Annotated in this window: 45 protein-coding genes and 1 tRNA gene (1 of these 46 running past the window's edge); 33 read left to right on the top strand and 13 right to left on the bottom strand. The window is 70.4% G+C overall.

Annotated elements, in window-relative coordinates; genetic code table 11:
* Positions 1-473, bottom strand: the beginning of a protein-coding gene (locus tag M8316_RS21350; protein ID WP_504928279.1) for a LysE family transporter. It extends 1,063 nt beyond the left edge of the window; the window shows 473 of its 1,536 coding nt (coding positions 1-473); its start codon is at positions 471-473; the stop codon falls past the left edge of the window.
* 210 nt (positions 474-683) lie between these two features.
* Here M8316_RS21350 and M8316_RS00230 point away from each other — a divergent pair, with 210 nt between their 5' ends.
* From M8316_RS00230 to M8316_RS00220, 3 genes are all read left to right on the top strand, one after another.
* Complete coding sequence (locus M8316_RS00230; protein WP_250050892.1) at positions 684-1,355, top strand: MBL fold metallo-hydrolase; 672 nt, start codon at positions 684-686, stop codon at positions 1,353-1,355.
* A 161-nt stretch (positions 1,356-1,516) separates the two neighbouring features.
* Positions 1,517-3,262 carry a methyl-accepting chemotaxis protein gene (locus tag M8316_RS00225; protein WP_250050891.1) on the top strand — a complete coding sequence of 582 codons (1,746 nt, stop codon included), beginning with the start codon at positions 1,517-1,519 and terminating at the stop codon, positions 3,260-3,262.
* Positions 3,263-3,266: 4 nt separating this feature from the next.
* Positions 3,267-5,054, top strand: coding sequence for a chemotaxis protein CheW (locus M8316_RS00220; protein ID WP_250050890.1), 1,788 nt, complete (start codon positions 3,267-3,269; stop codon positions 5,052-5,054).
* 292 nt (positions 5,055-5,346) lie between these two features.
* Here the strand turns inward: M8316_RS00220 and M8316_RS00215 are convergent, their stop codons facing one another.
* The gene (locus tag M8316_RS00215) at positions 5,347-6,648 is read right to left on the bottom strand and encodes an isochorismate synthase (protein ID WP_250050889.1); all 1,302 of its coding nucleotides are present in this window, start codon (positions 6,646-6,648) and stop codon (positions 5,347-5,349) included.
* Positions 6,649-6,698: 50 nt separating this feature from the next.
* Here M8316_RS00215 and M8316_RS00210 point away from each other — a divergent pair, with 50 nt between their 5' ends.
* The 16 genes from M8316_RS00210 (at position 6,699) to M8316_RS00135 (ending at position 24,738) form a co-directional block, all read left to right on the top strand.
* A complete protein-coding gene (locus M8316_RS00210; protein WP_372490535.1) occupies positions 6,699-7,427 on the top strand; it encodes a demethylmenaquinone methyltransferase in 729 nt (242 codons plus the stop codon).
* A gap of 424 nt (positions 7,428-7,851) precedes the next feature.
* Complete coding sequence (locus M8316_RS00205; protein ID WP_250050888.1) at positions 7,852-8,211, top strand: NADH-quinone oxidoreductase subunit A; 360 nt, start codon at positions 7,852-7,854, stop codon at positions 8,209-8,211.
* An 82-nt stretch (positions 8,212-8,293) separates the two neighbouring features.
* A complete protein-coding gene (locus M8316_RS00200) occupies positions 8,294-8,848 on the top strand; it encodes a NuoB/complex I 20 kDa subunit family protein (protein WP_250050887.1) in 555 nt (184 codons plus the stop codon).
* The gene (locus M8316_RS00195; RefSeq protein ID WP_308195929.1) at positions 8,845-9,579 is read left to right on the top strand and encodes an NADH-quinone oxidoreductase subunit C; all 735 of its coding nucleotides are present in this window, start codon (positions 8,845-8,847) and stop codon (positions 9,577-9,579) included. Before M8316_RS00200 ends, M8316_RS00195 begins: the two co-directional genes overlap by 4 nt.
* The gene (locus tag M8316_RS00190; protein ID WP_250050886.1) at positions 9,579-10,949 is read left to right on the top strand and encodes an NADH-quinone oxidoreductase subunit D; all 1,371 of its coding nucleotides are present in this window, start codon (positions 9,579-9,581) and stop codon (positions 10,947-10,949) included. Before M8316_RS00195 ends, M8316_RS00190 begins: the two co-directional genes overlap by 1 nt.
* Entirely contained in the window at positions 10,946-11,746 is an 801-nt protein-coding gene (gene nuoE, locus M8316_RS00185; protein WP_250050884.1) for an NADH-quinone oxidoreductase subunit NuoE, read from the top strand. Before M8316_RS00190 ends, nuoE begins: the two co-directional genes overlap by 4 nt.
* Complete coding sequence (gene nuoF, locus M8316_RS00180; RefSeq protein ID WP_250050882.1) at positions 11,739-13,070, top strand: NADH-quinone oxidoreductase subunit NuoF; 1,332 nt, start codon at positions 11,739-11,741, stop codon at positions 13,068-13,070. The genes nuoE and nuoF overlap by 8 nt, the downstream gene beginning before the upstream one ends.
* Positions 13,067-15,523 (top strand): NADH-quinone oxidoreductase subunit G, encoded by a 2,457-nt coding sequence (locus M8316_RS00175; RefSeq protein WP_250050880.1) that lies wholly within the window; start codon positions 13,067-13,069, stop codon positions 15,521-15,523. The genes nuoF and M8316_RS00175 overlap by 4 nt, the downstream gene beginning before the upstream one ends.
* A gap of 53 nt (positions 15,524-15,576) precedes the next feature.
* A complete protein-coding gene (gene nuoH / locus M8316_RS00170; protein WP_250051560.1) occupies positions 15,577-16,869 on the top strand; it encodes an NADH-quinone oxidoreductase subunit NuoH in 1,293 nt (430 codons plus the stop codon).
* A 1-nt stretch (position 16,870) separates the two neighbouring features.
* Positions 16,871-17,458, top strand: a complete 588-nt coding sequence (nuoI, locus tag M8316_RS00165) for an NADH-quinone oxidoreductase subunit NuoI (protein WP_250050878.1) — start codon at positions 16,871-16,873, stop codon at positions 17,456-17,458.
* A complete protein-coding gene (locus M8316_RS00160; RefSeq protein ID WP_250050876.1) occupies positions 17,455-18,321 on the top strand; it encodes an NADH-quinone oxidoreductase subunit J in 867 nt (288 codons plus the stop codon). The genes nuoI and M8316_RS00160 overlap by 4 nt, the downstream gene beginning before the upstream one ends.
* Entirely contained in the window at positions 18,318-18,620 is a 303-nt protein-coding gene (nuoK, locus tag M8316_RS00155) for an NADH-quinone oxidoreductase subunit NuoK (protein ID WP_250050875.1), read from the top strand. Before M8316_RS00160 ends, nuoK begins: the two co-directional genes overlap by 4 nt.
* Before the next feature lie 13 nt (positions 18,621-18,633).
* Positions 18,634-20,568 carry an NADH-quinone oxidoreductase subunit L gene (nuoL, locus tag M8316_RS00150; protein WP_250050871.1) on the top strand — a complete coding sequence of 645 codons (1,935 nt, stop codon included), beginning with the start codon at positions 18,634-18,636 and terminating at the stop codon, positions 20,566-20,568.
* Entirely contained in the window at positions 20,568-22,133 is a 1,566-nt protein-coding gene (locus M8316_RS00145; protein WP_250050869.1) for an NADH-quinone oxidoreductase subunit M, read from the top strand. Before nuoL ends, M8316_RS00145 begins: the two co-directional genes overlap by 1 nt.
* Complete coding sequence (gene nuoN / locus M8316_RS00140; RefSeq protein WP_250050867.1) at positions 22,133-23,719, top strand: NADH-quinone oxidoreductase subunit NuoN; 1,587 nt, start codon at positions 22,133-22,135, stop codon at positions 23,717-23,719. The genes M8316_RS00145 and nuoN overlap by 1 nt, the downstream gene beginning before the upstream one ends.
* Entirely contained in the window at positions 23,716-24,738 is a 1,023-nt protein-coding gene (locus M8316_RS00135) for a polyprenyl synthetase family protein (RefSeq protein WP_250050865.1), read from the top strand. Before nuoN ends, M8316_RS00135 begins: the two co-directional genes overlap by 4 nt.
* Positions 24,739-24,761: 23 nt before the next feature.
* Here M8316_RS00135 and rarD read toward each other — a convergent pair whose 3' ends face one another.
* Positions 24,762-25,658 (bottom strand): EamA family transporter RarD, encoded by an 897-nt coding sequence (rarD, locus tag M8316_RS00130; protein WP_250050862.1) that lies wholly within the window; start codon positions 25,656-25,658, stop codon positions 24,762-24,764.
* Positions 25,659-25,808: 150 nt separating this feature from the next.
* Here rarD and M8316_RS00125 point away from each other — a divergent pair, with 150 nt between their 5' ends.
* Positions 25,809-26,237, top strand: a complete 429-nt coding sequence (locus M8316_RS00125; RefSeq protein ID WP_250050860.1) for a hypothetical protein — start codon at positions 25,809-25,811, stop codon at positions 26,235-26,237.
* 82 nt (positions 26,238-26,319) lie between these two features.
* Here the strand turns inward: M8316_RS00125 and M8316_RS00120 are convergent, their stop codons facing one another.
* On the bottom strand, positions 26,320-27,414 hold the full coding sequence (locus tag M8316_RS00120; protein WP_250050858.1) for a 2-oxoacid:ferredoxin oxidoreductase subunit beta: 1,095 nt from the start codon (positions 27,412-27,414) through the stop codon (positions 26,320-26,322).
* Entirely contained in the window at positions 27,411-29,429 is a 2,019-nt protein-coding gene (locus M8316_RS00115; RefSeq protein WP_372490533.1) for a 2-oxoacid:acceptor oxidoreductase subunit alpha, read from the bottom strand. Before M8316_RS00115 ends, M8316_RS00120 begins: the two co-directional genes overlap by 4 nt.
* A 142-nt stretch (positions 29,430-29,571) precedes the next feature.
* Here M8316_RS00115 and M8316_RS00110 point away from each other — a divergent pair, with 142 nt between their 5' ends.
* Positions 29,572-30,792 carry a geranylgeranyl reductase family protein gene (locus M8316_RS00110; RefSeq protein ID WP_250050853.1) on the top strand — a complete coding sequence of 407 codons (1,221 nt, stop codon included), beginning with the start codon at positions 29,572-29,574 and terminating at the stop codon, positions 30,790-30,792.
* A gap of 152 nt (positions 30,793-30,944) precedes the next feature.
* On the opposite strand, the gene M8316_RS00105 is transcribed toward M8316_RS00110, so the two are convergent.
* Complete coding sequence (locus tag M8316_RS00105) at positions 30,945-31,436, bottom strand: YajQ family cyclic di-GMP-binding protein (RefSeq protein ID WP_250050851.1); 492 nt, start codon at positions 31,434-31,436, stop codon at positions 30,945-30,947.
* Positions 31,437-31,562: 126 nt separating this feature from the next.
* Here M8316_RS00105 and M8316_RS00100 point away from each other — a divergent pair.
* Positions 31,563-31,646 (top strand) — tRNA-Tyr (locus M8316_RS00100).
* Positions 31,647-31,938: 292 nt separating this feature from the next.
* Positions 31,939-33,615 (top strand): FAD-dependent monooxygenase, encoded by a 1,677-nt coding sequence (locus tag M8316_RS00095; protein WP_250050849.1) that lies wholly within the window; start codon positions 31,939-31,941, stop codon positions 33,613-33,615.
* Between the two features lie 210 nt (positions 33,616-33,825).
* On the opposite strand, the gene M8316_RS00090 is transcribed toward M8316_RS00095, so the two are convergent.
* Together M8316_RS00090 and M8316_RS00085 are read right to left on the bottom strand one after the other, a co-directional pair.
* The gene (locus tag M8316_RS00090; RefSeq protein WP_250050847.1) at positions 33,826-34,995 is read right to left on the bottom strand and encodes a Fic family protein; all 1,170 of its coding nucleotides are present in this window, start codon (positions 34,993-34,995) and stop codon (positions 33,826-33,828) included.
* Positions 34,996-35,207: 212 nt separating this feature from the next.
* A complete protein-coding gene (locus M8316_RS00085; protein ID WP_250050845.1) occupies positions 35,208-36,632 on the bottom strand; it encodes a tyrosine-type recombinase/integrase in 1,425 nt (474 codons plus the stop codon).
* A gap of 657 nt (positions 36,633-37,289) precedes the next feature.
* Between M8316_RS00085 and M8316_RS00080 the strand changes: the two genes are divergently transcribed.
* The 6 genes from M8316_RS00080 (at position 37,290) to M8316_RS00055 (ending at position 46,459) form a co-directional block, all read left to right on the top strand.
* Entirely contained in the window at positions 37,290-38,147 is an 858-nt protein-coding gene (locus M8316_RS00080; protein WP_250050843.1) for a phosphotransferase, read from the top strand.
* Between the two features lie 1,966 nt (positions 38,148-40,113).
* On the top strand, positions 40,114-40,896 hold the full coding sequence (locus tag M8316_RS00075) for a radical SAM protein (protein ID WP_250050841.1): 783 nt from the start codon (positions 40,114-40,116) through the stop codon (positions 40,894-40,896).
* Entirely contained in the window at positions 40,893-41,306 is a 414-nt protein-coding gene (locus tag M8316_RS00070; protein ID WP_250050839.1) for a DUF6375 family protein, read from the top strand. Before M8316_RS00075 ends, M8316_RS00070 begins: the two co-directional genes overlap by 4 nt.
* A 70-nt stretch (positions 41,307-41,376) precedes the next feature.
* Positions 41,377-45,615 carry an NACHT domain-containing protein gene (locus M8316_RS00065; protein ID WP_250050837.1) on the top strand — a complete coding sequence of 1,413 codons (4,239 nt, stop codon included), beginning with the start codon at positions 41,377-41,379 and terminating at the stop codon, positions 45,613-45,615.
* 137 nt (positions 45,616-45,752) lie between these two features.
* Positions 45,753-46,019, top strand: coding sequence for a hypothetical protein (locus tag M8316_RS00060; protein WP_250050836.1), 267 nt, complete (start codon positions 45,753-45,755; stop codon positions 46,017-46,019).
* A 47-nt stretch (positions 46,020-46,066) separates the two neighbouring features.
* On the top strand, positions 46,067-46,459 hold the full coding sequence (locus tag M8316_RS00055; protein ID WP_250050834.1) for a hypothetical protein: 393 nt from the start codon (positions 46,067-46,069) through the stop codon (positions 46,457-46,459).
* 462 nt (positions 46,460-46,921) lie between these two features.
* Here the strand turns inward: M8316_RS00055 and M8316_RS00050 are convergent, their stop codons facing one another.
* Together M8316_RS00050 and M8316_RS00040 are read right to left on the bottom strand one after the other, a co-directional pair.
* Positions 46,922-47,353 carry a hypothetical protein gene (locus tag M8316_RS00050; RefSeq protein ID WP_250050832.1) on the bottom strand — a complete coding sequence of 144 codons (432 nt, stop codon included), beginning with the start codon at positions 47,351-47,353 and terminating at the stop codon, positions 46,922-46,924.
* A 948-nt stretch (positions 47,354-48,301) separates the two neighbouring features.
* A complete protein-coding gene (locus tag M8316_RS00040) occupies positions 48,302-49,084 on the bottom strand; it encodes an alpha/beta fold hydrolase (RefSeq protein ID WP_250050830.1) in 783 nt (260 codons plus the stop codon).
* Positions 49,085-49,620: 536 nt separating this feature from the next.
* Here M8316_RS00040 and M8316_RS00035 point away from each other — a divergent pair.
* Together M8316_RS00035 and M8316_RS00030 are read left to right on the top strand one after the other, a co-directional pair.
* The gene (locus tag M8316_RS00035) at positions 49,621-53,091 is read left to right on the top strand and encodes a family 78 glycoside hydrolase catalytic domain (RefSeq protein ID WP_250050828.1); all 3,471 of its coding nucleotides are present in this window, start codon (positions 49,621-49,623) and stop codon (positions 53,089-53,091) included.
* A gap of 168 nt (positions 53,092-53,259) precedes the next feature.
* Positions 53,260-53,679: a cupin domain-containing protein gene (locus M8316_RS00030; protein ID WP_250050826.1), complete on the top strand. Its 420-nt coding sequence runs from the start codon at positions 53,260-53,262 to the stop codon at positions 53,677-53,679.
* Positions 53,680-53,798: 119 nt separating this feature from the next.
* On the opposite strand, the gene M8316_RS00025 is transcribed toward M8316_RS00030, so the two are convergent.
* The 3 genes from M8316_RS00025 to M8316_RS00015 form a co-directional block, all read right to left on the bottom strand.
* Entirely contained in the window at positions 53,799-54,728 is a 930-nt protein-coding gene (locus tag M8316_RS00025; RefSeq protein ID WP_250050824.1) for an SRPBCC family protein, read from the bottom strand.
* Complete coding sequence (locus M8316_RS00020) at positions 54,725-55,045, bottom strand: ArsR/SmtB family transcription factor (RefSeq protein WP_250050822.1); 321 nt, start codon at positions 55,043-55,045, stop codon at positions 54,725-54,727. Before M8316_RS00020 ends, M8316_RS00025 begins: the two co-directional genes overlap by 4 nt.
* A 125-nt stretch (positions 55,046-55,170) precedes the next feature.
* The gene (locus M8316_RS00015; protein ID WP_308195927.1) at positions 55,171-55,938 is read right to left on the bottom strand and encodes a GntR family transcriptional regulator; all 768 of its coding nucleotides are present in this window, start codon (positions 55,936-55,938) and stop codon (positions 55,171-55,173) included.
* 404 nt (positions 55,939-56,342) lie between these two features.
* Between M8316_RS00015 and M8316_RS00010 the strand changes: the two genes are divergently transcribed.
* Together M8316_RS00010 and M8316_RS00005 are read left to right on the top strand one after the other, a co-directional pair.
* The gene (locus M8316_RS00010; RefSeq protein WP_250050819.1) at positions 56,343-56,486 is read left to right on the top strand and encodes a hypothetical protein; all 144 of its coding nucleotides are present in this window, start codon (positions 56,343-56,345) and stop codon (positions 56,484-56,486) included.
* A gap of 123 nt (positions 56,487-56,609) precedes the next feature.
* Positions 56,610-57,650 carry a substrate-binding domain-containing protein gene (locus tag M8316_RS00005; protein WP_250050817.1) on the top strand — a complete coding sequence of 347 codons (1,041 nt, stop codon included), beginning with the start codon at positions 56,610-56,612 and terminating at the stop codon, positions 57,648-57,650.
* Positions 57,651-57,671: the final 21 nt, after the last annotated feature.

Below are 57,671 nucleotides of genomic sequence, written 5' to 3'. Positions count from 1 at the left end.
AGGAAGGTCGGCTCGAAGTCAGGCGCGGGTCCGGCCAGCAGCTCGAACGCTCGCCGCCACGACCTCGGGTGCCGGGTCCAGGTGGGGACGACCCACTTCGCCTCCCAAGCCCAGGACTGGAAGGGCCGGAACGGTTGCGCGGGCCGGACGGCATGGACACCTGTCACGAGGCGAGCCAGTGCGCCGACGTGGCCGGGGCCGAGGTCGTCGCGCCGACTCCCCGGGAGCCGCGTCATCAGATGGGCGGCGACGCCGCAGTGCTCCCCGTCCGGGTCCACGGCCAGGCTGACGGGGGCGGGCACGCCGGTCCCGGTCAGCTCCCGCTGGGCCTCGCGCTCACGGGCCACCAGATCGGGCCCGTGGGTGCGCCACGGCTCCTGCGTCATCAGCCTGAGGACCGCGGAACGACTGGCAGTGGTGAGGGCGAGCATCGTGGAGGTGCGCCCTCCGACCAGCGGCTCGACGTCCAGCACCTGCTCGCCGAGCCGGCCCTCGGCCCAGGTCGTGGCGGCTTCGTGCACGGAGGAAGTCTAGGCAAGCCTGTCGCGCAGGGCTTGGCGGCAGTGGCCGCGGGCCGCGGGGTTGTGTCACCGCAGGCACCGTCGGGGCGGGCGAGGAGGTGCGTGCGGTGACAGAATCCCGGCCGCGGGCCGGCCGCAGGAGACGGGGCTAGCGTGGCCGGCATGCGGATCACCAAGTTCGGCCACGCCTGCGTCCGGATTGAGCACGAGGGCGCCACGATCGTGCTGGACCCGGGCGGGTTCACCTCGCCCGAGGCGGTGGACGGGGCGGACGCGGTGCTCATCACCCACCAGCACCCCGACCACCTGGACGCCGCGAACCTGCGACGCACGGACGCACCGGTGCTCACGATCGGCGCGGTGGCGGCCGCGATCGCCGCGGACGCGCCCGACCTCTCCGAGCGGGTGAGCGTGGTGGCGCCGGGGGAGCGGTTCACGGCCGCCGGGGTGCAGGTCGAGGCCGTGAACGAGAAGCACGCGGTGATCCACCCCGAGTACGACCGCTTTGACAACTCCGGCTACCTGCTCACGCTGCCCGGCGCGGGGCAGAACACGGGGCAGGACGGGGCGGCGACCACGGTCTTCCACCCCGGCGACAGCCTGGACGGCCCGGGCCGCCCCGTCGACGTCCTGCTGCTGCCGGTCTCCGCGCCCTGGCTGCGGATCCGCGACGCCATCGACTTCGCCCGCGGCACCGCGGCGCCGCGCAACCTGGCGATCCACGACCAGGTGTACAGCGACGCGGGCCTGGCGATGGCCGACGCTCACCTGCGCACCTTTCTCGAGCCGGCCGGCCTGGAGTACGCGCGTCTCGCGGAGGGTCAGGACCTCTGAGCACGCGCACGTGCTAGTGGTCTGGACCCCACATGTCTTTTACCTTCACGCAAACGGTTCCCCCGTTTGCGTGAAGGTGTTGTGAGGACGAATGCCTCAGGGCCCCCGGGGCCGGGACGAAAGACCCGGTGCCCCCCCCAGCCCGACGAGAGGAACCGGCCGTGACCGCGCGAACCTCCCCCTCCAGCGACACCACCGCCGCCAAGACCGCCCGCAGCACCGCGGCCCCCCACCGCCAGGCCCTCGCGGACGCCGGCGTGCGCACCGCGCTCGAGCAGAGCTGCCTCGTGCTGGAGTGCCAGCCCGACGGGGTCATCACCCACGTCAACGCGGCGCTCGCCGAGACGCTCGGCTACACGGTCGAGGAGCTGGTCGGCCAGCCGCACGAGGTGCTGCTGCGCGACAACGCGATCCGCGAGGAGCAGCTCCTGTGGCAGCTGCTGCGCGGCGGCGGCCACCGCACCGACGTCTTCGGCCGCGTCGCCCGCGACGGCCGGGTCCGCTGGCTCCAGGGCAGCTACCTGGCGCTGGGCGACGGCCACGAGGCCGAGACCGTGCTCGCGCTGCTCACCGACGTCAGCCACGAGCGCGACACCGCCGCCGAGCACGCGGCCAACGTCTCCGCGATGCACCGCTCGCAGGCCGTCATCGAGTTCGACCTCGACGGCACCATCCGCTTCGTCAACGACAACTTCCTGCGCGCCACCGGCTACCAGCGCGGCGAGGTCGTGGGCCAGCACCACCGGATCTTCTGCGACCCGGCCTTCGCCTCGTCCTCGGACTACGTGGACTTCTGGAACACCCTCGGCCGCGGCGAGTTCGTCTCCGGGGAGTTCCAGCGCCGGCACAAGTCCGGGCGCGAGCTGTGGCTCCAGGCGACCTACAACCCGATCCTGGACGCCGAGGGCAAGGCGACCGGCGTGGTGAAGTTCGCGACCGACATCACCGACCAGAAGACCCGCAACGCCGAGTTCGTCGGCAAGGTGACCGCCATCGACGCAGCCCAGGCCGTCATCGAGTTCGACCTCGAGGGCCATGCGCTCAGCGCCAACGACAACTTCCTGCGCGCCATGGGCTACTCGCTGCGCGAGATCACCGGCCAGCACCACTCGATGTTCTGCACCGAGGAGTACGTGCGCACCGAGGAGTACCGCGACTTCTGGCTGCGGCTGAGCAAGGGCGAGTTCATCGCCGGCCGCTTCGAGCGCGTCGGCAAGTTCGGCCGCTCGGTGCACCTCCAGGCGACGTACTCGCCGATCCTGGACGGCCACGGCCGGCCCTTCAAGGTCGTCAAGTACGCCCACGACATCACCGCCCAGGTCGAGCGGGAGCGCTCGATCGCCGAGCGCACCGCCCGGATGGCCGAGGCCATGGCGTTGATGGAGAGCGGCCTGCTCGAGGTCAACCGGCACACCGAGGAGGCGGGCCGCTCGGCGGCGCAGTCCTCCGACGACGCCGCCCAGGGCGCCGAGGCGCTGGCCACCTCGCTCGAGGCGATCGTCGCCCTCCAGCGCTCGAGCCACTCGATCAGCGAGATCGTGCGGGTCATCGCCGAGATCGCCGCGCAGACCAACCTGCTGGCCTTCAACGCCTCCATCGAGGCCGCCCGGGCCGGCGAGCACGGCATCGGGTTCTCGGTGGTGGCGGGCGAGGTCCGCAAGCTGGCCGAGCGCTCCTCGGAGGCCGCGCACCAGATCGGCGGGCTCATCCTGCAGTCCACGGAGCGGATCGACACCGGCCACGACGTCGCCAAGCGCGCCGAGGCCTCGTTCGAGCGGATCGCCGGCAGCGTCACCTCCACCTCCGAGGCGATCGCCCAGATCCTCGGCTCCACCGTGACGCAGCGCGAGGCCGCGTCCGAGGTGCGGGTGCTGCTCGACGAGCTGGCCGCCGGCCGCACCGACTGACGCCATGACGCTCCACGCCCTGCCCACCCACCAGTCCACCCACCAGTCCACCGACCAGCGCCCCGTCGCGCTCGTCGGTCACCTCGACCCCGCCCACCCGGCGGCCGTGCCCACCGCCACCGGGCACGCCGCACCGGGCGGGGTGATGGGGGCCGCCCCGGTCGCAGCAGCCCAGGGAACTGCTGCGGCCGGGGGAACGGTCCCCGGTGACGACGTGGTGCTCGGCGGCCTGGTTGTCGGGGGCGTCGAGCTGGCGCTGCCCATCGACGCGCTGCGCGAGGTCGTGCCGGTGCCGTCGTCCTTCGTCCCGCTGCCCACCCGGGCCGCGGGCCTGCGCGGCGCGATGCGCCTGCGCGAGCACATCCTCCCCGTCGTCGACGCCCGGGCCTGGTTGGGTCTGCCCGGGCAGGACGAGCCCGAGATCGTCGTCGTCGTCTCCGACGGCGACCGGATGATCGGCGTGCTCGCCGAGCGCGTCCGCTCGGTGCTCACCGTGCCGGCGGGGGAGATGGTCCACTTCGGTGCCGCGGAGGCGGTCGGGACGGGCCAGGAGGCCGCCCCAACCGGCCCGAGGGCCGCGGCGCCGTCGGGGGCCGACCACGGTGACGGGCCGGGCGCTGGGAACCTCGGCCCGTCACCGCTGGTGCTGTCGTCGGACGCGGCCGAGGAGCCGGCCGCCTGCACCGCCGCCTTCGTGCACGACGCGCTGCCCGGCGGCATCGTCTCGGTGCTCGACGTGCGCGCCCTGCTGGGTCACCGCGGGTGGCCGAGCGTGCCGGTGCCCGTCGACGCGGTCGCGCCGGTGCGCAGCGGGGACGTCGCCAGCTGCACCCTGCTGCGCTGCGGCGAGGTGCTGATGGCCGTCGACATCGCGACGGGCCGCACCACGCTGCCGTCCTTCCACGCCACGCCCTCCGTGCTCGACGGCGAGCTGTGCCGCGGCACGACCGAGGTGATGGGCCGCCCCACCGCCGTCACCGACCTGCTCACGCTGCTCGGCCTCGGCGTCACCGAGCGCGAGGAGGGCGGCCCCGGCCTGGTGGTCGACGCCGGCGACGGCCACGTCGTGCTCGGCATCACCGACCTCGTCACGATGGTCGACGTCGACCTCGCCGACCTCATGCCCGTCCCGTCCTTCACCCTCCCGCACCCGCACCTGGTGCGGGGCATCACGCAGGTCGAGGGGCACGGCCGGGTGCTCGTCATCGACGGCCCCGCGCTCGCCGCCGACGACCGTGTGGCCGTGCTCGGCACGGTGATGAGCGAGGAGGCCGCCGTGCTCGACGGCACGCAGGACGCCGGCCGCGCCGATGCGGCTGCGGACGGGGCTGAGGACGGGGCGGGTCACCTCGGCGAGGCGCACCTCGTCCTCGGCTCGGGCGGTGCGTTCGCCGCCGTCCCGCTGGAGCAGGTGCGCGAGATCCTGCCGTGGCCCGAGACGCTGCTCAGCACCCACGTGGGCGGCGGCGTCCTCGGCCTGCTCACCCACCGCGGGGCCGTCGTGCCCGTCGTCGACCTGGCGCCACAGCTGGGTCGCGTCGGGCTGGCGGCCGGGCCGCGCCGGACCGACGCCGGCCCCCTGCTCCTCGTCGACGTCGACGGCGAGCCCCTCGCCTTCGCGATCGACGAGCTGACCTCCATCGAGGCCCAGCGCTGGGCCCAGGCCGAGCCCGACCCGGACGGGGTCGAGTGGATCACCGTCGGCGCGGACGAGCGGCTGCTCGCCCGCGTGGACCTGCGCGGTCTCGCGGCGAGGGTGCTGGCCGAGGGTCGCACGCTCCACGCGGTGTAGTCGGTCGCCGCGGGGGTGGTCTCGACGTGCGCTCGTCGCTGCTCGACCACCGGAGGCCGCGTTCGGGTGCGGGGATCTCGTGGCTCGTCGCCAGGGCTCCTCGCACCTCGATCACCGGTCCGGCTGACTCTGGAGATAGATCTGTTCGAGGCTCATGAAGCGTTCGCGCGCGACGTCTGTTCTGCAGCGACGAGACGAGCGTGCGGGCCGTGAGCCTGCGAACGCCCGTGCCGAGTCGAGGAGTGAAGAACAGGGGTACAAGCGCGCGAACATGCGCCCGGAGGGCGCCAGATCAACCCAGCGCGTCCCGCATCGGCAGCAGCTTGGCCTGGGACTCGGCCAGCTCGTCGGCGGGGTCGGAGCCGGCGACGATGCCGCACCCGGCGAAGAGCCGCACGGTGCGCCCGTCGACGGCCGCGGAGCGCAGCGCGATGCCCCACTCGCCGTCGCCGGCCGCGTCGATCCAGCCGACGGGGCCGGCGTAGCGGCCGCGGTCCATCCGCTCGACCTCGGAGATGACGGCGACGGCGGCGTCGGTGGGGGTGCCCCCGACGGCGGCGGAGGGGTGCAGCGACTCGGCGAGCCGCAGCGAGGACGCGGCGGCGGGGTCGGCGACGACGCCGGCCACGTCGCTGGCCAGGTGCATGACGTTGGGCAGGTGCAGCACGAACGGGGCGTCGGGCACGTTCATCGACGAGCAGTGCGGGCCGAGCGCGTCGGCGACGGAGCGCACCGCGTACTCGTGCTCCTCGAGGTCCTTCGACGAGCGGGCGAGCGCCCCTGCCAGCTCGGCGTCGCGGCGGTCGTCACCGGTGCGGCGGATGGTGCCGGCCAGCACCCGCGAGGTGACGAGGCCGCGCTCGCGGCGCAGCAGCATCTCGGGGGTGGCGCCGATCATCCCGTCCACGTGGAACGTCCAGGTGGTGGGGTAGCTGGTGGCGAGGCGACGCAGCGGCCAGCGCACGTCCACGTCGTGCTCGGTGGTGGCGACGAGGTCGCGGGCGAGCACGACCTTGTCGACGTCGCCGGCCTCGATCCGCGCGACGGCGTCGGCGACGGCGCTCATCCAGGACTCGCCGTCCAGGGCGCCGTCGGCGTAGGTGACCTCGCCGGGGCAGCCGGGCTCGTCGGCGGGGTGCAGCACGGAGGCGCGGTGGTCGAGGTCGTGCCCGACGGTGGTGACCCAGGCCCGGTCGCCGCGTCGTCCGACGACGACGGAGGGCACCACGAGCACGGAGTCGCCGGGGGCGTCGGCGAAGGCGAAGGAGCCGAAGGCGACGAGACCGGTGCCGGGCAGGCCCACCTCGTCGCGGACGACGGCGCGGTCGACGACCTGCGACCACCAGCTGTCGGCGTCGGCGAACCTGTGGGCGCCGGTGGTGCGGACGACGGCGGCCTGCCCCCACCCGACGAGGCCCTCGCCGCGGCGCAGCCAGGTGACGGGCTGCTCGGCGGGCAGCAGACCGAGGAGGTCCGCGACGGCCTCGGGCTCGACGGCGACGGTGCGGGCGACGAGCCGCGGGGCGGGTGCGCCGCTGCCGTCCCCGGTGCGCTGGTGCGCGGCGCCGGGAAGGCCGTCGGGCTCGCTCGTCACGTGGCCGAGAGTAGCGCCGGGGCTGCACACCCCTGCCATCCGCCTACGTCGTGGCGGGTCCCGACGTGGCCCCCACTACGCTGCTCGACGTGGCACGCGCAGACCTGGACAAGCAGCCGACCGACGTCCGACGCATGTTCGACGCGGTGGCCAAGCGCTACGACGTCACCAACGACGTGCTCTCGCTGGGTCAGGACCGGCGCTGGCGCACCGCGGTGATCGCCGCGGTCGACCCGCAGCCGGGGGAGCGGGTGCTCGACCTCGCGGCCGGCACCGGCACGAGCAGCCTGCCGTTCCACGACGCCGGCGCCACCGTCGTCCCGTGCGACTTCTCGCTCGGCATGCTGCGCGTGGGCAAGCAGGCTCGCCCGCACCTGCCCTTCACCGCCGGTGACGGCACGAGCCTGCCCTTCGCGGACGCCACCTTCGACGCGGTGACGATCTCCTTCGGCCTGCGCAACATCGTCGACCCGCTGGCCGGCCTGCGCGAGCTGCGCCGGGTGACGAAGCCGGGCGGCCGGATCGTGGTGTGCGAGTTCAGCCACCCCACCTGGGCGCCGTTCCGCACCGTCTACGTGGAGTACCTGATGCGGGCGCTGCCGCCGGTGGCGCGCGCGGTCTCCTCGAGCCCGGACGCCTACGTCTACCTGGCCGAGTCGATCCGCGCGTGGCCCGACCAGGCGGGCCTGGCGTCGCTGCTGGGCGAGGCCGGCTGGGCCGACGTCGAGTGGCGCAACCTCTCGGGCGGCATCGTCGCCCTGCACCGCGGCCGCGCCTGAGCGAGCCGCGCACGACCGCCCGCCCCGGCCGGGGCCGGGCGCGTCCCGACACGCGTCGGCAAGGTCACGTCGGCCGGTGACCAAGGGCCCCCGGCCCTCCGCAGAGGTCCCGTGCGGGGCCCCTGCCGGCCTGCTGTGGGTCACCTGTGTGAATCTGCACACATACCCCCAGGTCAGGAGGGGTCCTAGGTCCCGGACGGGGTGTGTCGCCGGGCCCTGTCGCGTACCCCCGAGGGCAATTACGCAACGTTTGCGTTGATTAAATCCGCAGGTCAATGGCGGTTTCGAGGGCCACCCCCCGTTCACTAAGGTCCCTTGTCGGTGGCAGTATGGCCGCCGTATCACTCGTGATGTGTTTCACAAGCGTGCGAGGCAAGGCCGTCCACCCGCGAGGGTGAGCGGGGCCCCGTGGAGGGAGAAGCAGATGGAGCTCTACGTCCCGGTCCTGGTGCTGGGAGCCATCGCTGCCGGGTTCGCCGTCTTCTCGGTCGTGGTCAGCACGCTGACCGGCCCCAAGCGCTACAACCGCGCGAGGCTCGACTCCTACGAGTGCGGCATCGAGCCGACGCCGCAGCCCGTCGGCGGCGGCCGGTTCCCGGTGAAGTACTACACGATCGCCATGACCTTCATCGTCTTCGACGTCGAGATCATGTTCCTCGTCCCGTGGGCGGTGCACTTCGACGCGCTGGGCGGCTTCGCGCTGCTCGCGGTCTTCCTCTTCCTGCTCAACCTCACGCTCGCCTACGTCTACGAGTGGCGACGCGGCGGCCTGGACTGGGACTGAGGCCCAGGATGCGCTGCTGCGCCCGCCCGCGTCCTCCTCGCTCGGCGACGACCTCCGACCACGCAACGGAAGGAACCATCTGATGGGTATCGAGGAGAAGCTCCCCAGCGGTGTCCTCCTGACCACCGTCGAGGGGGTGGCCGGCTACTTCCGCAAGGCGTCGTTCTGGCCCGCCACCTTCGGTCTCGCCTGCTGCGCGATCGAGATGATGACCTCGGGCGGCCCGAAGTACGACCTGGCCCGCTTCGGCATGGAGGTCTTCCGTGCCAGCCCGCGCCAGGCCGACCTGATGATCGTGGCCGGCCGCGTGAGCCAGAAGATGGCCCCGGTCCTGCGCCAGATCTACGACCAGATGCCCGGCCCGAAGTACGTGCTGGCGATGGGCGTGTGCGCCTCGTCCGGCGGCATGTTCAACAACTACGCGATCGTCCAGGGCGTCGACCACGTCGTGCCCGTCGACATGTACCTCCCCGGCTGCCCGCCGCGCCCCGAGATGCTCATCGACGCGATCCTCAAGCTGCACGACCAGGTGCAGCACACCAAGCTGGGCGCCCACCGCCAGGCCGAGATCGCCGAGCTCGAGACCAGCGCCCTGCAGGCCCTGCCGACCTCGGAGATGAAGGGGCTCATGCGGTGAGCGACGACGACACGAACGCCCCCGACCAGGCGGCCACCGACCAGTCTCCGGAGAACGTGCCGGCCCCCGTCGGGACGCAGCACACCGCCGGCGTCCGCACCGGCATGTTCGGCGTCCACGGCACCGGCGACACCTCGGGCTTCGGCGGTCTCACGCAGGCCGTCGACTGGCCGCGTCCCAGCCAGGCGCCCTACGGCGGCTGGTTCGACCAGGTGGTCCAGTCGCTGGTCACCGGCACCCGGGCGCAGGGCGTGGAGAGCGCCCTCGGCTCCGTCGTCGTCCACCGCGGGGAGCTGACCCTGCACGTGCGCCGCGAGGACCTGCTGGTCGTCGCCCGCGTGCTGCGCGACGACCCGGCGCTGCGCTTCGAGTTCTGCGCCGGCGTCAACGGCGTGCACTACCCCGACGACACCGGCCGCGAGCTGCACGCCGTCTACCACCTGCTCTCGATGACCTACAACCGGCGCGTGCGCGTCGAGGTCGCGGCGCCGGACTCCGACCCGCACGTGCCCTCGCTGGTGGCGGTCTACCCGACCACCGACTGGCACGAGCGCGAGGCCTTCGACATGTACGGGATCGTCTTCGACGGCCACCCGTCGCTGACCCGCATCCTCATGCCCGACGACTGGCCGGGCCACCCGCAGCGCAAGGACTACCCGCTGGGCGGCATCCCGGTGGAGTACAAGGGCGGCACCGTCCCGCCGCCGGACCAGCGGAGGAGCTACAACTAATGGTCTCGACAAGCTCGACCACCGGAGGCTCCGTCGGAGCGGAGGACGTGTACGCCGGCTCGTCCGAGACGAGCGACGGCAAGGTCTTCACCGTCACCGGTCAGGACTGGGACTCCATCGCGGAGGGCCTCGGCGAGGCTGCCGAGGAGCGGATCGTCGTCAACATGGGTCCGCAGCACCCGTCGACGCACGGCGTGCTCCGCCTCATCCTCGAGATGGAGGGCGAGACGGTCACCGAGGCCCGCTGCGGCATCGGCTACCTGCACACCGGCATCGAGAAGAACATGGAGTTCCGCTCCTGGACGCAGGGCGTCACGTTCTGCACCCGGATGGACTACCTCTCGCCGTTCCACAACGAGGCCGCCTACGTGCTCTCCGTCGAGCGGCTGCTCGACATCGAGGACGACGTCCCCGAGAAGGCGCAGGTCATGCGGGTGCTCCTCATGGAGCTCAACCGCATCTCCAGCCACCTCGTCGCCATCGCCACCGGCGGCATGGAGATCGGGGCCCTCACCGTCATGACGATGGGCTTCCGCGAGCGCGAGCTGGTGCTGGACCTCTTCGAGCTCATCACCGGCCTGCGGATGAACCACGCGTTCGTCCGCCCCGGCGGCGTCGCCCAGGACCTGCCCCCGGGCGCCCTGGAGGAGATCCGCTCCTTCATCGCGCTGATGAAGAAGCGGCTGCCCGAGTACGCCGCCATGTGCAACGCCAACCCGATCTTCAAGCGGCGCCTGGAGGGTGTGGGCCACCTCGACCTCGAGGGCTGCCTGGCGCTCGGCATGACCGGCCCGGTGCTGCGCTCCACCGGCTACGCGTGGGACCTGCGCAAGACCCAGCCCTACTGCGGCTACGAGGACTACGAGTTCGACGTGCAGACGTGGGACACGGCCGACTCCTACGGCCGGTTCCGGGTCCGGCTGGGCGAGATGTGGGAGTCCCTGCGGATCGTCGAGCAGGCCGCCGACCGGCTCGCCGGCCTCGAGGGCGCGCCCGTGATGGTCGCCGACAAGAAGATCGGCTGGCCCAGCCAGCTGGCCATCGGCTCCGACGGCATGGGCAACAGCCTCGACCACATCAAGCACATCATGGGCGAGTCCATGGAGGCCCTCATCCACCACTTCAAGCTGGTGACCGAGGGGTTCAAGGTGCCCGCCGGCCAGGCCTACGTCCCGATCGAGGGGCCACGAGGCGAGCTCGGCGCCCACGTCGTCTCGGACGGCGGCACGCGACCGTTCCGGGTCCACTTCCGCGACCCGTCCTTCACCAACCTGCAGGCGACCAGCGTGATGAGCGAGGGCGGCCAGGTGGCCGACGTCATCGTGGCGATCGCCTCCATCGACCCCGTGATGGGAGGCGTCGACCGATGAGCACCACGAGCGCGCTGGAGCAGACCACGCTCGACGAGCTGGCCGAGATCGCCGCCCGCTACCCCGAGAAGCGCTCGGGGCTGCTGCCGATGCTGCACCTGGTGCAGTCCGCGCAGGGCAAGGTGACGCCCGAGGGCATCCAGGCCTGTGCCGACATCCTCGACATCAGCCCCGCCGAGGTCAGCGGCGTCGCGACGTTCTACACGATGTACAAGCGCCGCGAGCCCGGCGACTTCCACGTCGGCGTCTGCACCAACACCCTGTGCGCGGTGATGGGTGGCGACGAGATCCTCGCCCGGCTCCAGGAGCACCTGGGCGTCGGCAACGACGAGACCGCGCAGAAGCGCGAGGGCGACACCCACACCGTGAGCCTCGAGCACATCGAGTGCAACGCGGCCTGCGACTACGCACCCGTGGCGATGGTGAACTGGGAGTTCGTCGACAACCTGACGCCCGACTCGGCCGTCCAGCTGGTCGAGGACCTGCGCACCGGCAAGGAGGTCCGCTCCACGCGCGGCCCGCGCCTGTGCAGCTGGCGCGAGGTCGAGCGCGTCCTCGCCGGCTTCCCCGACGGGCGAGCGGACGAGGGGCCCAGCGCCGGGCCGTCGTCCCTGGTGGGCCGGGAGATCGCCCGTGAGCGCGGCTGGTCCGCCCCGCCGGGCGCGGCGAGCGGCACCACCGGCACCGAGGACCTGTCGGCGTCGGCGGCCGCAGCGGAGGCAGACACCTCGCGCGCCGAGTCGGAGACCGTGGAGGCGGACGTGGAGTCGACCGTGGAGGAGCCGAGCGATGACTGACACCCTGACCCCCGTCCTCACCGAGCCCTGGGGCGTCGACCGCTCCTGGACCCGCGAGGTCTACGAGTCGCGCGGCGGCTACCGCGCCCTCGACACGGCGTTCGCGATGAGCCAGGACGACGTCATCGCCGCCGTGAAGGACTCCGGCCTGCGCGGCCGCGGCGGGGCGGGCTTCCCCACCGGGATGAAGTGGTCCTTCATCCCCCAGGACGCCAGCACCGAAGCAGGGCGGAACCCGAAGTACCTCGTGGTCAACGCGGACGAGTCCGAGCCGGGCACCTGCAAGGACATCCCGCTGATGATGGCCAACCCGCACGTGCTGGTGGAGGGCGTCATCATCGCCTCCTACGCCATCCGCGCGCACAAGGCCTTCATCTACATCCGCGGCGAGGTCGTGCACGTGATCCGTCGGGTCCAGAACGCGGTGCGCGAGGCCTACGAGGCCGGTCACCTCGGCACCGACATCCACGGCTCGGGCTACGACCTGGACGTCGTGGTGCACGCCGGGGCCGGCGCCTACATCTGCGGCGAGGAGACCGCGCTGCTCGAGGGCCTGGAGGGACGCCGCGGCCAGCCGCGCCTGCGCCCGCCGTTCCCCGCGGTCGCCGGGCTCTACGCCAGCCCCACGGTGATCAACAACGTCGAGTCGATCGCCTCGGTGCCCTCCATCGTCGGCAACGGCGCGGAGTGGTTCTCCTCGATGGGCACCGAGAAGTCCAAGGGGATGGGCATCTTCTCCCTCTCCGGCCACGTGAAGCGTCCCGGCCAGTACGAGGCGCCGCTGGGCATCACCCTGCGCCAGCTGGTGGACCTCGCCGGCGGCATGCGCGACGGGCACGAGCTGAAGTTCTGGACCCCGGGCGGCTCCTCCACGCCGCTGCTGACCGCCGAGCACGTCGACCTGCCGCTGGACTTCGAGGGGATGGCCGGCGCCGGCACCATGCTCGGCACCCGCGCCCTCCAGCTGTTCGACGAGACCACCTGCGTGGTGCGGGCCGTGCTGCGCTGGACGGAGTTCTACAAGCACGAGTCCTGCGGCAAGTGCACGCCGTGCCGCGAGGGCACCTGGTGGCTGGTGCAGAACCTGGCGCGGCTCGAGAAGGGCCAGGGCAGCGAGGAGGACCTCGACCTGCTGCTCGACCAGTGCGACAACATCCTGGGCCGCTCGTTCTGCGCCCTCGGTGACGGCGCCACCAGCCCCATCTCCAGCTCGATCAAGCACTTCCGCGAGGAGTACCTCGCGCACCTCACCCACGGCGGCTGCCCGTTCGACCCGGCGCGGTCGACGGCGTGGGCGTCGAGCCAGCAGGAGGTCACGGCATGACGGTCTCGACAAGCTCGACCACCGGGGGCGAGCCGCGGGCCGACCTGGTCACCGTCACCATCGACGGCGTCGAGGTCTCCGTCGAGCCCGGCACCCTGGTGATCCGGGCCGCCGAGCAGGCGGGCGTGCAGGTCCCGCGGTTCTGCGACCACCCGCTGCTGGCGCCGGTGGGCGCCTGCCGCCAGTGCCTCGTCGACGTCCCGGACGCCGGCAACGGCCGCGGCTTCCCCAAGCCCCAGGCCTCGTGCACCCTCCCGGTCGCGCCCGGCATGGTGGTCAACACCCAGGCCTCCAGCCCGGTCGCCGACAAGGCGCAGCAGGGCGTCATGGAGCTGCTGCTGGTCAACCACCCGCTGGACTGCCCCGTCTGCGACAAGGGCGGCGAGTGCCCGCTGCAGAACCAGGCGATGAGCAACGGCCGCGGCGAGTCCCGGTTCGCCGCCACGAACGGCACCAAGCGCACCTTCCCCAAGCCGATCAACCTCTCGCCGCAGGTGCTGCTCGACCGCGAGCGCTGCATCGTCTGCCAGCGCTGCACCCGGTTCGCGGCCGAGATCGCCGGCGACCCGTTCATCGCGCTGGTCGAGCGCGGCGCGCAGCAGCAGATCGGCATCGCCGAGGACGCGCCCTTCTACTCCTACTTCTCCGGCAACACGATCCAGATCTGCCCGGTGGGTGCGCTGACCAGCGAGTCCTACCGCTTCCGCAGCCGTCCGTTCGACCTGGTCTCCACTCCGAGCATCGCCGAGCACGACTCCTGCGGTGCCGCGATCCGCGTCGACCACCGTCGCGGCACGGTGATGCGCCGCCTCGCCGGTGACGACCAGGACGTCAACGAGGAGTGGATCACCGACAAGGACCGCTTCGCCTTCACGTGGGCCAAGCAGGACGACCGGATCGGCTACCCGATGGTCCGTGAGGACGGAGTGCTGCGCCCCGCGTCCTGGCCCGAGGCGTTCGCCGTGGCCGCCCGCGGCCTGGCGGCGGCGAAGGACGCCGGGGGCGTCGGTCTCCTGCCCGGCGGCCGGCTGACCGCCGAGGACTCCTACGCCTGGTCCAAGCTCGCCCGCACCGGGCTGGGCACCAACGACGTCGACTTCCGCTCCCGCCCGCTCTCGGCCGAGGAGGAGTCCTTCCTCGCCGCCCACGTGGTCGGCAGCGGCGTCGAGGGCTGGAAGGACGGCGCGGTCACCTACGCCGACCTCGAGTCCGCGCGCACCGTCGTCCTCGCCGGCCTCGAGCCCGAGGACGAGGCGGGCACGATCTTCCTGCGCCTGCGCAAGGCCCACCTCGCGGGGCCGCTGCGGGTGCTGGCGATCGCCCCGTTCGAGACCCGCGGGCTCACCAAGGTCGGCGGGACGCTGCTCCCGACCGCCCCCGGCGACGAGCCGGCTGCGCTCAGCAGCCTCCTGGGCCACGCCGACCACGGCGTCGACAAGGACACGATCATCCTGGTCGGCGAGCGCCTCGGCCTCGTGCCGGGCGCCCTCAGCGCCGCCGCCGAGCTGGCCGCGAAGTCCGGCGCCCGGCTCGTCTGGGTGCCGCGTCGGGCCGGTGACCGCGGCGCGGTCGAGACCGGCGCCCTGCCCGGGCTGCTGCCCGGCGGCCGCCCGGTCGCCGATGCCGCCGCCCGCGTGGACGCCGCCGCCCACTGGGGCGTCACCTCGCTGCCCGAGGCCCCCGGCAAGGACGCCGACGCGATCGTCGCGTCCGCGGCCGCGGGCGGGCTGGCGGGCCTGCTCGTCGGTGGCGTGGACCCCGACGACACCGCCGACCCGGCCGCGTTCCGCGCGGCCCTGGCGGCCGCCGACTTCGTGGTCAGCCTCGAGGTCCGGGCCACCGAGGTCACCGCCGCCGCCGACGTGGTGCTGCCTGTCGCGCCGCCGGTGGAGAAGGCCGGCTCGTACGTCACCTGGGACGGCCGGGTCCGTCCGTTCGAGGCCGTGCTGCACACGCCGGCCGCGCTGCCCGACTGCCGGGTGCTCGCCGGCATCTCCGAGGAGCTGGAGGCGCTGGGGCACGGCCGCCGGCTGGGCTTCCGCACCGTCGACGAGGTCCGCGCCGAGCTCGGCCAGCTGGGCCCCTGGGACGGTGACGCTCCGGCGTTCACCCCGGTCGCCCCCGCGACAGGCGGGGGAGAGGGGCTGGCTCTGGCCACCTGGAAGACCCTGCTCGACGACGGCTCCCTGCAGGACGGCGACAAGCACCTGGCGGCCACGGCCCGCCCCGCCGTCGTCCGCCTGAGCCCGGCGACGGCCGCCCAGGTCGGCGTGGTCGACGGCGCGAGCGCCGTGGTCAGCGGTGACCGCGGCAGCCTCACCCTGCCCGTCGAGGTCGAGGCCTCGATGGTCGACGGCACCGCCTGGGTGCCGACCAACTCCTACGGCACCGCGGTGCTGGCCCGCCTGGCCTCGCCCGGCAGCCGGGTGAGCGTGAAGGGAGCGGACCAGTGAGTCCCCTGACGGCCCTCACGGGCATCGGCACCATCAGCCCCGGGGTGCTGCGGATCGAGGACCTCGACCTCAGCGCGTTCGGCCAGGACGTGTGGTGGATCGTCCTGGTCAAGGCGCTGCTCATCTTCGTGGTGCTGGTGCTGCTGACGCTGTTCAACATCTGGTGGGAGCGCCGGGTGGTGGCCCGGATGCAGCACCGCATCGGCCCCAACGTCCACGGACCCTTCGGCCTGCTCCAGTCCCTCGCGGACGGCGTGAAGCTGGCGCTGAAGGAGGACATCATCCCGACGGCGGCCGACAAGGCGGTGTTCCTGCTGGCCCCGGTGCTCGTCGTCATCCCGGCGTTCACCACCTTCGCGGTGATCCCGTTCGGGCCCGAGGTGAACCTGTTCGGCCAGATGACGCCGCTGCAGCTGACCGACATGCCGGTGGCCGTGCTGTTCGTGATGGCCATCGCCTCGATCGGCATCTACGGCATCGTGCTCGGCGGCTGGTCGTCGGGATCGACGTACTCGCTGCTCGGCGGCCTGCGCTCGAGCGCCCAGATGATCTCCTACGAGATCCCGATGGGCCTCGCGCTGATCGCGGTGTTCATGTATGCGGGCTCGCTGTCGACCTCCGAGATCGTGGCGGCCCAGGACGACCTCTGGTTCGGCCTGATCCTCTTCCCGTCCTTCGTCATCTACGTGCTCTCGATGGTCGGCGAGGTCAACCGCGCCCCCTTCGACCTGCCCGAGGCCGAGGGCGAGCTGGTGGGCGGCTTCCACACCGAGTACAGCTCGCTGAAGTTCGCGCTGTTCTTCCTCGGCGAGTACATCAACATGGCGACGGTCTCGGCGATCGCGACCACGCTGTTCCTCGGCGGCTGGCACGCCCCGTTCTGGCTGGACAGCCTCTACGCCGGCTTCAACGAGGGCTACTGGCCCGTGCTGTGGTTCTTCGGCAAGGTCCTGCTGTTCATCTTCATGTTCATCTGGCTGCGCGGCACGCTGCCCCGCCTGCGCTACGACCAGTTCATGGCGCTGGGCTGGAAGGTGCTGATCCCGGTCTCGCTGGCCTGGGTCGTCCTCGTCGCCGCCATGCGCTACGCCAGCACCAGCCTCACCCTCGACACCACCGACTACCTGATCGGTGGCGGCGCGATCGTCGTCGTCATCCTGCTGGCCGGCTTCCTGCCGCTGGGCAGGCGCGAGGACGACGTCGTGGTCGACGAGGCGCCGCAGCCCACCGGCACCTACCCGGTGCCGCCGATGCCCGGCCGGGCCGTGCGCGGCGCCGCCGCCCCGCTGACCTTCCCCACCGGCCCCGACGAGACGGTGCCCGCCGGCACCACCCAGGAGAGCTGACATGGCAGACGAGAAGGGCTCCCCGAGCTTCAAGGAGCAGTTCCTCGACCCGGTGGCCGGCTTCGGCGTGACCTTCCGGACGATGTTCCGCAAGGTCGTCACCGAGCAGTACCCGTTCCAGAAGGAGCCCACGGCCCCGCGCTTCCACGGCCGGCACCAGCTCAACCGCTGGCCGGACGGGCTGGAGAAGTGCGTCGGCTGCGAGCTGTGCGCGTGGGCGTGCCCGGCCGACGCCATCTACGTCGAAGGCGCCTCGAACAGCGACGTCCCCGACGAGGACGGCGCCAGCCAGCGCTTCAGCCCCGGCGAGCGGTACGGCCGCGTCTACCAGATCAACTACCTGCGCTGCATCCTGTGCGGCCTGTGCATCGAGGCCTGCCCGACCCGGGCGCTGACGATGACCAACGAGTACGAGCTGGCCGACGACAACCGCGCCGACCTGATCTACGAGAAGTCCGACCTCCTCGCCCCGCTGCTGCCGGGCATGGAGGCGCCGCCGCACGCGATGACGCTGGGCGACGACGAGGGCGACTACTACCGCAGCGCGTACGCGGCCCCGGCCCCGTCCGCGCGGGAGGGGGAGAAGTGAGCGTCGCCTTCTGGGTGCTCGCCGTCGTGGTCACGGCCGCGGCGCTGGGCGTCCTGTTCGTCCGCAACGCCGTGCACGCGGCGCTGCTCCTGGCCGCCGTGATGATTGGCCTGGCCGGCCTGTACCTGACGCTGGAGGCACCGTTCCTCTTCGCCGTGCAGATCATCGTCTACACCGGCGCGGTGATGATGCTGTTCCTGTTCGTGGTGATGCTGGTCGGCGTCGACGCCTCCGACTCGTTGACCGAGACGATCCCCGGCCAGCGGGCGCTGTCGATCCTCGGCGGCGTGGTGCTGGGCTCGCTGCTGGTCGTGGGCACCGCCCAGATCAGCCTCGGCGCGGCCACCGGGATGGGCGCGGTGAACTCCGACGGCAACATCCAGGCGATCGCGGCGCTGCTGTTCTCCCGCTACGTCCTCGCCTTCGAGGTCACCGCCGCGCTGCTCATCACCGCCTCCCTGGGCGCGATGGTGCTGGCGCACCGCGAGCGGCTGGAGCCGCGCACGACCCAGGCTGACCTGGCCGCCCAGCGCCTGCGTGACTACGCCGAGACCGGCAAGCCGCTCGGCCCGCTGCCCTCGCCCGGCGTCTACGCCCGGCACAACGCCGTCGACACCCCGGCGCTCCTGCCCGACGGGACGCCGGCACCCACCTCGGTCTCCGCGACCCTGGTGGCGCGCGGCACGGTGCGCACCGCGTCCGTCTCCGACGTCGAGGCGACGCTGGCCGAGATCACCGGCGGCGAGTCCGCCCCCGCGGGCGGTGCCACCGGAGCGACCGACGCCTCCGCCGGCAGCGGCCACAACACCGAGAACCCCGAGGTGCACCCCAGCACCACCGACGGCGAGGGAGGTGACCGATGACCGACGTGACGCCCTACATCGTGCTCAGCTCGATCCTGTTCACCATCGGTGCGACCGGCGTGCTCGTGCGGCGCAACGCGATCGTGGTCTTCATGTGCGTCGAGCTGATGCTCAACGCCTGCAACCTCGCCCTCGTCGCGTTCGCCAAGCAGCACGGCGACCTCGAGGGCCAGATCGCGGCCTTCTTCGTGATGGTCGTGGCCGCCGCCGAGGTCGTGGTCGGCCTCGCGATCATCATGACCATCTTCCGTACCCGCCGGTCGGCCTCGGTCGACGACGCGAGCCTACTGAAGTTCTAGGAGCGCGGAGACGATGCACTACTTCACCGCGGACGGCCACGCCGCCGTCCCCGTCCTCGACCCGAGCGCCGCGGACGGCGTCACCGCCCTGCTGTGGCTCGTGGTCGCGCTGCCGCTGCTCGGCGCCGTCGTCCTGCTGCTCGGCGGCCGACGCACCGACGCCTGGGGCCACTGGCTGGCCACGGCGCTGCCGATCGGCTCGTTCGTGCTCAGCGCCCTCATGCTCGTGGACCTCATGGGCCGCGACGAGGCCGAGCGCAGCGTCACCCAGCACCTGTGGACCTGGCTCTCGGTGGGCGACCTCGACGTCGGCCTCGACCTGCTGCTGGACCCGCTCTCGGTGCTGTTCCTGCTGCTCATCACCGGCGTCGGCTCGCTGATCCACGTCTACTCGATCGGGTACATGAGCCACGACCCCCGCCGTCGTCGGTTCTTCGCCTACCTCAACCTGTTCGTCGCCGCCATGCTCACGCTGGTGCTGAGCGAGAACTACCTCGGCCTGTTCCTCGGCTGGGAGGGCGTGGGCCTCGCCTCCTACCTGCTCATCGGCTTCTGGCAGCACAAGCCCTCGGCGGCCGCGGCCGCGAAGAAGGCGTTCGTGATCAACCGCGTCGGCGACACGGGCCTGGCCCTGGCGCTCGGCCTGATGTTCGTCACCTTCGGCACCTTCAGCTTCACCGAGGTCTCCGCGCTGGCCTCGGGCGCGAGCAGCACCGTGCTGACCGCGCTGGGTCTCCTGCTCCTGCTCGGCGCCGCCGGCAAGTCGGCCCAGGTGCCCCTCCAGGCGTGGCTGCTGGACGCGATGGAGGGCCCGACCCCGGTCTCGGCCCTCATCCACGCGGCCACGATGGTGACCGCCGGCGTCTACCTGGTGGTCCGCTCGAACTTCATCTTCGAGCGTGCGCCGCACGCCCAGACCGTCGTCGTGGTCGTCGCCACCGTCACCGTCCTGTGGGGCGCCGTGATCGGTTGCGCCAAGGACGACATCAAGAAGGCGCTGGCCGGCTCCACGATGAGCCAGATCGGCTACATGATGCTGGCCGCGGGCCTCGGCGTGTACGGCTACGCGTTCGCGATCTTCCACCTGATCACGCACGGCTTCTTCAAGGCCAACATGTTCCTCGGCGCCGGCTCGGTGATGCACGGCATGGACGATGACGTGAACATGCGCCACTACGGGGCGCTGCGCAAGGCCATGCCGGTCACGTTCCTGACGTTCGCGATGGGCTACCTGGCGATCATCGGCTTCCCGCTGTTCTCGGGCTTCTGGTCGAAGGACAAGATCATCGAGACCGCGCTGGTGGAGAACCCGGTCGCCGGCGTCTGCGCGCTCGTCGGCGCGGGCGTCACCGGCTTCTACATGACCCGGCTGATGCTGATGACGTTCCTGGGCAAGCAGCGGTGGCGCGACGGGGTGCACCCGCACGAGTCGCCCTCGGTGATGACCGGGCCGCTCGTCGTCCTCGCCGCGCTGTCGGTGCTCGGCGGCGTGCTCTACCTCGGTGGCTGGATCGTCGACTGGCTGGCGCCGGTCGTCGGGGAGGCCCCCGAGCACGAGCTGCCGGTGCCCGCGATCGTCTACACCCTCGTCACCCTCGTGGTGGTCGCGGTCGGCGTGGCCGTCGCCTGGGCGATGTTCGGGCGCCGCGAGGTGCCGGACACCGCCCCGGAGAAGGTCAGCCCGTTCACCACCGCCGCACGCCACGACCTCTACGGCGACGCGATCAACGACAGCCTGGTCGTCGGCCCCGGTCGCGGGGTGACCCGCGGGCTCGTGGCGCTGGACGAGAAGGTCGTCGACCCGACCTTCACCGACGGTGCGTCGGTGATGGGCGGCGTCGGCCAGGTGATCAAGCGGCTCCAGACCGGCTACGTCCGCTCCTACGCACTCTCCGTCCTCGCAGGCGCCGTCCTGCTCCTCGCGGCTCTCCTGGTGGTGAACCTCTGATGGACCTCCCCTGGCTCACGCTGCTCGTCGCCGTGCCCCTCGTGGGCGCGCTGGCGACCGCGCTCAGCCCCCGCAGCGGACGCCTGCCCCAGCAGGTCGCGCTCGGCTTCTCCCTGCTCACCCTGGTGCTGGCCGCGGCCGTGGCGCTCTCGTGGAACCTCGGCGAGGGCATGCAGCTCACCGAGACCTACGCGTGGATCCCCGCGCTCGGCGTGCACCTGGCCTGGGGCGTGGACGGCCTCGGCCTGCTCATGGTCGGCCTCACCGCCGTCCTGGTGCCCGTGGTGCTGCTCGCCGCCTGGCGCGACACCGAGACCGACCTGGACGGGGTCGGCCAGGGCAGCGCCGCCGGCTTCGCCGCGCTCGTGATGGCGCTCGAGGGCCTCTCGATGGCGGTCTTCCTCGCCACCGACGTGTTCCTCTTCTACCTGGTCTTCGAGGCCACGCTGATCCCCGCGTACTTCCTGGTCGGCGGCTACGGCCGTGCCGGGCGCTCGGCCGCGGCGATCAAGTTCCTGGTCTTCCAGCTCGGCGGCGGGCTCGTCATGCTCGCCGGCGTCCTGGGGCTCTACGTGGTCTCCGCGCAGGCCGGCTCCCCGAGCTACCTGCTCTCCGACCTCATGGCCCTCGACATCCCGACCGAGGCCGGACGCTGGCTGTTCGCCGCCTTCTTCGTGGCGTTCGCGGTGAAGGCGCCGCTGTTCCCGGTGCACACCTGGCTGGCCGACACCACCGGCAAGGCCACCCCGGCCACCTCGGTGCTGCTCGTCTCGGTGCTCGACAAGATCGGCACCTTCGGCATGCTGCGCTTCTGCCTGGGGATCTTCCCCGAGGCCTCGCAGTGGGCCACCCCGGTCGTCGTCGCGCTCGCGCTTATCTCGATCGTCTACGGCGCGTTCCTGGCCATCGGGCAGGACGACGTGCTCCGACTCATCGGCCTCACCTCGCTGAGCCACTTCGGCTTCATCGTGCTCGGCATCTTCGTCTTCTCCACCACCGGTGGCTCGGGCGCGGTGCTCTACATGGTCAACCACGGCGTCGGCACGGCCGCGCTGTTCCTGGTCGCCGGCTACATCACGGCCCGCCGTGGCACCACGTCGATCCGTGAGCTCGGCGGCCAGGAGAAGGTCACCCCGGTCATGTCGGCGATGCTGCTGATCGCGGGCCTGGCCACGCTGAGCCTGCCCGGCCTGAGCCCGTTCGTCTCCGAGTTCCTGGTGCTGATCGCGGCCTTCCAGTACGCCTGGTGGGTCGGCGCCATCGCGGTCACCGCGATCGTGCTCGCCGCGATCTACATCCTCTGGATGTACCAGCGCTCCATGACCGGGCCGCCGCCGGAGCTGCCCGAGGGCAGCCCCGCCCGCCGTGACCTGGGCGTGCGCGAGGTCGTCGCGGTGCTGCCGCTGATGGTCGCGCTGGTCGGCTTCGGGTTCTTCCCGCAGCCCCTGCTGGACGCCAGCAACGACTACGTCGGTGACCTGCTCACGCACGTGGGCGTCACCGACGAGTCCCCGACCGTGTCCGCGCCGGCCGCGGACGCGAGCGCCGAGGAGGGCGAGCACTGATGTCGGAGTTCACCACGCCGTACATGGCCTACGCCGAGATCTGGCCGATCATCGTCGTGCTCGGCGCCGGCATCGTCGGCCTCGCGCTCGAGGCGTTCCTGCCCCGCGGCTCGCGGTTCCTCCCGCAGGTCGCGGTGGCGGCGCTCGGCCTCGTCGCCGCGCTCGTCGGCACCGTCTACGTGGGCGCGGACCTGGACGAGGTGGCCGACCGCGACGCCCAGGGCGTCATCGGCGGCGCCGGCTCGGTCGTCGTCGACGGCCCGACCGTGTTCCTCTGGGGCCTCGTGCTGGTCTTCGCCGGGCTCGGGCTGCTGCTCTTCGCCGAGCGTCGCCTCGAGCAGGGCGTGAGCGCCTTCGCCGGCCAGGCCGCGGCCCTGCCCGGCACCGAGGCCGAGAAGCGCACCCAGGGCCTGGAGCACACCGAGATCTACCCGCTGATGATGTTCGCGGTCGGCGGCATGCTGCTGTTCCCCGCCTCCGGCGACCTGCTGACCATGTTCGTCGCGCTCGAGGTGCTGAGCCTCCCGCTGTACCTGATGACGGGCCTGGCCCGCCGACGCCGCCTGCTGAGCCAGGAGGCGGCGCTGAAGTACTTCCTGCTCGGCGCGTTCTCCTCCGGGTTCTTCCTCTACGGCATCGCCCTCACCTACGGCTTCGCCGGGTCGATGGACCTGGCGGCCATCGACGTGGCGGTGCGCAGCGACCTCGGCAACCGCGGCCTCATGCTCATGGGTCTCGCGATGCTCGCGGTCGGCCTGCTGTTCAAGGTCGGCGCCGCGCCGTTCCAGGCCTGGACCCCGGACGTGTACCAGGGCGCCCCGACCGCGGTCACCGCGTTCATGGCGGCCTGCACCAAGATCGCCGCCTTCGGCGCCCTGCTGCGGCTCTTCTACGTCGCCTTCGGCGCGGAGCGGTGGACGTGGATGCCGGTGCTCGGTGGCGTCGCCGCCCTCACCATGCTGGTCGGCGTCCTCATGGCCATCGTCCAGACCGACGTGAAGCGGATGCTCGCGTGGTCCGCGGTGGCGCACACGGGTTTCCTGCTCACCGGCGTCATCGGCGTCCAGAGCCCCACGGAGCTGGCCGACGGCCAGGTCACCTCGCTCCAGGCGGTCATGTTCTACCTGGCCACCTACGGCTTCGCCACGGTCGGCGCCTTCGCGGTGGTCATGCTGGTGCGCGACGCCTCCGGCGAGGCCACGGGCATGGACCGGTGGGTCGGCCTCGGCCGTCGCTCGCCGCTGGTGGCCGGCGTGTTCTCGCTGTTCCTGCTCTCCATGGCGGGCATCCCGCTCACCGCCGGGTTCACCGGCAAGTGGTCGGTGTTCGTGGTGGCCATGTCCGCGGGCATGTGGCCGGTGGTCCTGGTCGCGATCCTGGCGTCCGTGCTGGGCGTGTTCTTCTACGTCCGCCAGATCAAGATCATGTTCTTCTCCGCCCCCACCGAGGCCTCGGCCAGCGTGGTCACCCCGTCCCCGCTGGTGGTCACCGTCATCACGGTCGGCGTGATCGGCACCCTCGCCCTGGGCCTGGTTCCTGGGCCGGTGCTGGACCTCGCGAGCCATGCCGGACAATTCATCAGGTGAGCACCACCCCACCGCCGGCCAACCTCGCCCTCCCGGTCACCGACCCTGAGCTGGCCCACCGTCTGCAGGAGCGTCTCGACCGCGTCGAGACGCTCCTGGCGGGTCACGTCCGTGCCCACTCCAGCTACGTCACCGAGGCCGCCAGCCACCTGCTCGACGCCGGCGGCAAGCGGTTCCGGCCGCTGCTGGTGCTGCTCGCGGCCGAGGCCGGCAGCGACCCCGAGAACGACGCCGTGCTCACCAGCGCCTGCGTCGTCGAGATCACCCACCTCGGCTCGCTGTACCACGACGACGTGATGGACGAGGCGGACGTGCGGCGCGGTGCGCCCAGCGCGAACGCCCGGTGGGACAACAACACCGCCATCCTCGTCGGCGACTTCCTCTTCGGCCGCTCCTCCGAGCTGACCGCCGAGCTGGGCCCCGAGGCCGTGCTCATCCAGGCCCGCACGTTCACCCGGCTCGTCGAGGGCCAGATCCTCGAGACGGTGCCCCCGGGTGCCGACGAGGACCCGCTCCAGCACTACCTCGAGGTCGTCGCCGGCAAGACCGGCTCGCTCATCGCCACCTCGGCGCGCTACGGGGCGATGTTCTCCGGCGCGCCCGCCGAGGTCGTCGAGGCGCTGGCCGCGTACGGCGAGATCGTCGGCAGCGCCTTCCAGCTCTCCGACGACATCCTCGACATCGCCTCGGAGACCGGCGAGTCCGGCAAGACCCCCGGCACCGACCTGCGCGAGGGCGTGCCCACGCTGCCGGTGCTCATGGCGCAGTCGCAGGCCGTCGGCTCGACCGACGCCGCCGACGTCCGCCTGCTCGACCTGCTCTCGCGGCCCCTCACCGAGGACGCGGACGTGGAGGAGGCGCTCACCCTGCTGCGCGCCCACCCGGCCATGGACGAGGCCCGCAGCTACGTCGTGGCGCAGGCCGAGGCCGCCAAGAAGCACCTCTCCGTGCTGCCCGCCGGTGCCGTGCGGGACGCCCTCGAGGCGTTCGCGGACGTGGTGGCGGTCCGCACCGGCTGAGTGGGATGGCCGCCTCCGGCGACCTACGCGACCGGGGCGACGACCCTGCGTCGTGAGCCGCGGATCGCCTCCACGGTGAACACGACGAGCCCCAGCCACACGAGGGCGAACCCGACCCACCGCTCGGTCGGCATCGCCTCGCCCTGGACGTAGACGCCGATGAGGAACTGGATAGTCGGGGTCAGGTACTGCAGCATCCCGATGGTCGTCAGCGACAGTCGGATCGCCGCGGCGCCGAAGCAGAGCAGCGGCACGGCGGTGACGACACCGGTGGTGGCGAACAGCAGCGCGTGGCCGGTGCCGTGGGCGCCGGCCTGCGCCTGGCCCGCAGCGCCGAGCCAGACCAGGTAGGCGAGCGCCGGGCCGGCGACCACCGCCGTCTCGACGGTCAGGGACTCCACCGCCCCGGCGGCGGCCTTCTTCTTCAGCAGCCCGTAGGTGCCGAACGAGAACGCCAGGACGAGGGCGATCCAGGGCAGCCGTCCGTAGCCGATCGTGAGCACCAGGACGGCCAGCACGACGAGTCCGATGGCGACCCACTGGAGCCGCCGCAGCCGCTCGCCGAGGAACAGCACGCCGAGCAGCACCGAGACCAGCGGGTTGATGTAGTAGCCGAGCGCGGTCTCGACGACGTGCTGGGTGACGACGCCATAGATGTACATGCCCCAGTTGGCGGTGATGGCGAGGGCCGCCAACGCCAGGAGGCCGACCTTGCGCCGGTCGCGCAGCAGGGCGGCCAGGGAGCGGCGCTTGCGCAGCACGAGCACGACCAGCGCCATCGTGAGCAGCGACCACACGAGCCGGTGGGCGAGGATCTCCAGCGCCCCCGCGGGCTCCAGCAGCGGGAAGTACAGGGGGAACAGGCCCCACATCGCGTAGGCGGAGATGCCCAGCAGCATCCCGCGACGACCGTCGCTCACCAGCGCACCCTAGGGGCGCGGGAGCCGCCCACGAACTCCTCAGGCGGGGTACGGTGCTGGCCGATCAGGGCGGCGGTCCGGCGTGCCGGTGCAGCTGCACCGGCGCCCGTCCAGCCGCATCCCGCCGAGCCGTCCCACCGGGAGGACCTCGTGACCCGCACCGTCCCCGCCGCCCCCGCTGTCTCCGCGGCCCTCGTGGCCGCCCTCGTCTCCGCGCTGCTGGCACTGAGCGTCGTCACCGCCCCGGCCGCGCACGCCGCCCGCGCGAACCGGGAGGTCTCCATCGCGGGCAAGGAGCCGAAGGACAACCGGTTTGTCGTGGTCGGGCGGGTCAGCCCCGTGCCCGGCAGGTCCATCAACGTCCGCATCCAGATCATGGACTGCAAGCGCGACCTGCGCTGCTCGTCCGGCTGGCGGCTCTTCGGCAAGGCCCGCACCAACGACAAGGGGCGCTACCGGATGAAGGTCCGCGGCCCCAAGGACGGCTACAACCGCGTCTACTACCGGGCCCACGTCGTGCGCACCCCGAAGTGGCAGGCCGACGTCTCCCGGGAGATCTACATCCACCGCGTCAGCTGACGCCCCCAGCAACGACACGAGCGCCGAGTCGGCAGCAACTTTCTGCCGACTCGGCGCTCGCGCACCTCGAGGGGAGGACGTCTCAGACGACCGTCCAGGTGTCGCCGCCGCCGATGAGGGCGGCCAGGCGGTCGGACTGCTCGCCCGGGGCGGCCTTGCGGGCCGAGTCGACCTGGCCGCGGGCCTGGTCGTCGTAGGTCGGGCGCTCGACCTGGCGGAAGATGCCGATGGGGGAGCGGTTGAGGTAGCCCGCGTCCGTGAGCCGGCTGATCGCGAAGGCCAGGGTGGGGTCCTGCTGGTGGGCGTCGTGGACGATCACCTGCTCCAGGCTCACCTGCCCGTCGGCGTCCCCGATCTCCGCGACCTCGACGCCACCGTGGGCCGCACGGACGAGGCCCTTGGTGCCACCGCCGAACACGATCGGCTGACCGTGCTCGAGCGGGATGATCGCGTGCTCCTTGGTGTCGCGGTCCTTGATCGCGTCGAAGGCGCCGTCGTTGAAGATCGGGCAGTTCTGGTAGATCTCGACCAGGCTGGTGCCGCGGTGGGCGGCGGCGGCGGCGAGCACGGAGGTGAGGTGCTTGCGGTCGGAGTCGATGGTGCGGGCCACGAAGGACGCCTCGGCGCCCAGCGCCAGCGACACCGGGTTGAACGGGTGGTCGACGGAGCCCATGGGGGTGGACTTGGTGATCTTGCCGGCCTCGCTGGTGGGGGAGTACTGGCCCTTGGTGAGACCGTAGATGCGGTTGTTGAACAGCAGGATCGTCATGTTGACGTTGCGGCGCAGCGCGTGGATGAGGTGGTTGCCGCCGATGGAGAGGGCGTCGCCGTCGCCGGTGACGACCCAGACGGAGAGGTCCTCACGCGACGTGGCGAGGCCGGTGGCGATGGAGGGTGCGCGGCCGTGGATGGAGTGCATCCCGTAGGTGTCGAGGTAGTACGGGAAGCGGGAGCTGCAGCCGATGCCGGAGACGAAGACGATGTTCTCGCGTCGCAGGCCGAGGTCGGGGAGGAACCCCTGGACGGCCTTGAGGACGGCGTAGTCGCCGCAGCCGGGGCACCAGCGGACCTCCTGGTCGCTGGAGAAGTCCTTGCCGGTGAGCTTCTCTCCCTCGTTCAGGACGGGGACGCCCTCGGTGCCTCGCAGGCTGGGCAGGCCCAGGTCGGTGGCAGTCATCGTGCGTCCTCCTTCTCGATCTGCTCCACGAGGCCCGTGATGGCCTCGGCGAGCTCGGCGGCCTTGAGCGGCAGGCCGCGCACCTGGTTGAAGCCGACCGCGTCCACGAGGTACTTCGCGCGGATCAGCATCGAGAGCTGCCCGAGGTTCATCTCGGGGATCAGCACCTTGTCGTAGCGCTTCAGGATCTCGCCGAGGTCCTTCGGGAACGGGTTGAGGTGGCGCAGGTGCACCTGCGCGGCCTTGCCGCCCTCGTTGCGGACCCGGCGCACGGCGGCGCCGATCGGGCCGTAGGTGGAGCCCCAGCCCAGCACCAGCACGCGGGCGTCGCCGGTGGGGTCGTCCACCTCGAGCGGCGGGAGGGACTCGGCGATGCGGTCGACCTTGGCCTGGCGCAGCCGGGTCATCTTGTCGTGGTTGGCCGAGTCGTAGGAGATGTTGCCCGAGCCGTCCGCCTTCTCGAGACCACCGATGCGGTGCTCGAGGCCGGCGGTGCCCGGCGGCGCCCACGGGCGGGCCAGGGTCTCGGGATCGCGGCTGTAGGGGAGGAACTCCTCCCCCTCGGCGGGAGCGGTGGCGAAGTTCGCGTCGATCTTCGGCAGGTCGGCGACCTCGGGGACGTGCCACGGCTCGGAGCCGTTGGCCAGGTAGCCGTCGGAGAGCAGCATGACCGGCGTCCGGTAGGTGACGGCGATGCGGGCGGCCTCGAGCGCGGCGGAGAAGCAGTCGCCCGGCGACTGCGGCGCCACGATCGGGACGGGCGCCTCGCCGTTGCGGCCGAACATGGCCTGGAGCAGGTCGGCCTGCTCGGTCTTGGTCGGCAGGCCGGTCGAGGGGCCGCCGCGCTGCACGTCGATGACGAGGAGGGGCAGCTCGGTCATCACGGCCAGGCCGATCGCCTCGGACTTCAGCGCGATGCCGGGGCCGGACGTGGTCGTGACGCCCAGCGCACCGCCGTAGGCCGCACCGATCGCCGAGCCGATGCCGGCGATCTCGTCCTCGGCCTGGAAGGTCGTGACGCCGAACGCCTTGTGCTTGCTCAGCTCGTGGAGGATGTCCGAGGCCGGGGTGATCGGGTACGAGCCCAGGAAGACCGGCAGGTCGGACTGCACGCCGGCGGCGACGAGGCCGTAGGCCAGCGCCAGGTTGCCGGTGATGTTGCGGTAGGTGCCGGCCGCCATGGGGGCGGGCTTCACCTCGTACTGGACGACAAAGGTCTCGGTGGTCTCGCCGAAGTTCCAGCCGGCCTTGAGCGCGGTGAGGTTCGCGTCGCGAATGTCGGCCACGCGGGCGAACCGCCGGTGCAGGAACTGCTCGGTCGGCGCGATCGGGCGGCCGTAGAGCCAGGAGAGCAGGCCGAGCGCGAACATGTTCTTCGCTCGGGCGGCGTCCTTGCGGGAGAGGCCGAACTCCTTGACCGCCTCGACGGTCATGCCGGTGAGGTCGACGGGGTGCACCGAGTAGCCCGCGAGGGGGCCCTGGTCGCCGCCGTCCTCGGCGTCGAGCGCCTCGAGCGGGTTGGACTCGTAGCCGGCCTTGGTGAGGTTGCGGCCCGTGAAGTCGTGGGTGTCGACGATGATCGTCGCGCCCTTCGGCATGTCGCCCAGGTTCGCCTTCAGCGCCGCGGGGTTCATCGCGACGAGGACGTCGGGGGCGTCACCGGGGGTGAGGATGTCGTGGTCGGCGAAGTGCACCTGGAACGACGAGACACCGGGGATCGTGCCCTGGGGGGCGCGGATCTCCGCGGGGAAGTTCGGCAGGGTGACGAGGTCGTTGCCGAACGACGCCGACTCCTGCGTGAACCGGTCTCCGGTGAGCTGCATGCCGTCACCGGAGTCGCCCGCGAACCGGATGACGACCCGGTCGAGCTGCTTGACCTGCTTGGACACCTGCGTCCGCTCCTCAACATCGCTGCGCCGCGCGGGATCGTGGTCCGGGGTTGCCGGTGTGCCGGGGGTGCGCCCACGTCCCGCGAGGCGGTCCGGGGCGTCGGCTGGGCGGCGACGCTCTTCCACTGTAGACAAGAAGTGAGGCAGACCTTTCCTCCGCAGGGGTGCGTGGACAGGCACGACGGCCGGCCGCGATCTGTGCTCCACTACGCGCAGGTCAGCCCGGGTGTCCGGGGGTGGGGATAGCCCCCTCGTAGGCTCGGCCCCTGTGAGCAGCGCATCCGAGGAGTTCGACGTCGCCGTCGTGGGCGCCGGGCCGGCCGGCTCGTCGGCGGCACGGGCCGCCGCGCAGGCCGTTGCGCGGGTCGTCCTGCTCGAGCGAGCGGCCTTCCCGCGGTACAAGACGTGTGGCGGTGGTCTCATCGGGCCGAGCCTCGCGGCCCTGCCCGGCACCCCGCCCGCGCGGGCCGAGGTCCTGCGGGTCTCCACGACGTTGCGCGGTGGCGCGCCACGCGAGCGGCACAGCCCGGACGGCGGCCCCGTGCTGCGCACCGCCGCGCGGACCGAGCTCGACGCCTGGCTCGCCGACGCCGCCTCGTCCGCGGGCGCCGACGTGCGGCTGGGGGTGGGGCCGGTGACCGTGCCCGACGACGCCGCCACGTCCGCCGGGCCGATCGAGCTGCGCACCGCCGACGGCCTCGTGCGTGCGAGCACCGTGATCGGCGCCGACGGCACCTCGAGCCGCGTCGCGCGCGCCGTGGGGGTGCGGGTCGCGGAGACGGACCTCGGCCTCGAGGTCGAGCTGGACGCCGGTGGGCAGGCCGCGGCCTGGGCCGACCGGGTCCACCTGGACTGGGGGCCGCTGCCCGGCTCCTACGGCTGGGTCTTCCCGAAGGGTGACTCCCTCACCGTCGGCGTGATCGCGGCGAAGGGCCGACCGGCCGAGACGCAGGCCTACCTGCGGGCGCTCGTGGAGCAGCAGGGGCTGGCCGGGCTGCGCGTGCTGCACGACTCCGGGCACCTCACCCGCTGCCGCACGCCGGACTCGCCGCTGGGTCGCGGGCGCCTGCTCGTCGCCGGGGACGCCGCTGGCCTGCTCGAGCCCTGGACGCGCGAAGGCATCTCGTTCGCGGTCCGCTCGGGCCTCGCGGCCGGACGCGTCGCGGCCGAGGTCGTGCTCGGCGGCGGGCCGTCGTCCCACCTCGGCTCGATGGCCTCCGCCTACGAGGCGGCCCTCGCCGCCGACCTCCTCCCCGAGATGGCAGCCGGACGACGGTGCCTGGCCGCGTTCGAGCGGCGCCCCGCGGCCTTCCACCACCTGCTCGCCGGCCCCGGCTGGCGCTCGTTCACGCGGCTGACCCGCGGCGAGACCACCCTCGCCCGCGCGTGGGAGCACGGGGTCGTGCGCGCCGGCATCGCCCTCCTCTCCGCCGCCGGTGGTCGAGGTGCGAGGAGCGCCGGCGACGAGCCACGAGACCCCCGCACCTGACCGCAGCCGGTGGTCGAGGAAGGGCGGCTACCCCCGCACCGACGCACCTCCGGAAAGCCCGACGGGGAGCACCGCCGGGACGTGGTCCCGACGACGCTCCCCGTCGTGCGGCTCCGATGGTCGAGGAAGGGCGAAGCCCTGCCGCGAGACTCTCAGCGGTAGTTCGTGAACTGCACCGCGAAGTCGTAGTCCTGCTCCTTGACCAGGGCGATGATCGCCTGGAGGTCGTCGCGCTTCTTGGACGAGACGCGCAGCTCGTCGCCCTGGATCTGCGCCTTGACGCCCTTGGGGCCCTCGTCGCGGATCAGCTTGGAGATCTTCTTGGCGTTCTCCGAGGAGATGCCCTCCTTGAGCGCGATCGAGATCTTCGACTGCTGGCCGGACTGGCGCGGCTCGGAGGCGTCGATGGTCTTGAGGGAGACGTTGCGCTTGATGAGCTTGCCCTTGAAGACGTCGAGGACGGCGGTGGCGCGGTCGTCGGCGGAGGCGCTGATCTCGATCGCCTCCTCGCCCTGCCACTCGATGGTGGCGCCGGTGCCCTTGAAGTCGTAGCGGGTGGCGATCTCGCGCGCGGTCTGGCCGAGCGCGTTGTCGACCTCCTGGCGGTCGATCTTGCTGACGATGTCGAACGACGAGTCGGCCATGAGGCTGGTGTCTCTCCTGCTCGGGTGGGGTGCTGCGGGGTAGGCCGCGCGGATTCCGCACCGGCCCGGGTGCCTTGCTATTGTCTCCTCTCGTTGTGGCACCGCCCAAACGCGGCTTCACGACATGGCAGATTGCCCGAGCGGCCAATGGGAGCGGACTGTAAATCCGTCGCGAAAGCTTCCCAGGTTCGAATCCTGGATCTGCCACCAGCAGGACAAAGAGCCCCTGACCAGCGGAAACGCCGGTCAGGGGCTCTTTCGTTGTGTCCGGCTGTGCCTGACGGTGATCGGCTGTGTGCGGGGGTCTTTCCCAAATGCGTCCCAAAGTTTGGGGCGCCAGTCGCCGCTCGGTCGGCGTGAGGCGCGACCCTCGAGCCGTAGATGTGCGGACGTGAGGAGTTCGTGACCGCGTCCTTACCGAGGAGCCGAAGTAATTGAAACTTGGCGTACCTAACGTCGTCGTGAGGGTCAACGGACCCGGCGACTTCGAGAGGACGGGCACATGGATTCAGCGGCACCGAAGGACGAGGGCAGCACCTGGGACGTGGTCGTGGTCGGCGGCGGCCCGGTGGGGTGTGCGGTCGGCCTGGAGCTGAGGCGCCACGGAGTCCGTTGCCTGGTGATCGAGAAGGACGCGGTGACGCCCCGCTACCCCGTCAAGGCCATGCTCCTCAATCCCCGGACCCTGGAGTTCATGCGTCGTTGGGGCATCGCGGACGACATCCGCGCGGCCGCCACGACGCCTGAGGGATGGCGGAAGGGGGTCACGTTCGCCACGTCGCTCACGGGCAAGGACCTGGGGCACTTCCGCGACGGTTTCGACTTCCGCGCCTCGGAGGAGGGCGACGACGTCTCGGAGGGCGCGCAGGTCATCATGCAGCCCGACACCCTGCGCGTGATGCGCGCAGCCCTGCTCGAGTCGGGAGCCACCTACCGCGACGGCGTGACGGTCGACGAGGTGGTCGACGGACCTGACGGCGTGGTCGTCACGATGACGGATCAGGCAACTGGCGGCGTGTCGACGCTCCACGCGGCGTACGTCGTCGGAGCCGACGGTCCGCAGAGCATCGTGAGGTCGACCGCGGGGATCCAGCGCTCGGGCCGGGGAGGGATCGCGGCCAACCTGCTGCTCCACTTCCGGGTCGAGGGCCTGCTGGACGAGGCCGGCCCGACGCCGGCAGCGTTCACCAGCCTGACCTCCCCGGCCGGCAGCGCCTTGGTCGTCCCCATCGACCGAGAGACCTGGTGTGCTCACGTGGCGGGCCATCCGGTCGACGTCGACGTCGACAAGCTCGACGTCGAGGCCATCGTCAGGCGAATCATCGGCGCAGATCGCCCCTTCGAGGTCGTCTACGCCGGTGCGTACAAGATCCACGAGCGGATCGCCGACGAGTATCGCGCGGGACGACTCTTCATCGCCGGCGACGCTGCTCACCTGTACGCGCCCTTCGGCGGACACAACATGAACTCGGGCTTCGGTGACGCCGTCAACCTCGGCTGGAAGCTGGGAGCCGTGGTGAATGGCTGGGCCGACGACTCCTTGCTCGACACGTACGGGCCTGAGCGTCGGCCGATCGCTGTCACGAATGCCACGGAGGCGTCGAGCAACGTCGCGCGCTTCGTCGGCGCAGCGCGCGGCATCATCGAGGAGATGACGGGGACGGACGTGGATGCGCCCGGTGTCGAGGCTGAAGCGAGGCGTCGCGGCTGGGGCGACCGCCTGTGGCAGGGCACCAAGCTCCAGTACGTGGCTCGCGGGATCACCCTCGATCAGCGTTACGTCAGCGCTGCGGTGGCTGACGACGACGGTGACGTCGCGCCGTGGACGTCGATGACCTACACGCCGAGCGCCAAGCCGGGACATCGCCTGCCGCACGTGTGGCTCGAAGACGGGTCGTCGCTCTATGACCACCTGGCTCCTGGACTCACCCTGCTCGCGGCGCCGTCCGCGAGTGTCTCGGCCGAGAGGTTCAGGCAGGCTGCCGTGGCTGCCGGCACGCCGCTCGAGATCCTCGAGATCAACGACCTGGCGCTGCGGGTGAAGTGCGGTGCTCCACTCGTGCTGGTCCGTCCCGATCAGCACGTCGCCTGGCGTGGGCATGGGGTGGAGGACGCGGATGCCGTCCTTGCCGTGGCGACCGCTCGCACTGTCTCGACGGGCGTATCTGGCGCCGCGTGACGCGCGTGATGTACATGCTCGCCCTCGTCGGGGCAGCGGTGGTCCCGCCCCGACGGGGGTCGTGCGTCCCGGAGTCCGCAGCCGTCCTGATCCTGCCAGGCTCCCGGGGATGGGGCCCTCACGCGGATCGTTGTCTGCGGGCTTGTCCCGCCTGCGTACCAGAGTTCAGGGCGGTGGTGGGCGGCCGCACGGACGCGGCGCCTGCGCGACTCAGCCCCGCTCGGCGCCGGCCCGTGCGCCGATGCGGACTCCGAGGTCATCGAGCTCGTCGAGGAGCGCGGCGGCGCCCCACACCTGGTTGCGGGTGCGCTGGGTGAGCGGTCGGACGACCCCACTGGTGTGGAGGCGGTCGATGGCGGCGTAGACCGAGCTCGGTGGCCCGCCAATGGTGGTGGCGATCTCGTCGGTGGTGAAGACGGGCGTCTCGAGCAGCGTGTCGAGGATGCGGCGGGCTGCGGACCCGTTGCGGGGCCGGCGCGCCGCGTCCAGCCAGGTGTCGGGCAGCTCGGCCAGTCGAGTGGCGGTGGTTGCGGACTCCTCCGCAGCCAGCGTGGAGGCGTGGGTGAAGGCGCGGATGATCGGCGCCGCGTCACCGGCCCGATAGGCGCCGAGGGCATCGAAGTAGTCGTCGCGTCGAGCCACCAGGGCCGAGGCGAGGGGGACGACGACGCGGCTGGTGATGCCGCGTCGCCGCAGGATCGTGTTGATGAGGGCGCGTCCGATCCGGCCGTTGCCGTCGGTGAAGGGGTGGATCGACTCGAACTGCGCGTGCGTCAGTGCTGCCTGGGTGAGGACGGGTACGTCGGTCCGTCCGGCATAGGCGATCAGGTCGTCGAGGTGTGCGGGCACGGTCTCGGGTGGGGACGGCACGTAGAGGGCGCCGCGGGGGGAGTGGTCCGACCCGCCGATCCAGTTCTGCATGTCCCGGAGGCGGCCCGCGTAGGCGCGCTCCTCGGGGTCGTCTGCCATGAGGATGCGGTGGGCGGACAGGATGGCCCCGAGCGTGAGGGCGCGCCCGGTGCCAGTGCAGCTGCCGGCGGCGCCCGGTGGGTGCGCGTCGGCGTCGGGTCCGACGGAGTCGATGAGGTCGGCCAGCGCCCGGGTGGAGGCCACCATCGACATCGCCGAGGCGTGCGCCTTGATCCCGTGCAGGGCGCGGGCGTAGTCGTCCGTGGACGCCTCGACCCGCTCGATCTTGGACGACGCGACGGACTCCGCCCGTAGCAGCATCGTCGCCAGGGGAGCGAGGTGCTCACCAAGAGTGTCATCGAGGCGGCTGATGGCCCGCAGCGCGGCGTCCATGTCCGCGCCGAGCGCGGACGGCGTCGCGAGGTCCAGGTCCGCCAGCCGAGGCGGCAGGCTCACCTCGACCTCGCGCATCGTCCGGTCCTCGCGGGTGCCTCCCCGGAACGACTGACGCCAGGGCGTGACTCGACGCTCGTGGGCAGGGATAGGCAGGGCCGCTGGGCTCGGACCAGGCATCGGGACCTCCTCCATCGTGACGTGCCCTGTAAGTCGGAACACTGCCGCGCTATTCCGAGTTAGTCCACTCTATTCCGGAATACTGCCGGTCTGTTCCGAGATACGCGGGGTCACCGATCCGCGCGATCTCGGACGTTGCCGTGCACGTAGGCGTCGATCTGCGCTTGCGCGGTCTCGAGCTGTCCGTCGACGCAGCCGGCGTAGACGTCCAGGAGGACGCGGGTGCTGTGCCCCGCCCAGCTGGCGACCTGGGCGGGTGCGACGCCGGCGTTGAGCCAGGTGGTGAGGCAGGCGTGGCGTAGGTCGTAGGGGCGACGGGCGAGTGGTGAGGCCTGTTGCTGCTCGGTGAACGTGGCCTCGCGGGCGTTCTTCCATGCCAGTGACAGGGTCGATTCCGAGACGAGGGTCTTGTACGGCTTGGGCAGCGGGACGCCGGAGCGTCCGGTCCGGGCGGCGAAGAGGTGGCCGTCGACGTCGCACTCGAACCGGTCGAGGTGTCGGGTCAGCAGCTCGACGAGGCGTGGGTCCGCCGGGACGACCCGGTAGTCGCCGGGTGCACGGTGCTTGAGCTGACGGGTCTCGACGCCGGTGCCGTCGTTGGTCCAGGACTTGCCGGGGCGCTGCTGGGTGCGGCTGAGGGTCAGCTCGCCCCAGCCAGTGGTGGGGAGGGTCAGGTCGCTGCGTTGGAGGGTGCGGGCCTCGGCGGGGCGCAGACCTGCGTAGAGCAGGAGGCCGAAGTAGGCGGCGAGGTGTGGGGACCGTTCGGCGACGGCGCTGATGAGCGTGGCTCCCTGTGCCTGGCTCACGACGACCCGGGGATCGATGCGGGTGACACCGGAGTAGGAGCGGTTCTTGATGCCGTGGAGCGGGTTGGTCGACAGCACCTGCGCCTCGACGGCGAACTCGAGCAGGTTGTGCAGGGTGGCTCGCCGCCGGCGCACGGTGGACGCGGCGCAGGGCCGGCCGTCGATGCGGGTGCCGAGGGTGGTGAGCACCTGGCGCAGGACGAGCGGGTCGGCGATGCGGGTGGCCGGGACGTCGCCGGCGCGGAGCGCTGCCAGTGCGGTCGGGTCGTAGGTGGCTGCGGTAGTGCCTCGGGCGCAGATCCCGTAGCTGACGGCCGAGGTCAGGTCCGTGCGCTTGTGACGCCCAAGTCGGTTGGCGTCACCCAGGACGCCGAGCGTCGCCAGCGAAAGGGCCTCGGCGATGCCCTTGCGGTGGCGTGGTGAGGCGAAACCCCACTTGGCCTGGCAGTACGTCTCGACCAGTCCGAGCCAGGTCATGGTGCGGGCGGGGCTCGCGGCTCGCACGGTCGACATCGGGAGCCCGCTGGTGAGGTCGAACGCCTCGCCGGCGCGCACGGCTGCGAGCAGCTGACCGCGGAAGACGTCGGCCTGCTTCTTGGTGGGGAAGGTGGTGCCGTGCCGTCGGCCTTCGACGGCCCATCGGACGCGGTAGCTGGTGCCACGGCGTCCCTCGTACTTCTCCAGGTCCCAGACCCGGACCCGCAGGGATGAGTCGGTGTCGTCGTGCATGGTCGGCCTCTCGTCGTGGATGTGTCCACGACCGTGACCCGGTTGCGGCTCGCCTGCTCACCGGCGGACTTCTTCTGTGGAGAGGGGCGCGTTCTCCACAGGCCAGGTCCGTGGTGAGACCTGTGGTGAGGGCTCACCACCACGCTCGCCTCATGACGGACGAACCTCCGGCACCCGCGCGTGCCAGCGCCTGCCCGCGGTGCGGAGACCTGTTGCCGCACACGGGCCGCGGACGTCCTCGTGTCTGGTGCTCGCAGCGTTGTCGGCGGGCGGCCTACGAAGAGCGCCGCGCGGCCGTCGCGGGTGCGATCGCGGTGGAGGTGCGGCAGGTGCCCGCGAGCCATGGGCTGGAGCAGTGCGTCGCCGCGGTCGCTTCGTCACCGGCTGCCGTGCGGCGCCTGCTCGACGCGCTGACCGAGCAGGCGAGCGCCGTCGCCGACGAACCACGGTGGGAGCCGACCTTGCGGGCGCTGGAGCGACTCGTGCGCGAGCTGAACCAAGGGAGTGCGTCGGGCCGGTACCGCGGGCGACGCTGATATCTCGGATGCCTCGACGCGAGCCGGATGCCACAGTGGCGGCGTGGCCGTCGATGAGCAAGCTGCCATCCGGGTCCTGCGGGCTGCCGGGCTGACCCCTGTCGGCGTCCTCGGCCGGGGCGTGGAGGGCGTCGTCCTCGACCTGGGTGACGGCACCGCGGTCAAGGTCTGGTCGAGCCGCTCCCGCGCGGACCTCGACCTGCTGCGGACGTTCTACGAGGGCATCGAGGCAGGACGCTCCGCCGGCTCATCGGTGATGCTCCCGCTCATCGTGGACCTGCGGGAGGTGGACGGGAACCTCATCTCCATCGAGCGGCGCCTCGCCGGCGAGCCGGTCTGGCAGGCCGATGGTTCGTCGCCGGATCTGTTGGCTGCCGACATCGACGTCATGACGGAGGCTCTCGCCGCGCTGGCCGCGATTCCGGCGAGACCGTCACTTCTCGCGCTCCCGATGCTACCGGGCGAGCCCGCCTTCCGCCCTGGCGCCGCGTTCGAGACGCAGCTCGCCGACCTGGTGGCACGCCAGGTGACGCGGTTCGAGTCGGCACTGGCCGCCGCGCATCCACCCGTGCAGTCGACCGCGGCGAGCACGATCGCTGCGCTTCGCTCGCTGGAGCCGGCGGCACCGACGCTGGTGCACGGCGACCTCATCGCTGCCAACGTCCTGAGGACGGGAGGCCGCGCCACTGCCGTCCTCGACTTCGGCTTCCTCAGCACCGCCGGCGACCCGGCCTTCGACGCTGCGATCGCCGCCAGCGTCTACGACATGTGGGGCCCTCGCGCACGGGACATGGAGCGGACCCTGGACGATGCCTGGTGCGCGGCCTTCGGCCACGCCCGCGACCGATTGCTCGTCTACCGAGCGGCCTACGCGCTCATCACCGCGTGCTGCTTCGGGGATGACGGCTCGGACGGTCACTTCACCTGGTGCATCGCGATGCTGGATCGACCAGACGTGCAGGACGCTATCCGCGGCTGAGCTAGCGGCTCGGTGGCATCCGAGCCACGTCTCGTGGTGCGAGGCGCTGGCCCGTGGGCTGCCTGAGGGGTGAGGCCGCGATGCCGAGCCGCTGATGGGCTGTTCTCCGCTGCCAACTACTCAGGAGACGTGCGTTGCGTCGGAACTATGAGTGGACGCTTGAGTCCGCTGTCTACGGCACGATCCCTTCGGGTCCGCATGTCGGCCAGGACTGCCCTTGAGACGCTGGAGAAGCTGGCTGGCAGTCGTGGTGGCAGTTGGCTGGGGAGTCCTGGCTGTGCGCCAGGTAGCCGGCATTGCCGGCGGGGCCGATGAGCCGGGCGCATATGTTGCTGCCTTCGTGTGGGTGGTGGGGGCGTGCGCCTTTCTTGCGCTTGGATTGCAGCGGGATTCTGACAGCCGCCGCTGATGGGACGGATCTGCTTCGGCACGGTGCGCGGCGTCACCGGACGGCGGAGTCGTTTCGACAGTGCCGTCTCTCGCGGCCAACGAGCGGGTGAGGCAACGGCCGTCGACGACTGGTGAGGTCGTTACTAGTTGCCCGCATGAATTCAGGAGAGACCTGTGAGTACTCATGACGCCCCTGTCCCCCGCGAGCCCGTGTACTTGACGTATGGCGCGCTGGCCGGCGCCGCGGTTGGAGGCCTGATCGGTGTCGTCATTGGCGGCGAGTGGACGGTCTTCTGGCTCGCTCTTGTCGGCGTCGCGGCCTGGTTGGCCGGCATGCACTTCCTCCGAAAGGAACACAAGCAGACCCACCCGACCAAGAGCTGACGCCTTGAGCCGGGACTCTGACAGCCTGTCCCCAGCGCAGCAACGGAGCCGCGCGTGGATCGCGGGCCACCCGTGGGCGTTGGCTGATGCTGCTGCTCTGATCGGCTTTGCATGCGGATACTTCGCCTATGGAGGATGGCTCCCCGGCCTCTTCGGTCTCCTCGCGGGCGCCGTTGTGGGCTGGGGGATGACAGTGGATTTCCGACGCGACAGCCCCCGTGGGAAGACGCGGATTGCCACGGTGCTGCAGCAGTCATCGCCCTGATTGTCCTGGTCTATGTCAAGGCAACGTGATGGCATTCTCCCGATAAATGGCATTCCCAGGCGACACCTTGGTCGTGTTCCTTACGTCCCGGGTGTCGTTCCGGCACCCCTGCTGGTGCTCTGAATGGGCATCCACCCGTCGCGCCGCATGGCGCTTCACGGCGGACACGGGATCGGGGCACGTGTGGGCACGGACCTCGGAGCCGCCCCCGACATGGACCCTCCTCTGGCTGGCCTGGGTTGCGATGGCATCCGCAACTGGCTCGCACGCGGGGCGGCAACGACTTGGCGCAGACCGACCGATCGGCGGTTCCCCGACTGGCTGGCTCATGCCGACATCGACGAGCACGTCGCTCACGAAGTCGGCTTCAATGCCGGAATCCAGCAGGACACTGACACGGCACCCAGCGCTGCCAGCCCCGGCCTGGGCGCACCCGGCATGTCCTGGGCAGGCTGTGAGGACGCTGAAGCCGGCGCTTTCGCGAGCGCTGGCCACACCCACTTACGCCGCCCCGCACTTTCGTACGGACGCTTCACCATCCCGGTGATGCACTAGGTGTGTGGGTCTAACTTCGGGTACCCGATCTCTCGGCCTGGCAGGTCCGTCGAGTCCTGGTGGGCGGGGAGGGCGATGGCATGTGTTTGCCGGACGGGCTGCTTGTCCGTGTCGTTGAGAGGGGGCAAGGTGCAGTTGCCACCGGGCCAGAGTGAGACCGGTTCGTGCAGCAGACCCCACGCCAGAAAATGGGGATCAATGGCAGACTGACCACCTGGCTCGCGGGACGGCCGTTGGAATGAAAGGGCGCACGGGGTGAAGTGTCGGTTTGGGCCTGACGGTGTCCACTTCTTCGACCGATCGAGCGGACTGAACGTCCTGGTCGACGAGGTGACGGTGCCTGAAGAGCGATGGTCTCCAGCCCCCCGTCAGGTGTCGATCGCTCTGACCAACGCTTGCGACTTGGCGTGTGCGTACTGCTACGCACCCAAGCACCACGCCCGGCTTAGCCCGGACCGTCTCCGTGCATGGATCACCGAACTCGATGCTGCCGGCACCCTCGGCGTCGGATTCGGCGGCGGGGAACCCACCCTGTATCGACATTTGGCCGAGGTGTGTGCCTTCGCTGCCGACCAGACGCGCATGGCGGTCACGATGACCACGCACGGACATAGGTGGGACGCCGACCTGATCGAGCGGCTTCGCGGCGCCGTGCACTTCGTCCGGATCAGCGTCGACGGCGTCGAAGCGACGTACGAGCGGCTGCGACGGCGGAGTTTCGACGCCTTGTGCGACCGTCTAGACCTCATCAGCCAGGCTTTCCCGATTGGCTTGAACTGTGTCGTGAACGAAGACACCATCGATCAGCTCACTCAGGTCGCAGAACTCGCGTCCGCCCACGCGGCTTCCGAACTGCTACTCCTGCCCGAGAAAGCCACCAGCGCTCGGCCGGGCGCGGCACCTGAGGTGGTGTCGGCGCTGCGAACTTGGGTGCTTGCCTACGCGGGACCGGTGCCGTTGGCCGTTTCGGCAGGTGAGGCTTCGGGATTGCCGACCGCCGTGGCGCTTCCAAAGGAAGTAGGTCTGCGGTCGTATGCCCATATTGACGCCACTGGGTCAGCACGTACGACCTCGTACTCAACCATCCGTGAGCCAGTCACCGAGGACGGTGTCCTGGCGGCTTTTGACCGACTCGCAGTAAGGGGCGCGGCATGAAGCTCTGGAACGGATTCGGGACCGAACACTCGATGAACCTGGTGATGATCGGCCAGTTCAAGGACGTAACGTTCGCGCGAGCAGCGAAGCGCATCCTGGATCGGCTGAAGGAAGGGGCGAAAGCTGAGGAGAAGGCTGGCCGGCTTGTCATCGGGGACCCTTTGGTGGAGTTCAGCGACGAACTGTTCAAGATCCTGAGCGAGGCGGAGATCTACAGTCTTACCTACGCCGACTTTGAGCAGTTCTTGTACGACGACACGAAGGTGAGCCTGTCGGGCGACCAGATCGTGATCGAGACTGACGAGGTTGAGGTCATCGCGTTCGTCAAGGTGCTCCTCGACAAGGGTGCAAAGCTAGAAATGTATTCCGGTCACGACTTCAAGGACACCGGATACGGGCGGGTGACGTGACCGCGTTGAGCCGCAGCCAGGACATCGCTTTTCCGAAGCCAGAGGACGTCCTCGTCGGCGTGTCGGGACGATGACGGAACTGAACTGGGACCGCTTCGAGGAACTACCGGGCGACTCTACAACGAACTTCGAGCTGCTGTGGCGTGGAGCGATCAAGCACAACTACGCCCGATACGGACGGTTCCGTGCGCGCGCTCAACAGCCGGGTGTGGAGTTCCATCTAGAACTCGAGCAAGAGTGCCATCTCGGCGAGCCTGGCCGCTGGTACGGGTGGCAGACCAAGTGGTGGAGGATCGGGTCCGGCACTCAGATCGGCGTCAACCGGCGGACGGATGTCCAGGACTCGCTGAACACCACGAAGAAGTACCTACCGCGGTTGACGGACTGGGTGCTATGCACGCGTCGGGCCCTGACCCCAACTGACCAGAAATGGTACGACGACCTTGCTCCCGGGGTCCGGCTTCACAACGCAGTCGCCGAGGAACTTTCTGCTCTGCTTACCGGGGAGGCGGCGCTGCTGCGAGAGACGTTCTTCGGCGACCTCATCCTGACGCCACATCGCCTGGAGGTATTGCAGGGAGGTTCAGTCGAGGAGGTGAGCGAGCGCTGGTTCCCCGAGGTGCACCAGATCACCGAGGCCGAGCAGACGCTGCGGCGGATGCTGGCCGAGCCGGAAGCTTGGACCCACTTGGCGGCCATTGGGTCGGAGATCGAGAAATTCACCGCCGTTATCGAGCGGGAGGTGGTCGCAAGCCCACTTCCTAAGCCGATGCAGGCAGAGCTTGACGAACTGCTGACGACGGCGGCGAGGATCTGCGACCTTCTCGCAGAGGCTCACCAACGGCTCGGCTCGGATGGTGATGGTAGCTGGTTGGAGATCGACGAGGTCGAGGTCCCGGCGCCACCGCCCCGCACGCCCTCGGCGCTACGTCGGCTTAGGGCCATGAACCATCCCGCTTCGCTCGCATGCACGAATCTGGTTGCTCATGCCCGTCGGGCCAGCGACCTCGCGAACGACGTCTTTGACCAGTTGCAGGTCCGACTCGCTGTCGTGACCGGCGATGCCGGCTACGGAAAGACCCAGCTCGCCGCGAAGTTGACGACCGAAACGTCCTCTCGGCCCGCCGGTGTCCTTCTGCATGGCCGCCTGCTGAGTGCCCGCGACACCCTCGATCGTTTCGCGTCCCAAGTCTCATTGGCGGGCAAGGTGGTGGAAACGTTCGAGGCGCTCCTTGCGGCGGTCGACGCCGCCGCGTCCAGAGCGCGATGCAGGATACCGATTGTCATCGACGGCCTCAACGAGGCGGAGTCGCCGGCGGCTTGGAAGCCGCTGTTGAGCAGGCTGCACGCGCTGCTGAAGAAGTACTCCTCGGTGCTGGTCGTGTGCACGATCCGCGGCGACTTCGTGCAGAGTTCTATCCCTTCATCACTCAATGACTTCGTCGAACTCGAAGGGTTTTACGAAAATCTGGACGAGGCCGCCGCAAGGTATTTCGATTACTTCAATATCGACGCTCTTGGGGTCGACCTTCCGCGCGAACTGCTGCGACGGCCGTTGGCTCTGCGGATCTACTGCTCGGTAGCTAACCCCGATCGCAAGGTGCGGGTGTCGCTGGTGGACCTTCCTCGCTCCCTAAACGAGATGTTCGACGCCTACCTGCTTCACGTCGCCGAGCGGATCGAGCAGCTGAACCCTCGGCTCAGCCGCGAGGACGTGCTGGGGGCGCTTGAGCAGTTCGGCATGGAGCTGTGGGAGACCACCGCTCGCGACGTTGGGAAGGCCCGCACGCGGGAGTTATTCGGCGACACGGAACGGCGCTGGAACGAAGGCATCCTGACCGCGCTCGAACAGGAGGGCGTGTTGATCCGGCAGGCGCCGCTGGAAGTTGCCCCTCAGGCTGGCGTAACTCGACTTGCCGCCGGCGACGATTCGAGGGTCGCGGTCGCCTACGACCTTCTCGCGGGCCACATTCTGGCGTCGGCTGTGGTCAGGTCTGGCGGGCAGGAGTTCGTCGACTCCCTAAGTACGCCCGAGCTCACCGCTCGGTTGCTCGGGCCCAGCGGGGAAAGGCACTCGCTTGCGACCGACATTCTCGACGGCCTGACGTACGTTCTACCCGAGTCGGGTCGGGGTCACCTTTGGCAGGCGCTCGACCCGTCTGTCGCGGCAGGGGCGTTGCTGCGCACCACTACGCTCCGAGCGGGGAACGTCGACAAGGAAACCGTTGGCGCGTTTGTAAGGAATCTGCCGTCCCTTGGCCGTGGCCGGACGCTCTGGACGCGCCTCCAGTCTGTCCGGGCTGTGGAGTCGCACCCGTTGAACGCACAGTTCCTCGACTCGATCTTGGGCCCGATGGCCGTCGGGGACCGAGACCTGCTGTGGTCTGAGTGGCTCAGGACTGCTCAAGGCGCTGTCCTCTCGGACGCACGCGCGCTTCGGGCCCATTGGCAGAGCGATACCCGGCGCACTGCGGGAGATGCGCTACGAGCCCGGTGGCTCATGTGGGTGCTGACCAGCACCGTGCGCGACCTTCGCGACGCGGCCACGGCGGCTTTGTACTGGTACGGCCGCCACGACCCCGCCGGATTGTGCGCGCTGGCGCTCGACGCCCTCACCGTCAACGATCCGTACGTCGGCGAGCGGATGGTCGCTTCGGCTTACGGAGTTGTCACAGCTCATCAGCAGCACACCCCCGGATTCGACGAGATCTTGGGGGACTACCTCCACGGCCTGCTGCGGACTGTCTCCGGGTCGGAGCCGTCCGCACCGACTTACCACCGCCTGATCCGTTACTACATCGCCGGCACGTTCGAGTTCGCCCGTCAGCACAACCCACAGGCGGTACCAGGCGACGCGGTCGACGGCATTGTCTTCGCGGACGCTCCGCTCCCCGAGCCGTTGCCTGAAGGTGACCCGCGGCGGGCGGAGGTGGACCACACCATTCAGATGGACTTCGGCAACTACACCATCGGCCGGCTCTTCGACGACCGTAGGAATTACGACAATAAGCACCGAGGGCACGCGGAAGCGACCGCGCAGGTTCTCGGCGTGGTTTATGACCTGGGATGGCGCATGGAGCTCTTCAGCGATGTTGACTCCTTCGTCGGACGTAGCGGCCCGGACCGAAACCCAGGACGCGTCGAGCGATATGGGAAAAAGTATGGATGGATCGGGTTCTATCTGGTCTCCGGTGAGCTCGTTGCGCATGGAAGTCGTGTCCCGTGGCTCGAAGTCGATATTGATCCGACTTTCCCCCAACCGTCATCACCGGCACCCGTGACGATCTCGACCTGGGTGTCAAAGTCGCCCGAGGACGACCGAGACTGGTTGCTGTACGGCCCCGTGGACACCCCAGACCACCTGCTGCATCGCGAGGTCCTGGACGGTGACACGGGGCCATGGGTCCTAGTGCACGCTGAGTTGACTGAAACGGACGGCGAGACCGGGCGCAGGACCTTCGGACTCTTCAACACTGTCGCGGTCCAACGCGAGGACCTCGACCGATTGCTCGAATGGTGGAGAACGGTTAGGCATCCGGGGCGGGACATTATCGACCTGCCGACCTCCTACTACCTGTTCGCGGGTGAGGTCCCGTGGCATCCGCGGATGGCAACGTCGGGCGATGACTTGGCGGGAACCACGAGACCATCGACTGCGGCCGCCTTCGGGGACGACGAAGGCCCCACTTCTGTGGATTTAAGTGGTGGCGAGTCGGCGGCCGATCCGCACCATGACGAAGACCTGTACTTCGATGAGATTCGGATCTACGGCGACGAAGGGGAGAGCGAGGACGGCGACGAGGGCGGATCTGCCCTTGACGCGCTAATCACGGAGTACGGCGGGGCCCTTGCCGGAACCAGGCGCAAGTGGCCCAAATACGAGAGCGTCCCGTTCGAGTCCCTTGCGCACACCTTCGCATGGGAAGGTCACCACAGTGCGGAGAATCAAGCGTTCGCCTACCTGCCCAACCGCTTCCTGTCGCTTAAAAATCAACTGCACGCTGTCGGTGCGAGCTTCGACCAGGTCGACCCGGAAGGACGACTGGCGACGAAGTCTTACGCGGCTCTCGACGGGTGGGAGGGGCACCTGCTCTACATCCGCGAGGACTGTGTTCAGACGTATGCCCAGGGACGAGCGATCGTCTCGTTCGGTTGGGGCGAGCGAGAGAGCCACCTTGCATGGCACAAGATGCCCGTTCTACTACGAGACGTGTACCAGTCGAACCGCAACGTCTGGCGCATCCACCAAGAGGTCGTCGAAGGGGGCTCGTCGTCGGCCGTGTCGGCGGATTCGGACCCGCCAGATTGACCGGCGATGGCGGGTTCTGGCGGAGCCCAAGGCCCGTGCGGCCGCAGCTGACCTCTGAGGTGAGCGTGACCCGATGTCGGTGCTCAGAGCTTCAATGGCGTGTACCGTTCCAACTGCCTGTAACCGGAGGTTCAACCATGACTACTCGCGAGACCATCCTCGCCGAACTGGAGGACCGCTTCCGCGAGGTCCCCGTCGGGAAGACGCACCTCAGCGTTCGGTACGAGTCCGCACCACGGATCGCAAGGGTCGGCGCCTGCCTTGCCCGCTACGAGTGGGACACGCGTATGGAGGCCATCAAGACGCTGCTCGACTTCGAGCGCGACCACAGCGACGAGTTTGCGCTCGAGTTCGACGTCCTGCCGCTGGACGCCGTCGTGGACGAGAACTTCGCCGAGGCCTGATGGGGGCTAGGAACTGGCACGTCGCGAGGGCCAAGAGGCACCTTGAAGTGGCCGACTTCCTTGCCGCTAACGGGCACTTCGATTGGGCCGCGGTACCGCTCTTCTACAGCGGTCACCAGTGGGTTCACTCGTCCCTCGCCGACGAACCAGATCTCGTCCGGGACGAAAGGCATCCGCGCAAGCACACGATGCCGCCGGTCGACGGAGGCGGAGGGCGTGGTACCAACCAGCTTGTCGCGGCGTTGTACCCCACGATCAGCATCCAGTACCGAAGCCTGTTCGACATGTCGTGGCGGACGCGCTACGACTGGGACAAACTGGCGACCGGTATGGACGAGTCGACGCTTTGGAAGCTCTTACGACTCCAGTTCGATGAGGTCCGGGTCCATTGCGACACCCTGAACAAGTCCCGATCTCGGATCTCCACACAGGCTCCGTAGGGCGCCTCTCTGGGTACCGAGTTGCGGCGCCGGCGCGGCCGCGGGGATCCTGGTGGCTGCCGCGTCCCCGCGTCCCCGCCGCGTCCGACGGTGTCACTGCTTGTCCCCGTTCCTCGCACATTACTGAGAGGGGCCATCTCCTCGACCTCACCGGTTGCGCGGACGAATAGTGGGCGGAGTGGAGTGCCGCCACCGCCGTACTGTCCCGAAGTTCACCCAAGGTCGGCGGTGCCACCGTCCGCGTCCGTGCTTATGGCGCGCAAGTGGTTGGTCTGTAAATCCGTCGCGAAAGCTTCCCAGGTTCGAATCCTGGATCTGCCACCAGCAGGACAAAGAGCCCCTGACCAGCGGAAACGCCGGTCAGGGGCTCTTTCGTCGTGTCCGGCTGTGCCTGACGGTGACCGGCTGTGTGCGGCGATCTGTGTCAAATACGTGTCAAAGTTTGGCGCGACCGGCGCCGGCTCAGGCTCGGGTGAAGGCCTCGGCGGGCGCGACCAGGATCTGGTGCTCGTCCTCGTAGACGACGTGCTGGGGTCGCATGCTCTGTACCTGCTCCCACGCGATCCCGTGGCGGTCGAGGATGTCGCAGTGCGGGCCCATGGCCTCGATCAGGTGCGCGCTCGAGGCCCGGTTGAACCACGACACTGCACGCGGGTACCTCGTGAAGATGCCTGGCACACGGTCTTCAGGGTTCGCGAACGCGGCGTTGAACCAGTCGAGACGCTCCCGGCGAAGGGCAGCGTCGCCGGGGCTCAGGAGGCCGCGGTTGAACAGCATGTTGACGAGGCCGAAGGCACCGACGTGGATGCCGAGCCGAGTGTCGATCCTCGGGCTCTGGAACCGGACGAAGTCGGCCGAGGTGAAGTCATCGTGCTCGCGAGCGTCGGCGTCCACGCCGGAACTGTAGGCGTCGTCGGCCTCGCCACGCCGCCACGATCGCTATCCGACTTAGCCGCCGTAAGTCGGAATAGCGGGTCGCTGTTCCGAGATACGTGCGGCTCGCTGGCCGCCGCGACGTCAGTCGCTGGTGTGGAAGTAGGCGTCGATCTGTGCCTGGGCGGTCTGTCGCTGGCCGTCCATGCAGCCGGCGTAGACGTCGAGCAGGACGCGGGTGCTGTGGCCGGCCCAGCCCGCGACCTGGGCCGGGGGAACGCCGGCGTTGAGCCAGGTGGTGAGGCAGGCGTGGCGTAGGTCGTAGGGACGACGGGCGAGTGGTGAGGCCTGTTGCTGCTCGGTGAGGGCTGCCTCGCGGGCGCGCTGCCAGGCGAGGCCGAGCGTGGACTCGGAGACGAGCGTCTTGTACGGCTTCGGCGACGGGACGCCGGAGCGTCCGGTGCGGGCAGCGAAGAGGTGGCCGTCGACGTCGCAGTCGAACCGGTCGAGGTGTCGGGTCAGTAGCTCGACGAGGCGTGGGTCCGGGGGTACGACCCGGTAGTCGCCGGGTGCGCGGTGCTTGAGCTGACGGGTCTCGACGCCGGTGCCGTCGTTGGTCCAGGACTTGCCGGGGCGCTGCTGGGTGCGGCTGAGGGTCAGCTCGCCCCAGCCAGTGGTGGGGAGGGTCAGGTCGCCGCGTTGGAGGGTGCGGGCCTCGGCGGGGCGCAGACCTGCGTAGAGCAGGAGACCGAAGTAGGCGGCGAGGTGCGGGGACCGTTCGGCGACGGCGCTGATGAGCGTGGCTCACGACGACCCGGGGGTCTCTTCGCGGCCGCACCGGCATCGGTATCGTCGTTGCGGCGGTAGGACATGGCCGCTTCGCGGCGCTGTGACGCAGGTTCGCGCGTCCCGCTTGGGGATGCGGCTAGGGCGACATGCGCCCTCGTGGGCCGGGCAGCGCGACCGACCTCACCTGGTGCGGTCAAGGATCAGTCGGGTCGCCTCATGCGGTGCGTCCCATTGTGGGAAGTGGCCACACCGCTCGAACCAGTGCAGCACCGCGTCCGGGAACAGCTGCGTCGCACGTGCGGCCTGCCTCGGCACGGTCACCAGGTCACGACGACCCCAACCGATCGTGACCCGGCCGGGCACGGTGCCGGCCGGCGCACCCTGCTGCTTGGGCCCCTTGGTCAGGGCGTCCAAGGCCGCGCCAGTTGACGGGGACTCAGCCAGCCCGCGCACATCCGGCAGCACGGTCTCGCGCGAGAGTGCCCAGGGCCGCGCCGACAGCTGCGCCAACAGCAGCGTCCTTCCCACAGGGTTGCCCAGCAGTGCTGGCAGCGTGCCTCGCAGCGTCCGGACCAGAGCGATCGAGGGCCGAAGCGTGGCCGCGAAGACGGCGAGCTCGCGGTCGCTCCAGAAACCACCCGGGTCCAATGCCACGGTGTCGCCGCCGACGCCTCGCCGTGCGAGCTCGAGCACCATCCGGCCACCCATCGACTGACCGACCGTCGACACCCCGTCCAGACCCTGTTCGCGGATGAATTCTGCGACGGAGTTGGTCAGGGTGGCGACGGAGACCTCGCCGGTCAAAGGAGGCGACTCGCCGAAACCCGGCAGGTCGACGGCGATGACCTCACGGCTCTCGGCCAGCTCGTCGATGATCGGGGACCAAGATCGCCATCCAGCGCCCAGACCGTGCACGAGCAACAACGGGCTGCCGCTTCCGCGGCGCACATGGTTCAACGTCATCTCTTGAACGTTAACCCACGCGGAAAATGGGTCTGCCCCTCCTGTCTCGATGCGTCTGGCTGCATTGTTCGACGGGGGAGGCGCCGGGCGCATCGGGGAAAGCCTTAGATGCGGTCTTAGTCGGCCGGCCGCACGCTGCGTTCCGCTGGTCCTGTGGCCGCCCTGGGCCTCCTCGGCCAGAACGGACTCGTCACCCTCGCCTGGTCCGCGCCTGGTCTGCGCCTGGTCTGCGCCTGGCCAGGCCGGTCACGTCGCCGGGACCTGCGTGCGGGGCTCCGAGGAACGTCCCTGCCAGGACCGGGGATGTCCGCTTTCGGTCACGTCCTTGTCGAAGTGAATCCTTTCACTTAGCGTGCGTGACGCCCGTCACGTGAGAGGAATGCTTAGTTTCTTCTTCGCGGGCGCCCAGGACCCTCTACAGATCGGATGCACCCGTGCGCAGGTGGGAGTCGACACGACGTGGTGTCGTACGTAGGACGGCGGTGGCGCTGGCGACGGCGTCCCTACTGGCGGTACCGGCCTCGACCGGCATTGCCGTGGCTTCGCCGGCTTCGAGTGGTGACAACGTTTCAAGGCCGTCGTCCGTCGGGGACGCAGCGGCGACCGGCCTGAAGGTCGACGGGCTGGACCGTCCGGCGGATCTCGAGGACCTCGCTTCGCCCGCCTTCTCGTGGACGCTGACCTCGCTCCCGCGCCAGTCGGCCTACCGGATCGTCGTTGCCACGACTCGCGAGCTGGCCGCCTCTGGCAACGGCGACCTGTGGGACTCGGGCAAGGTCGCCTCCGCGGAGCAGACCGACGTGGCCTACGGCGGCGACGAGCTGTCGTCCTCGCAGCGCTACTACTGGTCGGTGCGGGTCTGGGACGGTTCCGACACCGCCCTCGACTGGGCCGAGCCGTCCTGGTTCGGCACCAGTCCGGGCGCCACCTGGGACGCGGCGACCCCGATCTGGACCCCCTCGCCCACCACCGGGTGGACGGACTACACGATGACCGGGAAGCTGACCGTGACTGCGGTCGCCGTGGGCATCAAGTTCCGCGTCAGTGGCAACAACGCGTACATGTGGCAGTTCCGTGGCGACAACCGCCTGGTGCCGCACAAGCAGACCAACGGCAGCTACGCGACCCTCGGGTCCGCGGTCGACCTCCCGGCCGGCACCCTCCAGGTCGGCACCGAGGCCGACATCGCGATCGAAGTGGCCGGGTCCACGATCACCACCTCCATCGACGGGGTGCAGGTCGACCAGCGCACGGACTCCGCGTTCGGCTCGGGCATCGTCGGCGTGCGCACGGGCCGCACCGAGACCGGCCTGCTCGACGACGTCACCGTCACCAGCGCGACCGGCGAGGTCCTGTTCTCCGACGACGTCAGCGCTACGAACCCGTTCGCCTGTGGCACCGTCAGCGGCGGTCGGCTGAGCATCCCCGTCTCCGCCGACTGCGGGCTCGCCGGGTACGGCAACGACTGGGCGATGTTCCGCAAGGACGTCGACGTGGCGGACAAGCCCATCGCCTGGGCGACCCTCTTCGCCACCGGTACCGAGTGGCGGACCTCCAAGCAGTACGTCTTCAAGGCTGCCGTCGACGGCACCTTCGTCGGCCTCGGCCCCACGGCCCCGGTGAGCGGCGAGACCCGCTTCGACGGGTTCGACGTGACCTCGCTGCTCGAGCCCGGTACGACGTCGACGGTCTCTGTCGTGGCGAACAGCAGCAGTGCGAACGCCCGGTTCCTGGGCCGGCTCGAGATCGTCTACACCGACGGCACCCGGCAGGTCGTCGGCACGGGGGCGGACTGGCAGTCCTTCTCGGCGGGCCGTGTGTTCCGCTCGCCCGGCAGCTACGGCACCAGCTACTTCAGCGCCCCGCGCGAGAACCTCGACGCGCGACTGTTCCCGACCGGCTACGACCAGCCGGGATTCGACGCGAGCGCGTGGAAGCCCGCCGAGGAGCGCTCGGACATCGCGGACCTGCAGGCCGCGCCCATGGCCAAGGTGACCGAGCAGCTGCGCGACGCCTCCTCCGTCACCACGCTCGAGGACGGCAGCCAGGTCATCGACTTCGGCCGCACCTGGATGGGCGGGATCGCCTGGGACGTCGCAGAGGGGGTCGCCGGCAGGGAGGTGCAGGTCCGGTTCGGACAGGTGCTGAACGACGACGGCTCCGTCCGCTATCGGACGTCGGCGGGCAACGCCTACCTGGACACCCCGACCCTGCGTGACGGCGCGCAGCACGTTGAGACCTGGGGCATGCGGACGTTCCGTTACGTCCAGGTGATCGGCTCGCCCGAGCCGCTGACGACGGACTCCGTCAAGGCGCTCGCCCTGGTCTACCCCTTCGACGAGGACGCCTCGGCGTTCGCGTCCTCCGACGACGCCCTCGGCCAGGTCTACGCCCTGTCGAAGAACACCATCGAGGCCACGAACCTCAACTTCTACACCGACTCCTGGGAGCGGGAGCGCACCAACTACGAGGCCGACGCCTACCTGCAGCTCATGTCCTCGCTCTACCTCATGGACGACCTGTCGCTGGGCCGCTACTCCATGAACTACTTCAAGACCAACCGGACCTGGCCCACCGAGTGGCCGGCCTATGTCGTCCTGGCCGTCCACGACGCCTGGCGCCAGACCGGCAACACCGAGCAGGTCGAGGACTACTACGAGAACCTCAAGACCAAGCTCCCGTCGAAGTGGATCGAGGAGAGCACCGGCCTGGTCCGCAAGACCTCCGGCAGCAACGGCTGCAACTCCGTCACCGACTGCGACATCGTCGACTGGCCGACGAGCGAGCGCGACGGCTACGTGTTCCGGCAGTACAACACCGTCATCAACGCCATCACGTACCGCACCCTCGTGGACATGTCCGAGATGGCCGCCGCCATCGGCAAGGACGACGAGGCTGCCGACTACGCGGCCCAGGCGGCCGACCTGCGGGACGCCATCAACGCGACCTTCTACGACCCCGAGACCGGGGCCTACGACGACGGCGCGGACGCCTCCGGCAACCTCACCGGGCACGCTTCGGTCCACGCCAGCGCGTTCGCCCTCGCGTTCGGCGTGCCGGCCGACGACCAGCAGGCCACGGTGGCCCAGTACGTGAAGTCCCGTGGGATGGCCTGCAGCGTCTACTGCGCCGCCTTCCTGATCAAGGGGCTCTACGACGGCGACGACGGTCAGACCGCTCTCGACCTGCTCACCGCCGACGGCACCCGCAGCTGGATGAACATGATCGAGGCCGGTGCCGGCGCGACGATGGAGGCCTGGGACATCTCGCTGAAGTCCAACACCAGCTACTCCCACCCGTGGGCTGCCTCGCCCGCCTTCAACATCCCCTCCGGGTTGTTCGGCATCCAGCCGGCCACGGCGGGCTACGAGACCGTCAGGATCGAGCCGCACCCCGGAGACCTCGAGTGGGGCACGATCAAGACCCCCACCGTCCGCGGCAGCGTGGGCAGCGCCTTCGAGCAGCGGGAGGACGGCACCACCCTCGTCGTGTCGGTCCCCGGCAACACACAGGCGAGCGTGAGTCTGCCGACGGAAGCGCGAGGCGCGACGACCGTCTACGTCGACGGGTCGCCGCGCGAGGTCGTGGCGGCCGGCGGCTACGCCGAGGTCGAGGTCGGGGCCGGCTGCCACGTCCTCTCGCCGACCGCCGAGACCACGGCGGACCTCGACCGGCTCACCTCGGTGTGCGCGGTCGACCCGGTGATGGCGCCGGCGGCGACGAGCGACCCGACCATCCACGGTGCCGCCCGCACCGGGGCACGCCTGGTCGCCTCCCCGGGTGCCTGGGACGCCGACGTCGCCATCTCGTTCCAGTGGCTGCGTGACGGGGTCGAGGTGGCCGGCGCGACCGGTCGTCTCTACCGCCCGACGGTGGAGGACGTAGGAGCCCGGATGTCGGTGCGGGTGACCGCCTCGGCTGAGGGTCGGCCCGAGGGAGTCGCCACCTCGAGCGAGGCCGAGCCCGTCGTGCGCAGCGGCGTTGCCGCGGCTCCCGGGCTCTCCTGAAGAAAGCGGCTCTACGCACTGGGCGGCCGCCAGCGTCACCGGCGGCCGCCCACGGAAGGCGCGTACCCGAGGTCGGGAACCAGGAGAGGGGTCCTGACAGACCCTCGGCGGTCTGCTTGCCTCGGGCAACCATGGTCACGTACGCACCGACCCGCACCGAGGAGAGACATGCCCGCGTTCGACCGGCCCTTCGCCACCGGCGAGCCCAACGACGCGTTCGCCCAGTACTTCACCGGCCGGAGCTACCTCGCGCCGGTCAGCACCGACAGCAGCGTCGTGGTCTCGAACGTGACCTTCGAGCCGGGGTGCATCAACCACTGGCACGTCCACCACGGCGTCGACGGCGCGGGCGACCAGGTCCTGATGTGCACCGCCGGCAGCGGCTGGGCCCAGCTGGAGGGCGAGGAGCCGATCAGCATGGTGCCCGGCACCGTCGTCCGCGTGCCCGCCGGCACCAAGCACTGGCACGGTGCCAAGGCGGGGTCGTGGTTCTCGCACCTGGCGTTCATCACGCCTGGTGAGGGCGTCAGCAACGAGTGGCTGGAGCCTGTCGACACCGAGCTCTACGCGGCGCTGCCCGTGGGCTGAGGTCGTGGTCGGGTGCAGGGATCTCGTGGCTCGTCGCTCGTGCTCCTCGCACCTCGGTCACCGGTGGGTCTCGGTCTCGCGACAGGACTTCGTCCTTCCTCGGCCAGCGGCCTGCTCGATCACCGGTCGGTGCGGAGGTTCTCGAGCTGCTGCACGTGGGCGGGGAGGTGCCGGGAGGCCTGGGTGTCGAGCGCGACGGCGCCCCACGGCATCGGCTGGTCGAGCACGACCTCGCCGTCGTGCAGCAGGCGGCAGTGGACGGCGGTCTCGCGCTGGGCGGGGTCCAGCCGGGCCGCGGCGACGCACGCGAGCGTCGCCACCGCGCGACCGTGCGCCACGAGGGCGTCCAGGTCGGCGAAGCGGGCGACGTGGGCGGCGAGCACGGCCGGGTCCTGGCTGACGACGTTGTCGAACCGCGCCTCGCGCTGGTGCACGAGCGCGTTCGCGACGGCGATCATCGCCTGGTCGTTGAGGGTCACGTGGGCCACGGTGGACGCGGCGTCCCACTCGCCCTCGGCCGGTGCCGGCCCGAACGGACCGGCCAGCGCGGCCGCGAAGAACGTCTCGTACGCCGCCTCCAGCTCCGCGAGACCGGGCACGGGCGCGGCCGGGCCGTCCGCCACGTCCGCGAAGTGCTCGAGCACAGAGCCCCAGGCCCCGGGCCCGACGTAGGTGCGGCGGCGCTCGGCGGCCTGCTCGCCGAACCGTTCCCACCCGCGGTGCTCCAGCTCGACGCGGGTGCCGTCGCCGTCGGCGAGGAACCGCACCTCCACCTCCGAGGCGTCGTCGGGCTCCCGGCCCGGGTGCCAGGAGAAGGCGAGCACCTGGCCCGGCGTCCAGGCGAGCACCTCGCCCCACGTGGTGCTGCGACCGTCGAGGGCGCGCTCGACGAGCAGCCCGTCCTCGAATCCCACCCAGCCGCACTCGCCGCCGAAGAGCCCGTGGGTGGCGATCGGCCACCAGGCGCCGATCTGCTCGGTGAAGACCTCGAAGGCGCGGGCGGGGGAGGCGGGGACGGAGATGCTGCGCAGGACGGGTGCGGTGCTCATCGGTGCTCCTCGGTGCTGGTGTCGGTGACGTGCTGGGCGAAGGCGGCGAGGACGTCGTCCCAGAACCCGTCCACCCACGCACGGACCTGCGCCAGCTGGTCGAGGTCGACCCGGTAGAGCCGGCGGGTGCCCTCCGCGCGGACGGCGACGAGCCCGGCGTCGCGCAACACCTTGAGGTGCTGGGAGACCGCCGACTGGGTCATGTCGAGCTCGTCGGTGAGCTCGCGGACGCTGCGCTCGTGCGGGGCGACCAGCTCCAGGATGCGCCGGCGTGCAGGCGTGCCGATCGCGTCCAGCGCCCGTGCTGAATCAGTCATGGCTAATGATTAGCAAAGGCTCATACTGCCTGGCAAGAGCCTTGTCAGGATGCACGCAGGCCCCGTCCCTTCGCGGGAACGGGGCCTGCGTGTGGGCCTGCTGTGGGAGCGGGTCCAGCGGTCGGTCAGGACCGCATCAGGCTCGTCTCGAACGTGTAGCGACTGGCAGCGTAGACGTGGCTGCCGTACTCGACGACCGTGCCGTGGTCGTCGTAGGTGGTGCGTTCCATCGTGAGCAGCGCCGAGCCGCGCGGCTCGTCGAGCAGCCGCGACTCCGAGGCCGTCGCCTGGCGGGCGCCGACCACCTGCGTGGCCATGTGCATCTGCACGCCGCGGGCCCGCAGCAGGGCGTAGAGGCCCTGCTCCTCGAGGGTCTCGGCGTCGAAGTCGACCAGACCGGTGGGCAGGTAGTTGGTCATCTTCGCGATCGGCCGGCCGGCGGCGCTGCGCAGGCGGACGACGCGGACCACCGGCTCGCCCGGCTTGACCTCCAGCTTGGCGGCCAGGGCCTCGTCGGAGTCGATCTCCTCGAGGGCCAGCACCTGGGTCGTGGGGGACTGGCCACCGGACTTGAGGTCGTCGAAGAGGCTGGTCAGCTCCATCGGGCGCTTCACCTTGGGGCGCACGACCCGGGTGCCGATGCCGCGGCGTCGCACGACGAGTCCCTTGTCCACCAGCTGCTGCATCGCGCGGCGCATCGTGGGGCGGGAGACGCCCAGTCTTTCTCCCAGCTCGATCTCGCTCGTGAACAAAGTGCCCGGCGGGATCTGCCCGGAGGTGATCACCTGCTCGAGGTGCTGGGACACCTGGAAGTGGAGCGGCACGGGGCTGTTGCGGTCCAGCACCAACGGTGGCAGCACGGCCGTCTGCGTCGGCTCCCCCTGGTCGCTCACGTCTCCATCATCCCAGGTCCGAGGCGGTTTCCGGGAAACAGGCTGCTCCGTCATGGGTGGGCCGCCGGCCTGCCGATGGGGTCAGAACCGGGCGCACACGTGTGCCACGCCCCTCGCCGAGCTGAGATCTGGACCACGCCGCGCCTCCTTTGGCCTGACATTAGGGCGTCACTGTGAGGGGTCACTGCGGGGTCACGCAAGCGTTACGGCGACATTTCAGCGTCGCCGCTGCTCAGCCCTACACATGCTGGAAACAATTTTGTTGGCATGTCACGACAAAGTGTTGACGTGAGGCCGATCACATGGCTTCAATTGCTCCAACGACCTCGTAGCGGTCGCCAGTCACCGGAATGCGGATACGTCGAGTCTCGGCGTCTCGCCGCGGGACCTCTCAGGAGCATCAGATGAAGCTGGGCGTCGACATCGCGAGCCTGCACCGCCGAACCCTCACCACGGGGTCCTCGGCCGGCGCCGGTCTCGGGTCGTCCAGCATCCGGCCCACCCACGCCGTGCTCCTCGAGGCCACCGCCGACGCCGGGGTCCGCTGACCCCGTCTGGCACCACTCACCTCCACCTCACCGGCACTCGGGCAGGGCTCCCGCCTCCGAGTGCCACCCCAGACCTCGCGACTCCAAAGAGGGAGCGCAGGACCTTTTAGAAGGGATGCAGGAATGAACGCACTGACCAAGGCCGGCAAGCTGGCGAAGGCCGGTACCGTCCTCGCGGCGGCCACGCTGGCTCTCGCCGCGTGCGGCGGTTCCGACACCTCGGACGCCTCCTCCTCCAACTCGGGCACCGCCTCCGCGGCCTCCTCGGAGAGCAGCGGCAAGAGCGTGTGCATCATCGGCGGCGCGGACGCGTTCTTCGCAGTCGTCAAGAACGGCGCGGACGCCGCCTCCCTGGCCGTCCAGGACGCCGGCACCGACTACACCTGGATGCCGCTGCCGACCTACGAGAACATCGGCCCGGACATGGTGAAGCTGATCCAGCAGGCCGTCTCCAACGGCTGCACCTCGCTGGCCCTCCCGGACTGGGTGCCGGACGCCGAGAACCCGGCCATCGCCGACGCCATGGACTCCGGCCTCTCCGTCGTCCTCTACAACGCCGGTGGCGAGCCCGAGGTCGAGAACACCGGTGCCCTGGGCTACTTCGGCACCGACGAGTACGAGGCCGGCAAGGCCGCGGGCGAGTACCTGGCCGAGAACGGTGCCACCAACGTCATCTGCGTGAACACCTCGCCCGGCTCGGTCAACATCGAGGCCCGCTGCGACGGCACCAAGGACGGCATGGAGGCCAACGGCGGCACCGCCGACCAGCTGGTCCTCCCCGGCAAGTCCTTCGGTGACGCGGCCGCCATCTCCAACGCGGTCAAGGGCGCCCTCTCGCAGGACCCCAGCATCGACGGCGTCATGACGATCTCCTCGGCTGACGCCGACGCCGCGGCTGCTGGTATCCAGCAGGCCGGCAGCGACGCCCTCGCCGGCTCGTTCGACATCTCCGAGAACATCCTCAACCGCATCAGCGACGGCTCCCAGCTGTTCGCCGTGGACCAGCAGGGCTGGCTCCAGGGCTTCCTGGCCGTCTCCGCCGCCTGGCAGTACGACCAGTACGGCATCCTCCCGGCCACGAACATCATCCTGACCGGCCCGGCCCTGGTGACCGCCGACAACGTCGACCAGATCGTCGCCGGCGTCAAGACCGGCCAGCGCTAAGCAGATCGAGGGGGGGGGGGC

The sequence above is a fragment of the Nocardioides bruguierae genome, from assembly GCF_023554635.1.
Taxonomy (GTDB): domain Bacteria; phylum Actinomycetota; class Actinomycetes; order Propionibacteriales; family Nocardioidaceae; genus Nocardioides; species Nocardioides bruguierae.
Note: the sequence above shows the minus strand (reverse complement) of the source record. Positions and strands in the feature narration are given on the sequence as shown.

Excerpts from the sequence above, each read along its gene's own strand:
- M8316_RS00230 (WP_250050892.1), top strand. The coding sequence starts at position 684 with ATGCGGATCACCAAGTTCGGCCACGCCTGCGTCCGGATTGAGCACGAG.
- M8316_RS00220 (WP_250050890.1), top strand. The coding sequence starts at position 3,267 with ATGACGCTCCACGCCCTGCCCACCCACCAGTCCACCCACCAGTCCACC.
- M8316_RS00205 (WP_250050888.1), top strand. The coding sequence starts at position 7,852 with ATGGAGCTCTACGTCCCGGTCCTGGTGCTGGGAGCCATCGCTGCCGGG.
- M8316_RS00200 (WP_250050887.1), top strand. The coding sequence starts at position 8,294 with ATGGGTATCGAGGAGAAGCTCCCCAGCGGTGTCCTCCTGACCACCGTC.
- M8316_RS00190 (WP_250050886.1), top strand. The coding sequence starts at position 9,579 with ATGGTCTCGACAAGCTCGACCACCGGAGGCTCCGTCGGAGCGGAGGAC.
- nuoE (WP_250050884.1), top strand. The coding sequence starts at position 10,946 with ATGAGCACCACGAGCGCGCTGGAGCAGACCACGCTCGACGAGCTGGCC.
- nuoF (WP_250050882.1), top strand. The coding sequence starts at position 11,739 with ATGACTGACACCCTGACCCCCGTCCTCACCGAGCCCTGGGGCGTCGAC.
- M8316_RS00175 (WP_250050880.1), top strand. The coding sequence starts at position 13,067 with ATGACGGTCTCGACAAGCTCGACCACCGGGGGCGAGCCGCGGGCCGAC.
- nuoI (WP_250050878.1), top strand. The coding sequence starts at position 16,871 with ATGGCAGACGAGAAGGGCTCCCCGAGCTTCAAGGAGCAGTTCCTCGAC.
- nuoK (WP_250050875.1), top strand. The coding sequence starts at position 18,318 with ATGACCGACGTGACGCCCTACATCGTGCTCAGCTCGATCCTGTTCACC.
- nuoL (WP_250050871.1), top strand. The coding sequence starts at position 18,634 with ATGCACTACTTCACCGCGGACGGCCACGCCGCCGTCCCCGTCCTCGAC.
- M8316_RS00145 (WP_250050869.1), top strand. The coding sequence starts at position 20,568 with ATGGACCTCCCCTGGCTCACGCTGCTCGTCGCCGTGCCCCTCGTGGGC.
- nuoN (WP_250050867.1), top strand. The coding sequence starts at position 22,133 with ATGTCGGAGTTCACCACGCCGTACATGGCCTACGCCGAGATCTGGCCG.
- M8316_RS00120 (WP_250050858.1), bottom strand. The coding sequence starts at position 27,414 with ATGACTGCCACCGACCTGGGCCTGCCCAGCCTGCGAGGCACCGAGGGC.
- M8316_RS00105 (WP_250050851.1), bottom strand. The coding sequence starts at position 31,436 with ATGGCCGACTCGTCGTTCGACATCGTCAGCAAGATCGACCGCCAGGAG.
- M8316_RS00095 (WP_250050849.1), top strand. The coding sequence starts at position 31,939 with ATGGATTCAGCGGCACCGAAGGACGAGGGCAGCACCTGGGACGTGGTC.
- M8316_RS00090 (WP_250050847.1), bottom strand. The coding sequence starts at position 34,995 with ATGCGCGAGGTCGAGGTGAGCCTGCCGCCTCGGCTGGCGGACCTGGAC.
- M8316_RS00085 (WP_250050845.1), bottom strand. The coding sequence starts at position 36,632 with ATGCACGACGACACCGACTCATCCCTGCGGGTCCGGGTCTGGGACCTG.
- M8316_RS00070 (WP_250050839.1), top strand. The coding sequence starts at position 40,893 with ATGAAGCTCTGGAACGGATTCGGGACCGAACACTCGATGAACCTGGTG.
- M8316_RS00065 (WP_250050837.1), top strand. The coding sequence starts at position 41,377 with ATGACGGAACTGAACTGGGACCGCTTCGAGGAACTACCGGGCGACTCT.
- M8316_RS00060 (WP_250050836.1), top strand. The coding sequence starts at position 45,753 with ATGACTACTCGCGAGACCATCCTCGCCGAACTGGAGGACCGCTTCCGC.
- M8316_RS00040 (WP_250050830.1), bottom strand. The coding sequence starts at position 49,084 with ATGACGTTGAACCATGTGCGCCGCGGAAGCGGCAGCCCGTTGTTGCTC.
- M8316_RS00030 (WP_250050826.1), top strand. The coding sequence starts at position 53,260 with ATGCCCGCGTTCGACCGGCCCTTCGCCACCGGCGAGCCCAACGACGCG.
- M8316_RS00025 (WP_250050824.1), bottom strand. The coding sequence starts at position 54,728 with ATGAGCACCGCACCCGTCCTGCGCAGCATCTCCGTCCCCGCCTCCCCC.
- M8316_RS00020 (WP_250050822.1), bottom strand. The coding sequence starts at position 55,045 with ATGACTGATTCAGCACGGGCGCTGGACGCGATCGGCACGCCTGCACGC.
- M8316_RS00010 (WP_250050819.1), top strand. The coding sequence starts at position 56,343 with ATGAAGCTGGGCGTCGACATCGCGAGCCTGCACCGCCGAACCCTCACC.
- M8316_RS00005 (WP_250050817.1), top strand. The coding sequence starts at position 56,610 with ATGAACGCACTGACCAAGGCCGGCAAGCTGGCGAAGGCCGGTACCGTC.